The following is a 55,628-nucleotide window of genomic DNA, read 5'->3' on the forward strand; positions in this document are numbered from 1 at the left end:
ATGGTAGTGTGGGGTTTCCCCATGTGAGAGTAGGTCATCGTCAAGATTAAATTCCGAAACCCCAATTGCGAAAGCAGTTGGGGTTTTGTTTTGGGCGCTCGAAAAGTGTCCACCTTGTCCCCGTACACTTGTTCCCCGCAGCTCCGACCTGACTGCCCCGACAAATTTGCACAGTTATTTCTGAGCGACACCACTAGAATAGCCACCTCACCATTTTTAGAGTCAGAGCCCTATCTATGCCCGATCCGGTTGATGCCCGCGAGGTGTCGGATTTACCGCTGGACGATCTGGTGGCATGCCATGAGTGCGACTTGCTGATGCGCAAACCAACGCTCGCCCTCGGCGAAAAAGCCCAATGCCCACGCTGCGGCTACGAGCTATACGCTCACCGGCACAATGTGGTCGAGCGCAGCCTAGCCTTGGTACTGGCAGCTCTGCTGCTGTACATCCCCGCGAACTTTTTGCCCATCATGCAGCTCAATCTACTCGGGCAGTCCTCGGAGGACACCGTGTGGAGCGGCGTGGTTGGCCTGTTCGATACCGGTATGCAAGGCGTTGCCGCCGTAGTGTTCCTGTGCAGCATGGGCATCCCCTTGCTCAAGCTCCTGTGCCAATTGGCAGTGCTGCTCAGCATTCGCTGGAACATCGGTCGCAACTACGGGCTGCTGCTATACCGCATCTACCACCACATGAAGGATTGGGGGATGTTGGAGGTCTACTTGATGGGTGTGCTGGTGGCGATCGTAAAGCTCGCCGACATGGCCTCCATCACCATTGGCCTGGGTCTGGTCTGCTTCGTCAGTTTATTAATGGTCCAAGTTCTGCTTGAGGTGGTGATGTCGCCCCATCAGATCTGGCAAGCGCTGTCAGGAGAGGATGACCATGCGGGCGATTGATGCAGGCATTCTGATTTGTACTGAATGCCATGAGTTGAACAAGCAGGAAGCGGATATCGAGGAGCAACTCTGCACCCGTTGCGGCGCGTTGATCCATGCCCGTCGCCCCAATAGCCTCACACGCACCTGGGCGCTGTTGATCACCGCGGCGATCCTGTATATCCCCGCTAACCTGTTACCCATCATGACGGTCAACTCCCTCGGCCAAGGCGACCCCAGCACCATCATGTCGGGAGTCATCCAGCTCGTGCAGCACGGGATGTTTCCTATCGCTGCCGTGGTGTTCATCGCCAGTATCCTGGTACCGACCTTCAAGTTGGTCGGCATTGGCCTACTGCTGTTCTCGGTGCAGCGTCACCAACCGCTGTCCGCGCAACAACGCATTGTGATGTATCGCTTTATCGAGTTCATTGGGCGTTGGTCCATGCTGGATATCTTCGTGATCGCCATCCTGGTGGCGGTCGTTAACTTTGGGCGACTCGCCAGTGTCGAGGCCAACCTCGGCGCTGCGGCGTTCGCCAGTGTGGTGATCTTGACGATGCTTGCCGCAGTAACTTTCGATCCCCGACTGATTTGGGATAACACGGAGTCGGACGACGACCATGAGTGATTTGCCTAAAGCTAAAACCCGCCCAGCGTCTAACTGGTCGGCCATTTGGGTGTTGCCCCTGATTGCCCTGATCATCGGTGGCTGGCTGGGGTGGCGCGCCTATTCCCAGCAAGGTATCGAGATTCAAGTTCGCTTTGAGAGCGGCGAAGGTATTCAGGTCAACAAGACTGAAGTGGTCTACAAAGGCATGACCGTGGGTAAGGTCAAAACCCTGGCCCTGGATGATGAGGGCAGCAATCGCGGGGTGATCGCCACCATCGAGATGAACAAGGACGTTGAGCAGTACCTCAAGACCAACACCCGCTTCTGGTTGGTCAAGCCCAGCGTCAGCCTTGCCGGCATCACCGGCCTGGAAACCCTGGTCTCGGGTAACTACATCGCCGCCAGCCCCGGTGATGGCGAGCCCACGCGCAAGTTCAAGGCGCTCTCGGAAGAGCCGCCGTTATCCGACGCCAAGCCCGGCTTGCACCTGACCCTAAAGGCCGACCGCCTGGGCTCGCTGAACCGTGGCAGTCCGGTGTTCTACAAGCAGATTCAGGTCGGCCAGGTCAAAAGCTATCTGCTGTCCGAGGACCAGAGCACGGTAGAGATCAAGGTCTATATCGAACCGACCTACGCCAACCTGGTGCGCAAACACACGCGTTTCTGGAACGCCAGCGGCATCAGTATCGATGCCAACCTTTCCGGCTTGAAAGTGCGCAGCGAATCCCTCTCCAGCATTGTCGCCGGTGGTATTGCCTTCGCCACGCCAGAGAATCGCAAAGACAGCCCGCCCACCGACCCGAGCCTGCCTTTCCGACTATACGAAGATTTCGATGCCGCCGCAGCGGGCATCAAGGTCAAGGTCAAGCTCACCGACTTTGAAGGCCTGCAGGCCGGGCGTACGCCGGTCATGTACAAAGGCATCCAGGTTGGCAGCCTGAAAACCCTGAAGATCGACCCGGACCTGTCCAGCGCCAGCGCCGAGCTGACCCTCGACCCATTGGCCGAGGACTACCTGGTCGAGGACACGCAATTCTGGGTGGTCAAACCGTCCATCTCCCTGGCAGGCATCACCGGCCTGGAGGCCTTGGTCAAGGGCAACTACATTGCGATTCGCCCAGGCGACAAAGGCACCCCGCCACAACGCGAATACGTAGCCCGCGCCAAGGCGCCGCCGTTGGACCTGCGTTCCCCGGGCCTGCACATGGTGTTGCTCACCGACAGCCTGGGTTCGCTGGATGTCGGCAGCCCGATTCTGTACAAGCAGGTCAAAGTCGGTTCGGTGCAGAGCTACCAGTTTTCGCGCAAGAAAAAACAACTGGTGATCGGCGTTCATATCGAGAAGGAATATGAAAGCCTGGTCAACGGCTCGACGCGCTTCTGGAATGCCAGCGGCGTCACCCTCACGGGCGGCCTCACCGGCGGTATCCAGGTCAAAAGCGAATCCCTGGCTAGCCTGATGGCGGGCGGTATCGCCTTCGAAACGCCGGAACCGAATGTGCCGTTGAAACATCGTATCCCGCGCTTCCGCCTGTACGCCGACCGTGATGCCGCCAACCAGCACGGCACCCTGGTGACCATCAAAGTCGACCGCGCCGACGGCCTGAGCGCCGGCACGCCGGTGCGCTTCAAGGGGTTGGATGTGGGCAAGATCGAGAGTGTCGACCTCAGTGCCGACATGCAGTCGGTGCTGCTCAAGGCGCGTATCACTCAGGTTGCGGACCGTATCGCGCGTTCGGGCAGTCAGTTCTGGGTGGTCAAGCCGGAACTGGGGCTGATGAAGACGGCTAACCTGGAGACCCTGGTCACCGGCCAATACATTGAAGTGCAACCGGCCGCAAAAAACGCCGGCCCGCAGAAGAGTTTTGTCGCCCTGGCCCAGCCGCCTGAAGCCGTGCATCAGGAAGCTGGCCTGAGCCTCACACTCAGCGCCGCCCGCCGTGGTTCGTTGAAGGAAGGGGTACCGGTCACTTACCGTGAAGTGACGGTCGGCAAAGTCACCGGCTATGAGTTGGGCCAGACCGCCGATCGTGTGTTGGTGCACATCCTGATCGAGCCCAAGTACGCACCTCTGGTACGCAGTGGCAGCCGCTTCTGGAACACCAGCGGCTTTGGCCTCGACTTCGGCTTGTTCAAGGGCGCGACCGTGCGTACCGAGTCCCTTGAAACGCTGGTGGCCGGCGGCATCGCCTTTGCCACCCCGGATGGCGAGCGCATGGGCAACCCGGCACGGCCGCAGCAGACGTTCCCGTTGTTCGACAAGTTTGAGGATGAGTGGCTGACCTGGGCGCCCAAGATTCCACTCGGTAAATAAACCGAGGCGCGGCCTTCGCGAGCAAGCCCGCTCCCACATTCGATCGCATCCCTACAGGGAAACTCGATCAACTGTGGGAGCGGGCTTGCCCGCGAAGAGGCCCGCCAAAACACCACAAATCCCAAGCCGAAAAAAAGGCCGCGATCCATCAGATCGCGGCCTTTTTGCCTTTCAGTACAACCCGTCAGGCTTCATCCAGCTCCGGCTCGTCCGCCTGCACATTCATCGTCGCCTTCACCACATCATGGCGACGGATGTACTTCCAGTCCGCCTCATCAATGTAGATCCCGTTCGGCCCGCTGCCGCCTTCCAGGTCGATCGCCACCTGGGCAGACACCTGCGGCTTCACACTCGCCAGGATCGGCACAAAGCCCAGTTGCAGGCTGGTTTCCAACAGCGCTGCCTGGTTCTTCTCATCGATGTCTGCCGCTTCATCGAGGTAGTACGGCAACCGCACGCGACCGGCCTGGTCGCGGTCCATCAGGTGCAGCAACAAGTACATGTTGGTCAGCGCCTTGATGGTCATGGTGGTGCCGTTGGACGCAGCGCCGTCGATGTCGGTATGGATCACTGGCTGGCCGTTGACCTTGGTGATTTCGAACGCCAACTCGAACAAGTCCTTGAGGCCCAACTGGTTATGGTTGGCGGCGACCAGGCGAGCCAGGTATTCCTTGGCTTCTTCGTTCTTGTTGTCCTGTTCGGCGCTCTGGCTGAGGTCGAACACCGAGAGGGTCTCGCCTTCTTCATACTGACCGGCACTGTGGATGATCTGGTCGATATGCTTGAGCGCTTCCTTGTTCGGCGCCAGTACGATGCGGAAGCTTTGCAGGTTGGAGACCTGGCGCTTGTTGATCTCGCGGTTGAACAACGCCAGCTGGTGTTCCAGGCTGTCGTAGTCGCTGCGGATATTGCGCAGGGTACGGGCGATATCGGTGACCGCCGCACGACGTGCCTTGCCGAGGGTCAGCGCCTCGTCGGTACGGTGCGCATAGGCGTTGATCAGCAGTTGCAGGCGACGCTCGACATCATCCTCACTGTCGAACTTGGCCACGCCCTTGAGACGCACCTGGGCGTACAGCGCTTCGATCTGGCCATCGGCCCGCAGCAGGCCCTGCCAGCTGTCCTGATAGTCATTGAGCAGCGGCAGCAGGTTGTCCATGGAATCGTCGACCGGGTCCATGAACGGCGTGCCGAACGGCAGGTCCGCCGGCAACAGCTGACGACGGCGCAACGCGTCATCCAGGGTACGTTGCTTGGCTTCCATATCTCCGATCTGGCGGCCGACCAATTGCAGCTTGGCCGACAGTTGCTGGACACGCTCGGTAAAGGCATCGCTGGAGCGTTTCAACTCGTCCTGGGCGGCTTCCATCTGCGCCAGGTTTTCCAGTTTCTCGCCTTCTTCGGCGCTCAGGGTCTGGGTGCGGCGGAAGTCTTCCAAGGCCTTCTGGGCGTCCAGCACCTGCTGGTACAGCGCTTCGGTCTGGGTCTTGCTCGCAGCGCGGTCGGATGCCACGGCCTGCTGGGTTTTCAGTTGCTTGAGCTCTTTTTCCAGGCGCTCTTTCTGGTCACGCAACGCGGCGCGGTCGGCCAGGGCTTGTAGTGCCGGCGGCTCGATGTGCGAGATGTCGATGGACAGCCCCGGCACTTCAAAGCGCTCGCCCTTGAAGCCATCGAGGATCTGCTCCAGGGATTTGACCCACTGGCCGTCCTCGTCCAGCGTGATGCCATGTTCGCCCAGCGGCAGGCTGAACAACGAACTGTTGAACAGGCGCATCAGGCGCTCGACATCCTGCTGCGAGAACTCTTCGCGCAGCTTGGCGTAGCTGTTGTTGTCCGCGTGATCGAGTTGCTGCTTGACCGACTTCAAGCGCTTTTCCAGGTCGCGCAGACGCTCTTCAAGGTCCTCGGCGCTGAACTGCCGCGACTGCGCCAAGGCGCCCGCCAGTTCATCGTGGGCATCCTTGGCGGCGAGCAATTGCTGCTCCAGCATCTTCACGTCATCCACCAGGGCAAAGCGGTGCTTGAGCACCGACAACTCGCCCAACCAACGCTGGATGCCACTGATTTCCCGCTCCAGGCGCATCAGCTCCTGGGTGCCGCCGCGCTGGTCGTTTTGCAGCGCGTCCTGCTCGTTGCGGTAGTGTTCGGCCTGGATGGTCAGCTCTTCCTTGCGCGCACTGGCGTAGTCCGACCAGGTGCCCAGCAACGAATCCAGCAGCGGCGACAGGCGATGCAGTTTGCCGCGCAGGGCGTCGCGCTGTTTCACGCCATTGGCCAGGGCTTCAACCAAGGGGCCGGCAGCCACCAGCGAGTTGTAGTCCTGCTCCATGCGTCGCACATCGCGGAAGGCTTCTTCACAGGCGGCGATGTAGTCGACACTGCCCGAACGCAGGCTGTGTTCGAAGGCATCAAGGAACAGTTGCTTGAGCTTGGCCGCGGTGATTTCACGCATATGCAGCAGGTTGATAAACAGCGCGCGGAATGTTTTCAGGCTCTGCTCGCTGGTGGAGCGCAGCGGAATCAGGGTCAGGTCCAGCGGGATCGACGTATGCCCGCCCACCAGCAAACGCCGCAGTTCATCGGGCTTGAGTTCGTAGGCTTTCAGGCCCTCGCGCTCAAGGTTGGTGAACAGCTCTTTCTGGCGCAGGCAGGTGTCGTTTTTCTGGTAGTGGGTCAGGTCCAGCTTGCCGGCGTAGGCAAAGAACTGGTGACCAAAGCCACCGCCCGGGCCGCGGCCGACCACGCCGATGACGTGGGGGCCGTGGGGCAGGGAGACTTCTACCAGGATGTAGCTGGTGTCGGTGGCAAAGTAAAAACGCCGCGATTGTTCCAGGGTGTACTTGCCGAAGCTCATGTCCGACATGCGTGCCAGGATCGGGAACTGCAAGGCGTTGATCGAGGCGGATTTACCCAGGTTGTTGGCGCCGTACACCGACAGCGGTTCTTCCAGCGGGAACAAGCCCAGGCTGTAACCGGCGGTGTTCAATAGGGCGAAGCGGCGGATGCCGTAGCGTTCCTTACTCATGCGTCGGTCTCCTGTTCTTCGGCAATGGCGCGTGCCAGGGCATCTTCTTCGCTTTCTTCGGTGAAGGCGCTCAGATCCAGCGGGTCATCGGTCTTCAGCAGTTTTTCATCGCTGTCTTCGTCGATGATCACCGGCGCCGGCAGCGGCAATACGCTGTGTACGCTGGCGGCAAGGTCGCGGTCTTGCTGCACCGACAGGCACACATCCAGGAAGCGGTGCATCGGCGGCAGGAAACGGTAGATACCGTTGTCTTCGCTGGCAAAACCCAGTTGGGTCATGCGGCGCATGATTTTTTCTTCGAGCTCTTCCTGGGTTTGCACCTCGGCCTGGATAAACAGGTCGCGGTATTTCTCCAGCAACGAAGGCAACTCATCGCGGCCCAGGCTGCCACCGTCGAGCACGGCAATCGGGTCACGGCCCTGGTCGGCCAGGTGTTCGACGATGATGAAGGTGAACAAGGCCAGGCGCTGGGCGGTCTTGTTCACCTGCGCGGCAGCCACGGCAGTGTCCGGCACGAAGTAATAGAAGCCGCGGGTATCGCAGACCAACTCAAAGCCCAGGGCCTTGAACAGCGTGCGGTACTGGTCCTGGAAGTTCGACAGTTGCGCGTACAGCTCCGGGTCGCGGCGGCTGACGTGGTAACCCTTGAACAGCTCGCGAAAGATCGGCGCCAGCTGGGACAGTTCGGATAGATCAAGATGCATAAGGCGTGCTCGCAGAATTCTCGGTGGCATCAACGCCGGCCGGGAGCAGGGCGAAGGAGCGCAGGCTGACCTGGTGCTCGTGGGTGTGGTAATCGCGACGTTCCAGGCGCTCGCGCTTGAAGCGTTTTTCCCGGGACAGGCGCGAGAACCAGTACAGCAATTCATCGGTGGCGCCGTCCGGTTCCTGCTCCAGCAGCCAGGTCATCAGGTCGGGCATCGGCAGCGCGTCTTCGCAGCGCTCGAGCATTTCCTTGACCGTGCGCGGTGCGCGCGGGGCTTCGCCTTTGTGCGACTTGTGCGCCTTGGGGAAACGCGCCGGTTTGGGCTCGAAATTCGCCAAGGCATACACATAGGCTTCGACCTGGCTGGCACTGCCCAGAAAGGTGCTTTGCGGCCGCGTGAACATCGGCATCGCCGCTTGCGGCACCGCGTCCAGGCCTTTGCGGCGAATCGCTGACAGGGCCAGCGCCGCACCGCGAGTCACGGCGTTATGCCGGCGTGCTTCTTCACGCAGCGGCAGCAGCAACTCCCGTGCATGGCGCAAGGTCAGCTGGGCGCTGGTTTGCATTTCGAGAATGCGCGCGTGGGTGCGCAGCAGCATGTCGTCATCCACCAGGTGGCCAAGACGCTGTTGCTCGGTGAGCATGCGCAGCAGCACGTTTTCCACCTTGCGCACGCCTTGCTCGAAGGCGCCGTCGGCATTCACCAACTGGATCATCGGCTCGACGTATTCGTCCCAGGTCGCCAATACTTCGGCGTAACGCTGGCGCAGCGGGATCTGCCGGTCGCTGGTCTTGGCGCGGTCGGCCACGGCGGCGAGGGCTTGTTCGTCGTTGGCGAGCTTTTTGAGCACATCGCGCACGCGCATATCCAACAGGCGCAGTTGCCGGGCCAGGTCGTGGCCGTCGCGGATGTCGAAGGCGTCCTGGATATAACCGGCCAGGCGCTCCAGGTGGCGCAGGTAGGCTTCGATTTCCAGGCACAGGCCAAGCCGGTGCTCCTTGCGAAGATAGGCGAGGAAGTCGTGGATCTGCGCGTTAAGCTCGAAACGGTTCGGGCTCTTGGCGACAGGCACCAGAATATCCAGGCGAATCCACACGTCCAGCAGGCTGGTGATGTCCTGGGGCGTGCTGTCCAGTTGTTGGGCGGCCAACTGCGCGCGCAACTCGGCCAGGCTCAGGGTGCCTTGGTCGAAGTGTTCGCACAGAGGCTCAAGTAAGGCCCAGTGTTCGGCGAGGGCGCGCAGGACGCGCTTGGGTTCGATCATGGGAATGGCCGGCTGGTTGGCGATTAAAAGTCGCGATTGTACTGCATCACGCGCGGGAATTATCCACAGCCGGTCAGTGCGCAGTGGGCGATTGTTACCGAACAGCGGTAGAATCCCCGCTCTTTACTTATCCACAAGTGGCCGAGCTGTGCTTATCGAGTCCCGACGTCGCGCTTACTTGACCGCCATGCAGGTGGTCAACTGGCTGCCCCGCACCGAACTGCCGTTTGCCGCGCCGTCGCGGCCCGAGCTGTTGCAGGCGCTTGAGCCCTATGAGGCGTTCGAGTCGTCGGGAGAAGAGGCGGCCGCGCCTGTGGCGGTGGTCAAACCCACCCCTGAGGCGCGTCCGGCGGTCGAGCGTGCCAAGATCGAAGTGCCGCGCCCAGCGCCGGTGACCAAGGCTGTCAAGGTGGCGGACGAGGCTGCGCCGGTGACCAAGGCGCCGGTGGTGCCGCCGCCACGCTTCGCCCTGCAATTGCTGCGGGCCGGGCGCTGCCTGTTGTTGGTGGAACTGCCGACTGGCGAGCGTTTCCAGTCCCGTGACCCGGCCTACCTGTTGCTCAAGGACATGCTGCGCGCCGCCGGCCTGCCCGACAGCCCGCAAATCGTCGGTGAGCCGGTGCGCTGGCCGCTGCTGGTGCGCGGCACCATGGACCAGGGCCCCGAGGCTGCACGAGATTTTGTCCAGGGGTTTGTCTCGGCGCGCCTGGAAGACGAGCCCTGCGTGTGCCTGTGGCTGATCGGCCTGCCCGCCGTACGGTTTGCCGGTGAAGCCAATGCCGAGGCCTGGTACCGCGAGCTGCAGGTTGAAGGCCTGGGGTCAGTGTGGGCCCTGCCGGGCCTGGAATTATTAATGGAAGAGCCACAGCGTAAGGCTGATGTCTGGCAAGCCATGCGCCGGCTGATGGCGCGCTGGAAAACAACTGATGAGTGAGGCTTTATCCTTTCGCCCGATGACCGAGGCCGACCTCGACGCGGTGCTGAAAATCGAATACGCAGCGTTCAGCCACCCCTGGACCCGCGGGATTTTTCTCGACGGGCTGGGCAAGTACCAGATCTGGCTGATGTTCGAAGGCGAGCAGCAAGTGGGCCATGGGGTGGTGCAGATCATCCTCGATGAAGCGCACTTGCTGAACATTACCGTGAAGCCGGAAAACCAGGGCCGTGGTTTGGGCCTGGCGCTGCTGGAGCATTTAATGTCCCGTGCCTACGCGGCCAATGCGCGGGAATGCTTTTTGGAAGTGCGTGACAGCAATACCGGCGCGTTTCGGTTGTATGAGCGCTATGGCTTCAACGAAATTGGCCGTCGCCGGGATTACTACCCCGCTGTGGGTGGTCGCGAAGATGCAGTCGTGATGGCGTGCACCCTGGTTGACTAAATGCAAAGGCCCTATGTGCAAAGCCTCTGTGGGAGCCGGGCTTGCCCGCGATGCAGGCACCTCGGTCTTCAAGTAACACCGCGGTGATACCATCGCAGGCAAGCCAGCTCCCACAGGGTCAGCGCTTGCGGTTCAGTGGGTCCAGATCAGCCAGTTCAGCCTCATCCAACCCACTCCCTCCGCCAATGTCATTTTCTCCCACGACGCTCAAGTCATAGTCGGCGGCATTGTCTTCGCCTTCCTCTCTCGCATCCCGGGCGCCATCCTCACGGATCAGCGTCTCCGGGCTCATATCGTCATCGGTCGATTCATGATCATCGGTAGAAGCCCCGGTCATCCCGGCTTCGCGCACCCGTTCGTCGGGCATCAGGTGCTCGCGCTCGCCACGCGGGATTTCATCGCCGATTTCCGCTGTCTGGTCCTCTTCGTCAAAATCCAGCTCGCGCATCTCACCCATGCGGTCTTCGTTGTCATCGATCGGTTCCGGCTGTGTTGCGCCGTAGGGACGTCGTGATTCAGTCATGGCCAATCCTCATACTGTGGGGCTTATAGTGTGTGGACAGGCATGGCAGCCAAAAAATTCAAGCTAATTAGCGCCTGGAGTGACCCGAACGAGGGCTTGTCAGTCACAAAACTGCGCATCATTCCTGAGGCTTCCCTGATGAACGAACTACAAGACCTGCTTGATAACAACGAACGCTGGGCGGATGCGATCAAACAGGAAGATCCCGAATTCTTCGCCAAGCTCGCCCGCCAGCAAACCCCGGAATACCTGTGGATCGGCTGTTCCGACGCCCGTGTACCGGCCAACGAGATCGTCGGCATGTTGCCTGGTGATCTGTTCGTGCACCGCAACGTCGCCAACGTGGTGCTGCACACCGACCTCAATTGCCTGTCGGTAATCCAGTACGCGGTGGATGTGCTCAAGGTCAAACACATCCTCGTCACCGGCCACTACGGTTGTGGTGGCGTGCGTGCGTCGATGCAGGACCGCCAGTTCGGCCTGATCGACGGCTGGTTGCGCACCATTCGCGACCTGTACTACGAAAACCGCGATGTGCTGGCCCAGTTGCCGACCGAAGAAGAGCGCGTAGACCGCATGTGCGAGCTCAATGTGATCCAGCAGGTGGCCAACGTCGGCCATACCAGCATTGTGCAAAATGCCTGGCACCGTGGGCAGAGCCTGTCGATCCATGGCTGCATCTATGGCATCAAGGACGGTCGCTGGAAGAGTTTGAACACCACCATCAGTGGCTTCGAGCAACTGCCGCCGCAATACCGCCTGCGCCCGTTGGGCGAAGCCTAAGGTCGTTTGTGCTCACGCCACCAGGCCATGAAGGCCTGGCCTTCGGCGTTCAGCGGCTCCTTGCTGCCGGTGATCCAGCCCCGGCAGTTCAGCTCGCCGCAATGGCAAGCGAACTGCCGGGCCAGTGTGTCTTCGGTAGTGGCGTAATCCAGGGTCAGCAGGCTACCGGCGTGGATGGGTTGCACCGTCCATAGTTCCAGGTACGTGGTGTCTAGAAACACGTTCGGGTTGCAGGAGTGCTGTAACAGGCCGCAGAACCAACAATCGTACAAGTGGATGCGGGGTGACAGCTGCAGCGTGTGCGGGCGACGTTCGCTCACGGCATAACCGGAAACCTGGGCAATGCGCGTGCGACTCTCAAAGGCCACGCGGGCCGTGACCCTGGCCGCAATCCCTTCAGCCTCTTGCTTGACCTCAAAGTGCTCGGTCGAGGGGTAACCCTGTTCCACGAGCAGCGTCTTGAAGGGATAGAGGCCGTCATTCACAGCCGTTTTAGCCTTATCCATGGCTCGAGTTTTCATCACTCTCCTGAGCGGGGCTGCATGGACCTGCGGGTGTGACGGCCAGTCTTGCAGCAAATGGGCGCGGCCCTAGATTCGCCGAAGTGGGATCCGGTTTCTACTGTCAAAGTTGACAGTAGAAACGGTTTTTCCCCTTAAAGCGCGGGGGCTGTGACCGTGGGGGCGGGGGCGGCATTTCTCAGCTGTTTCAACTGTGCCTTGATAGGCGCTGTGGCGCACTTGGCGTTGGCCTGCTCGGGCGTCAGGTGGCGCACGGAGGTGTAGAACAGCTCACACGTCTGCTCCTTGCGCGTGACCTGCCACGTATTCAGGCAGGCCTTGAGCAATACATTGGCATCGCTGGCGGGCTTCTGGCCCATGCCGGCTTGCCAGCAGGCAGCGCTCAAGTCCTGGCCCATCACTTTCAAGCCCGCGTCGTCGGCTTTTTGTTCGTCACCGTCATAGCTGTCGGGGCTGGCCGCATACCAAATGTAGCTTGGGTGGTTGGCGCCCAATACCGCGACGGTTTTGCCTGGCTCCGGGCTGATCTGCGCCAGGCTCAGCACGCCCACGGTTTGCCCGTATTGTTGCTTGATCCAGCTACGCACCGGCGCGCCGAAGGCCACCATCGGCAATGCGCCGCCAGGGCGCAGGCTCAGTTCCTTGACCATGCGGGTCTGGTAGTCGGTGAAATACCCGTAGACGGTTTCCAGGTCTTTGCCGGCATTGGACGGCGCAGCGATGGGCGCGATATCAATGATGGTCTGGTACGCCGGCGTTTCCGTGGCCGGTACGCCGTTTTCGCTTAACAAGGTGGCCCAGCGGTCGGTGGTGGCCGATTCCAGGTAATCCTGGGCCTGGGTCAGCGAGTAATCCGGAGGGAAGTGCAACAGCTCGATGCTTTTGCGGTTTTCCAGGGCCATGCCCAACGGCAGGAACAGGTACCAGTTGTAGGCCCATTTGCCATCGCTGTTGAGCTGGCGCGCACCTTGATAAGCCAGGTCGGCGGTATTGAGCAGCGTGGTCAGCGGCTGGCCGTAACCGTCTGGCACGCCGCTGAAGGTCGCCGTGACCTGACCGTCGTGGGTCTTCACACTGACCTTGGCCCGGCTGTAACCGTCACGTTGCAGGCTCTGGTTCAAATAGTGTTCGGCGGTCTGCTCCAGTGACCATGGCCGAAAGCAGATCACATTGCAGTTGTTGGGGTACGCGAACAACTGGGTGACGCGCTGCGTGCTGCCCAGTGGCACCTCGATGTCGGCCTGTACGACCGTACTCGCCAGCAGTGCGACAAGGGTGAAGGACAGCCTGGTCAGTTTAAACATAGTCGATTCCTTGTCAGCGAAGCCCGTCTGCGCGGGATGGAAGCCCACCTGCACACAGTAGCGGCTGACCAGGAAAATCGCGTGTTAAATCGCCCGGCATGTCGTTATTGGATAAGCCCCTACAGGCTGAACTGCAAGGCATTGCTCAGATCGCCCATGGGCTTCTGGCCGCGCGCGATCATCGCGTCATCACGCTGCTTGAGGCCGTCCAGGGTCTCCAACTGGAACACCCGGGTGATCAAACGCAGGATCGATGCCGTGTCATACACCGTATGGTCCACCGTGCCTTTGCGCGCAAACGGCGACACCACCAGCGCCGGAACCCGCGAGCCCGGGCCCCAGCGGTCACCCTGGGGCGGCGCCACGTGGTCCCACCAGCCGCCGTTTTCATCCACGGTCACCACCACCACCATGTTTTTCCATTGCGGGCTTTCTTGCAGCACCTTCAAGGCGCGGGCGATATGGCGGTCGCCCGAGGCCACATCGGCATAGCCGGCGTGCATGTTCAGGTTGCCTTGGGGTTTGTAGAAACTCACGGCGGGCAGCTTGCCGGCCTGGGCGTCGGCGAAGAACCGGTTGGTGCTCGACTCATCGCCCAAACCGCCGTCACGCAAGCGCTTGGCACGTTCTGCCGGGTTTTGCGGCCCTTGCTGCTTGAAGTAATTGAACGGCTGGTGGTGGTATTGGAAATTCGGAATCTTGGGGATGCCGCCGGAGTCCTTAAACTGCTCCAGCGTGGCTTGCCACGCACCGGCGTACCAGGCCCAGTCGATGTTCTTTTTCGACAGCTTGTCGCCAATATGCTCGTGGGTTTGCGGCACCAGCACATTGGGCAGGTCGGGCTTGGAATAATCCGGGTTCTGCGGGTCGCGGATCCAGGTGGGCCAGTAGGGCGGGGCCAGGGTGTTTACGCCGTAACCATCGGGTGTCAGCGCGCTGGGGCCGAATTGCGGCGGACCGGTCATGGCGCTGGCCGGGGATGTGTCCAAGGGCTTTAGGCGCGTGCCGCTTGGGTCATCGCTTTGCAGCGTGGCGATCTGCGCTTTGGCCACCGACTGCGCGGCATTGGGATAAAATGGCGCGGTGGCGCTGATCAGGTACTGGTGGTTAAGGAACGAGCCACCAAACGCGCCCTGGAAGAAGTTATCGCACAGCACAAACTCCTTGGCCACGTCCCACAGGCGCAGGGCATAACGGCTTTGAGCGTAATGGCCCATCACCAGCCCACCGGAATCGCCCCAGGCGACAAAACCATCATTCTTGCCGCCGTTGATCTGCATCTGGTTCTGGTAGAACACGTGCCACAGGTCGCGGGTCACCAGGCTCAATGGCAGGTCTTCGCCCTGCGGGCCTTGGAGGGCGAACGGCGCGTTGGGCAGGCTTTCCTGGAATTGCACTTCGCTGGGGTAAGTCACCCCGTCCACTGTTTGTGGGCCGACCTGCAACACACCGCCCCAGCTCGGTGGCAGGGCAGGCAATACGCTGCCATCGCGGTCGCGCTGCTGGAAGTCCATGGCGGTTAACGCCGACAGCGGTTTCTCTACGCCGGGGAAATCTGCGAACAGGTTGTTGAAGCTGCGGTTCTCGGCGTAAATCACCACCACGGTTTTCACCTGCTCGCGCAGCGCCTTGTCCAGTTCCTGGGGCGTGAGCGGCCGTGGTACTGGTGGGGTTGGTGCTTCGCTGGTATTGCCGCAGGCACTCAAGGTTGCACCCACGCCCAACACCGCCGCACCGCCGAGGAATCGCCGGCGGCTGGTGTCTACCGGCGTCTTGGGGGCGCTGCCGGGGGCAGGGCGGTCGTTGTGCTCATCACTCATTGCGGGGGGAGTCCTTGGCGAGATGTTGCAAGATATTTCGCAGGACGGTAGCAATGGAATGTGACGGAACAAAGACAGGCGTGTGATGGGCGGGGCGTGTCTACACGGCTCAAGCGCTGCTAGACTGCCCTTCTAATGCACATCACTGAGGTGAGTCGTGAGACCTTCAACTGCACTTGATCTGCAACGAACGGCTGTACGAGAAGTGGTCGGACGTTTCCGTATTTCCAATCCCAGAGTATTTGGGTCGGTACTGATGGGGACTGACCAAGAAGGCAGTGATCTTGATTTGCTGGTAGACGCGCCGCCGGGCACAACGCTCTTTGATCTCGGTGGGTTGCAGGTCGAGCTTGAGGACTTGCTCGGCGTTAATGTCGACCTGCTTACGCCTGGTGACTTGCCTTTGAAATTTCGCGATAAAGTGCTAGCGGAGGCCCGGCCAGTATGACGGAAAGTCGGCTAGGGGATTATCTGGAGCACATAAGGCAAGCTGCCACTGACGCGATCACTTTTGTAGAGGGCTTGAGCAAAGAAGAGTTTTTGGAGGACCGGCGAACACAACAAGCTGTGGTCATGAGCCTGATCATCATTGGTGAAGCGTCGACGAAAATCATGGATCAGCATCCTGACTTCGCGGCACGCCATTCACATATTCCTTGGCGCAATATGCGAGCGATGCGCAACCGAATCGCTCATGGTTACTTCGATATCAACTTGGATGTTGTTTGGGACACGATACAGAGTGCATTACCTGATCTATTGGCACGCCTTCCTGTAAATCCTTGACCGCAACTGTTCTACCAACAGTTACGGTCACTCGTTATTCAGGGCATCACAGGCGGCAAATACTTCAACGTCGTCCCCAACGCCCACAGCAAAAACAACACCAGCGGCGTGTGCACCAGCAACTGCACAAACGAAAACCCGATCAGATCCCGCGCCTTCAGCCCCAGCACACCCAGCAACGGCAACATATAAAACGGGTTGATCAAGTTCGGCAGCGCCTCGGCGGCGTTGTAGATCTGCACCGCCCAGCCCAAATGGTACTGCAGGTCATTGGCCACTTGCATCACATACGGGGCTTCGATGATCCACTTGCCGCCACCGGAGGGGATGAAGAATCCCAGCACTGCCGAGTACACACCCATCAGCAGGGCGTAGGTGTCGTGGGAGGCGATGGAGGTGAAGAACGTCGAGATATGGTGCGCCAGAGTCTGGCCGTCGCCACCCTTGACCACGGTCATCAGTGCGGCAATCGAGCCGTACAGCGGAAACTGGATCAGCACGCCGGTGGTGGTCGGCACCGCACGGGCCACGGCATCGAGGAAGCTGCGCGGGCGCCAGTGCAGCAGCGCGCCCACCATGATGAACAGGAAGTTATAAGTGTTGAGCCCTGAGATAGCGCTGATCGCCGGCTTGGTCGAGAACTCATGGAACAGCCAGCCGGCCGCCAGCAACGCCAGCAGAATCGTCAGCAACGGGCTGTGTTCCAGCCATTCGCCTGGGCGGGTCGGCGCCTGCGGCTTGGGCAGGTTGAAGGCCGGGTCAATGCCGCAGGCCTTGGCATCCCGGGCGCTGTTGGGGCCAGGCGCGGTGGCGTAGGCGATGATCAGCGACACCACGATCAGCGCCAGCAACAGCACGCCGGACTGCCACAAAAAAATGGTCTCGGTGAACGGGATCATCCCAGTGATCGACAGGATCGACGGCGGCAAGCTGGCCGGGTTGGCCTGCAACTGCGCGGCCGACGACGACAGCCCCAGCGCCCATACGGCCCCCAGGCCCAGGTACGCTGCAGCGCCAGCGGCGCGGTAGTCCATGCGCAAATCCGTGCGCCGGGCCAATGCCCGCACCAGCAAACCGCCGAACACCAGGGACAGGCCCCAGTTAAGCAATGAAGCCACCATGGAAATCAACGCCACCCAGGCCACGGCCGAACGGCCATTCTTGGGAATGCGCGCCAGGCGGTCGATCAACTTCACTGCGGGCGGTGAGCTGGCGACCACGTAACCGCCGATCACCACAAAGGCCATCTGCATGGTGAACGGGATCAGGCTCCAGAACCCATCGCCAAATGCCTTGGCCGCTTCGGCCGGTGCGGCGCCCATGCCCAGGGTCGCCACGGCGACGATGATCACGGCGAGTGCGGCAAACACCCAGGAGTCAGGAAACCAGCGTTCGGCGAAGTTGGAGCAACGCAGGGCAAATCGGGCATAGCGGCTGTCTTCGATAGCATCGGCCACGAGTCTTTCCTCTTGTAGTTATTATGGGGTTTGGCAGTTTTACGGCATGTTCCTCTACGTCTATTGATTTGGGAATGTAGTTATCTTCAACGATCAATGAGGAAAACAAATATATCCGTCGCGATTGCCATCGATGGGCTCAGCTCATAACCTGCACGCCATTTTGTTTGCCTGCCGAGCCTGCACATGACTGCCACCTTTTCCCCACGGGCGCAGCGTTTTTCCCGCTCCGACTACAAAACCCTGGGCCTGGCCGCCCTCGGCGGCGCCCTGGAAATCTACGACTTCATTATCTTCGTGTTCTTTGCGCTGACCCTCAGTCAACTGTTCTTCCCCCCAGAAATGCCCGAGTGGCTGCGCCTGCTGCAAAGCTTTGGCATCTTCGTCACCGGTTACCTCGCCCGTCCACTGGGCGGCATCCTGATGGCGCACTTTGCCGACCACCTGGGGCGCAAGCGCGTCTTCAGCCTGAGCATCCTCATGATGGCCTTGCCCTGCCTGCTGATCGGTATCATGCCGACCTACGCGCAAATCGGCTATTTCGCCCCGTTGATCCTGCTGGCGCTGCGCGTGCTGCAAGGCGCAGCGGTGGGCGGCGAAGTGCCCAGCGCCTGGACTTTCGTCGCCGAGCACGCACCGCGTCACCATCGTGGCTATGCCCTGGGTTTTTTGCAGGCCGGCCTGACTTTCGGTTACCTGCTGGGGGCGCTGACCGCCACCTTGCTCGCGCAGGTCTTCACCCCCGCCGAAATCCTCGACTATGCCTGGCGCTTTCCCTTCCTGCTCGGCGGCGTATTCGGAGTGATCGGCGTATGGCTGCGCCGCTGGCTCAGCGAGACTCCGGTGTTTCTGGAAATGCAGGCGCGTCGCCAAGCCGCCGCCGAAATGCCCTTGCGCACCGTGCTGCGCGACCATCGCGCCGTGCTGCTGCCGGCGATGATCCTCACCTGCGTGCTGACGTCTGCCGTGGTGGTGCTGGTGGTCATCACCCCGACCATGATGCAGAAAACCTTCGGCATGAGCCCCAGCCACACCTTCGCCCTGAGCGCCCTGGGCATCGTCTTCCTGAATATCGGCTGCGTCCTCGCCGGCCTGCTGGTGGACCGCATCGGCGCGTGGCGCGCGGTATTGGTCTACAGCCTGTTGCTGCCGGTGGGCATTGCGCTGCTGTACGCCAGCCTGATCGCTGGCGGCGTGTGGCTCGGCGCAGCGTACGCCGTGGCGGGCCTGAGCTGCGGCGTGGTGGGCGCGGTGCCGTCGGTGATGGTCGGGCTGTTTCCGGCGCAGGTACGGGTGTCGGGGATTTCCTTCACCTACAACATCGCCTATGCGCTGTGGGCAAGTACTACGCCGTTGTTGTTGATCGCGCTGATGCCGACCAGCCCGTGGATCTGCGTGGGGTATTGCGTAGTGATGGGGGCGGTGGGGGGGGCGAGTGTGGCGCTATTTGGCAAGCGCCACACCTTGGCCGCCTGAGGGTCAGGTCAGGAAGTGCCAGAGCAACAAGGTACCCACCAACCCAACCACCGAAACAATCGTCTGCAGCACCGACCACACCCAGATCGTCTGCTTCAACTGCAAGCCAAAGTACTCACGCACCATCCAGAACCCGGCGTCGTTGACGTGGCAGAAGAACACCGAGCCGGCGCCGATGGCCAGGGCGACCAATGAGCTTTGCGTCGCCGCCAACCCGGCCATCATCGGCGCGAGGATGCCGGCGGTTGTGGTGGTGGCGACCGTGGCCGAGCCGGTGGCTTGGCGCAGGGCCACGGCGATCAGCCAGGCCAGCAGCAGGTAGGGCATGTGCGCGCCTTCGGCGACTTTGCTAATGGTCTGGCTGACGCCGGCGTCCAGCAGGGTTTGCTTGAGGCCGCCGCCGGCGCCGATGGTCAGCAGCAGTACGGCGATGGGCGCCAGGGCTTTGCGCAGGGTGTTGCCGACGTCGGCGCGTGGCATGCCCGCCGCCCAACCCAGGCAAACGACCGCGGCGATCACCGCCAGGCCGAGGGCAACCAGTGGTTCACCGAGGAATTTCAAGCTCAGGGCGAGGGGGCTTTCCGGCGCCAGCGCGACTTTGGCCAAGGTGCTGCCGAGCATCAGGATCACCGGCAACAGAATGATCAGCAGCGACACGCCAAAGCTCGGCTGGCGCGGGGCCTTGGGCGGTGCGCTGAACAAGGCGCCGATATCGGCCGGTTCGTCCACGTGCAGGCGCTTGGACAGCCAGTTGCCATACAGCGGCCCGGCCAGGATCACGGCCGGCACCGCCAGGCAAAAGCCCAGCAACATGGTCAGGCCCAGGTCGGCGTGCAATGCGCCCACGGCGATCAGCGGCCCCGGATGCGGCGGCATCAGGGCGTGCAAGGTGGTCATGCCCGCCAGTGCCGGGATGGCGATTTTCAGCAACGGTTGGTTCGAACGCTTGGCCATCACAAAGATGATCGGCACCATCATCACCAGGCCCACTTCGAAGAACAGCGGCAGGCCGATCACCATGGCGACCAACGCCATCACCCAAGGCAATGACTTGCCTTTGCCCAGCCCGAGCAACGTGGTGGCAATACGGTCGGCCGCGCCGGATTCGGCCATCAGCGCGCCGAGCATCGCACCCAGGGCAATGATGATCCCGGCCTCGCCGAGAATCGCCCCGGCGCCTTTGCTGAACGCCTTGGCCACTTCTTCCGGCGGCAGGCCGGCGCCGACCCCGGCGATAAAGGTGCCGATCAGAATCGACAGGAAGGGCGGCAGTTTGGTCGCGCTGATCAGCACAATGATGCTGGCGATCGCCAACAGCACGCACAGCATGAGGCGGGTGTCGTGAACCATCCACGCGGCAGTCGATAACTCCAAAACGGGACTCCTTATCGAGCAGGTTGGCTAATATGTTTCTTTTTGTTTCAGCCTGAAAAGCATGCCTGATAGTGCTCCCCCAACGCGTGCATGAACGATTTTGGTGCGCCCGAAGCTAACGACGCTCTGGCGCTCAGATGACAATTTTGCAAACCATGCCCGTGGATCTGGCCTATAGCTCTATGATCCGCCCCATCCCAACCCACGAGGACATTTCATGAGCGCAGGACACAGCCACGCCCAAGTACGCGCCGGCCACGAACGCAAGTTATGGATCGCCCTGGGGCTCACCGGCAGCTTCATGCTCGCCGAAGTCATCGGCGCCTTCGTCACCGGCAGCCTGGCGCTGCTGTCCGATGCAGCGCACATGATGACCGACGCCCTGGCCCTGGCGATTTCTCTGGTGGCCATCCAAGTCGCCAAGCGCCCGGCGGATCGCAAGCGCACCTTCGGTTATGCGCGGTTCGAGATCCTGGCAGCCGCCTTCAATGCATTGCTGCTGTTCGCCGTGGCGTTCTACATCTTGTACGAGGCTTACCAGCGGCTGCAGGCACCTGCAGAAATCCAGTCCACCGGCATGCTGGTGATTGCGCTGCTGGGGCTGGTTGTCAACCTGATCTCCATGCGTTTGCTCAGTGCCGCCAGCGGCGAGAGCCTCAACGTCAAGGGCGCCTACCTGGAAGTCTGGAGTGACATGCTGGGCTCCGTCGGCGTGATCATTGCCGCGCTGGTGATCATGTTCACCGGCTGGGGTTGGGTCGACTCCGTGGTCGCGGCTGCCATCGGTTTTTGGGTCTTGCCGCGCACCTGGACGTTGCTCAAGGCGAGCATGAATATCCTGTTGCAAGGAGTGCCGGAGGGCGTGGATATCGAGCAGGTGGAGCAGGGCATTCGCAGTGTGCCTGGGGTCAAGGACGTGCACGACCTGCACGTCTGGGCCCTCACCAGTGGCAAGAACGTGCTGAGTACGCATCTGGTCGCGGATGCGTCCCAGGGCACTGAGCAACAGATCCTCAGCCGAGTGACGGAGTTACTGCACGAACAATTCGATATTTCCCACGCCACGATCCAGGTCGAGGGCGAGGGTTTTCAACATGACGATCACGACGAAGTGCATGCCTGAACCTGGCTAACGGATTTGTAATCTTTCGCCCACGGCCCTGATAAGTACCGAAAGCTACATTGCCCCCGCTGGGAAATCTCAGCGACTTCATGGGCGTGGAACTCTCGTTATGGCAATTTCCGTTAGAACACTGTTGGGGGCGGCGGCATTGGCATTGTGGATATCCGCAAACGCCGCCCAGGCACAACCTCTCACCCTCGATGCAGCCTTGCAAACCGCCTTCGCCAACAACCCGGACCTGGCGGCCGCTCAATGGGAAATTGACATCGCCCAGGGCGGTCGCCAGCAGGCCGGCTTGATCCCCAATCCGGTGGCCTCCTGGGACGCCGAAGACACCCGCCGCCGCAGCCGCACCACCAGCATCAAGCTCAGCCAGACCCTGGAACTGGGCGGCAAGCGCGGTGCACGTATCGAAGTGGCCAGCCGTGCCCAGGATGCCGCCGCGCTGACCCTGGAGCAGCGTCGCAACCAGCTGCGCGCCGAGGTCATCGACAGCTACTACGGCGCCTTGCGCGCCCAGGAACGCCTTGACCTGGCGCAACGCTCCATGACGCTTGCCGAACGCGGCCTGGTGGTCGCCAACGGGCGCGTCACCGCTGGCAAGTCGTCACCCGTGGAAGCCACTCGCGCCCAGGTGCAAGTGTCCGAAATTCGCCTGGAGTTGAACCGCGCCCAGATCGGCCTCACTGACGCCTACCGTCGCCTCGCCAGCAGCACCGGCAGCGCCGCCACCGACTTCCAGGCCGTCGCTACGCCAAGCACTTCCGTGCCGGCGTTACCCGCCGCCGCGCCATTGCTGGCTCGTCTTGAACAGACTGCGGAACTGCGCCTGGCCGAACTCAACATTGTGCAGAACGAAGCCAGCGTGGGCCTGGAAAAAGCCCAGCGCATTCCGGACCTGGATGTGTCCATCGGCAGCCAATACGACGCCAGTGTGCGCGAACGGGTGAACCTGGTGGGCGTGTCGATGCCCATTCCGCTGTTCAACCGCAACCAGGGCAACATCCTGGCGGCCACTCGACGCGCCGACCAGGCCCGCGACCTGCGCAACGCCGCCGAGTTGCGCCTGCGTACCGAAACCCGCCAGGCCCTGGACCTGTGGCAAACCGCGAACACCGAAGTGCGCGCGTTCAACCAGCAGATCCTGCCCGCCGCACAAAGTGCGGTAGACAGCGCCACCCGTGGCTTCGAGATGGGCAAGTTCAACTTCCTCGACGTGCTCGACGCCCAGCGCACCTTGATCGCAGCCCGCACCCAATACCTTGCGGCCACCGCCCAGGCTACCGAGGCCTGGGTACGCATCGAGCGCATTTACGGCGACCTCGCCCGCTTTTGATTTTTCTTGGAGTCTCCTGATGAACAAAAAACATGGCATGGCGCTCGCCGTCGCCCTGGGCCTGATGCTATCGGGCCTCGCCCTCGCCGAGGAAGAAGAAGGCAAGCTCGAACTCACCGAGCAGCAGATTCAAGCCGCCGGCATCCAGTTGGCCCAGGCGCAACCGCGCGCTATCAGCACCGTGCTGACGCTGCCGGGCGAGGTGCGTTTTGACGAAGACCGCACCTCCCATATTGTGCCCCGCGCAGCGGGCGTGGTAGAGGCGGTGAAGGTCAACCTGGGCCAGTCGGTGAAGAAGGGCGAACTGTTGGCGGTGATCGCCAGCCAGCAGATTTCCGACCAGCGCAGCGAACTGGCCGCCAGCGAACGCCGGGTCGAACTGGCGCGCACCACCTTCCAGCGCGAGCGTCAGTTGTGGCAGGACAAAATCTCTGCCGAGCAGGATTACCTTCTGGCGCGGCAGACCCTGCAAGAAGCCGAAATCGCCCTGAACAATGCGCGACAAAAGATGACTGCGCTCAGCGGCAGCGCGGTATTGGCCGGCGGCAATCGTTATGAATTGCGTGCGCCCTTCGCCGGTGTGGTGGTGGAAAAACACCTGGGGGTGGGCGAGGTGGTCAGTGAAACCAGCAATGCCTTCACCCTCTCGGACCTGTCCCAGGTGTGGGTCACCTTCGGCGTATTTCCCAAAGACTTGAACAAGGTTCGCGTGGGCAAACCGGTGAAAGTCAGCTCGACGGAAATGGGCACCGAAGTGCTGGGCACGGTGGCATATGTCGGCAACTTGCTCGGCGAACAGACGCGCACCGCTACCGTGCGGGTGACGGTCCCCAACCCTGACGACGCCTGGCGCCCGGGCTTGTTCGTGGCCGTGCAAGTGGCCACCGATACCTACCAGGCCAAGGTGACCGTGCCGCAAACCGCTATCCAGACCGTCGAGGACAAACCCTCGGTGTTTGTGCGCACGGCGGACGGCTTTATCACCCGCCATCTTGAACTGGGCGTCAGTGAAAACGGTTACGTCGAAGTGCGTAAAGGCCTGGAGGCCGGCGCGCAGGTGGCGACGGCTGGCAGCTTCATCCTCAAGTCCGAACTGGGCAAAGGCTCGGCCGAACACGCCCATTGATCCTGCGAGTGATTCCCCATGTTTGAGCGCCTTATCCAATTCGCTATCGAGCAGCGCATTATCGTGTTGCTGGCGGTGCTGTTGATGGCCGGTGTCGGCATCGCCAGCTATCAGAAACTGCCCATCGACGCGGTACCTGACATCACCAACGTACAGGTGCAGATCAACTCGGCGGCGGCCGGTTTTTCGCCGCTGGAAACCGAGCAGCGCATTACCTTTCCCATCGAGACGGCCATGGCCGGCCTGCCGGGCCTGCAGCAGACGCGTTCGCTGTCGCGTTCCGGTTTGTCCCAGGTCACGGTGATTTTCAAGGACGGCACCGACCTGTTCTTTGCCCGCCAATTGGTCAACGAGCGTCTGCAAGTGGCGCGCGAGCAATTGCCCGACGGCATCGAAACCGCGATGGGGCCGATTTCCACTGGCCTTGGGGAAATTTTCCTGTGGACCGTCGAAGCCGAGGACGGTGTGCGCAAAGAGGACGGTACGCCTTACACCCCCACCGACCTGCGGGTGATCCAGGACTGGATCATCAAGCCACAACTGCGCAATGTGCCAGGCGTGGCCGAGATCAATACCATCGGCGGCTTCGCCAAGGAATACCAGATTGCGCCAGACCCCAAGCGCCTGGCCGCTTACAACCTGACCCTCAACGATCTGGTCACCGCGCTGGAGCGCAACAACGCCAACGTCGGCGCCGGCTACATCGAGCGCAGCGGCGAACAGTTGTTGATCCGCGCGCCGGGCCAGGTGGCGTCTATCGACGACATCGCCAACATTGTCATCACCACCTCGGACGGCACGCCGATCCGCGTGCGCAATGTGGCCCAGGTCGACATTGGCCGCGAGCTGCGCACCGGCGCCGCCACCGAAAATGGCCGTGAAGTGGTGCTGGGCACGGTGTTCATGTTGATCGGTGAGAACAGCCGCAGTGTGTCCCAGGCGGTGGCGAAAAAGCTTGAGGAGATCAACCGCTCGCTGCCCGAAGGTGTGGTGGCCGTCACCGTCTACGACCGCACCAACCTGGTGGAAAAAGCCATCGCCACGGTGAAGAAAAACCTCTTCGAAGGTGCGTTGCTGGTGGTGGCGGTGTTGTTCCTGTTTTTGGGCAACATCCGTGCGGCGCTGATCACGGCGATGGTGATTCCGCTGGCGATGCTGTTCACCTTCACCGGCATGTTCACCAACAAAGTCAGCGCCAACCTGATGAGCCTGGGCGCGCTGGACTTCGGCATCATCGTTGATGGCGCGGTGGTGATCGTCGAGAACGCCATCCGCCGTCTGGCCCACGCGCAACACCGTCATGGCCGGTTGCTGACCCGCAGTGAACGCCTGCACGAAGTGTTCGCCGCGGCCAAGGAGGCGCGACGCGCGCTGATCTTCGGGCAGTTGATCATCATGGTGGTGTACCTGCCGATCTTCGCCCTCACGGGCGTGGCCGGGAAGATGTTCCACCCCATGGCTTTCACGGTGGTGATTGCCTTGCTCGGCGCGATGATTTTGTCGGTGACCTTCGTACCGGCGGCGATTGCGTTGTTCGTCACCGGCAAGGTCAAGGAAGAAGAAAACATTGTGATGCGCAGTGCGCGCCGGGTGTATGACCCGGTGCTCAACTGGGTGATGGTGCGTCGGCCCCTGGTGTTCGGCTTGGCCGCTTTGACCATCGTCGTCTCGGGCCTGGTTGCCAGCCGCATGGGCAGTGAGTTTATCCCCAGCCTTAGCGAAGGCGACTTTGCCCAACAGGCGCTGCGTGTGCCCGGCACCAGCCTGACGCAATCGGTACAGATGCAGCAGCAACTGGAAAAAACCTTGCTGGCCCAAGTGCCGGAAATCGAGCGGGTGTTTGCGCGCACCGGTACGGCGGAAATTGCCTCCGACCCGATGCCGCCGAATATCTCCGACAGCTACGTGATGCTCAAACCCAAGGACCAATGGCCGAACCCGAAGAAGTCCCGCGAGGCAATCATCGCCGATATCCAACGGGCCAGCGCGATTGTGCCGGGCAGCGTGTATGAGCTGTCGCAGCCGATCCAGTTGCGCTTCAACGAGCTGATTTCCGGGGTGCGCAGCGACGTGGCGGTGAAGGTGTTTGGCGACGATATGGCGGTGCTCAACCAGACTGCCGGGGAAATCGCCGAGACCTTGCAAAAGCTCAACGGCGCCTCGGAAGTGAAGGTGGAACAGACCTCCGGCCTGCCGGTGCTGACCATCAATATCGACCGCGACAAGGCCGCTCGCTTTGGCCTGAATGTGGGTGATGTGCAGGACACCATCGCCGTCGCGGTCGGTGGGCGCCAGGCCGGTACGTTGTACGAGGGCGATCGGCGTTTTGACATGGTGGTGCGCTTGTCCGACACGTTGCGCACCGATATCGACGGCTTGTCACGGCTGTTGATCCCGGTGCCGGCGCTGGCGAGTAGTACCTCGGGGCAGTTGGGCTTTATCGCCTTGTCCCAGGTTGCCAGCCTCGACCTGGTGCTGGGCCCCAACCAGATCAGCCGCGAGAACGGCAAGCGCCTGGTGATCGTCAGCGCCAACGTGCGTGGGCGCGATATTGGCTCGTTTGTCGAGGAGGCCGAAGCCGCCATCACCACCCAGGTGAAGGTCCCTGCCGGTTACTGGACCACCTGGGGCGGCCAGTTCGAACAGTTGAAGGAGGCTTCTGAACGCTTGCGCATCGTGGTGCCGGTGGCCTTGCTGTTGGTGTTCGGGTTGCTGTTCATGATGTTCAACAACCTCAAGGACGGCCTGCTGGTGTTTACCGGCATCCCCTTCGCGCTCACCGGCGGGATCATGGCCCTGTGGCTGCGCGATATTCCGTTGTCGATTTCAGCGGGGGTGGGCTTTATCGCCTTGTCGGGCGTGGCGGTGCTTAATGGCCTGGTGATGATTGCCTTCATCCGAAACCTGCGCGAGGAAGGCCGCTCATTATCGGTGGCGATCCACGAAGGCGCGTTGACCCGCCTGCGCCCGGTGCTGATGACGGCGCTGGTGGCGTCCCTGGGCTTTATCCCCATGGCACTCGCCACCGGCACCGGCGCCGAAGTGCAGCGCCCGTTGGCGACGGTGGTGATTGGCGGGATTATTTCTTCGACCTTGCTGACCTTGCTGGTGCTGCCGGCGTTGTACCAGTGGGCTCATCGCCGCGATGAAGAGACCGCCTGACAACCGTGAAAACGCCGCAATGTGCGGGCTTACCCTCTGTAGGAGCGAGCTTGCTCGCGAAAAACCCTAGGCGCCGCGTTTATTCAGGAAACACGCGTTATCGTTGACGTTTTTCGCGAGCAAGCTCGCTCCTACATTGGGCCTAGGCTGGCTTCGAAGGAAACACAAGGCTGAACCGCGTAAAACGTCCAGCCTGGCTGGTGACATGAGCATGCCCCTGATGCAAATGCATGATCGATTTCACAATGGCCAGTCCCAGCCCGGTGCCGCCCTCTGCACGGGTACGGCTGCTGTCGGCGCGGTAGAAGCGTTCGAACAGGTGCGGCAGGTGGTGCGCTTCAATGCCACGCCCTGGGTTGCCCACCGACAGCGATACGCTCTGCTCGTAGGTCTCCACCAACAGCAACACGGTAGAGGCCTCGGGTGTGTGGCGAATGGCATTGGAGAGCAAGTTGGAAATCGCCCGCTGGATCATCAGGCGATCGCCGGTCACCCAGGCATCGCCGCGCAGGCTCAGGGTGATGTGTTTGTCTTCGGCACTCAGGGCAAACAACTCCATCACGCGCTGGGCTTCCTGCGCCAGGGACACCTCGGTGAAGGAGGCCCGCGCCGCCGGATGGCTGACCTGCGCCAGAAACAGCATGTCGCTGACAATCCGCGCCAGGCGTTCGAGCTCTTCGGTGCTGGACTCCAGCACCGCCTTGTATTCCTGCGGTGGGCGTTGGCGCGACAGGGTCAACTGGGCCTTACCCATCAGGTTGGTCAGCGGCGCGCGCAGTTCGTGGGCCAAGTCGTCGGAGAACTGCGAGAGTTGCTGCACCCCGGCATCCAGGCGGTCGAGCATCACGTTGATGCCGTGGGCCAGTTCACCCAGTTCGTGGGGCAGGTTGTCTACGGACAAGCGATGGGTGAGGTCTTGGGTGGTGACTTTCGCCGCCACCTGGCTGAACTGCTTCAACGGCGCCAGGCCGCGTTGCACCAGCCACCAGGCACCCATGCCAATCAGTATCAACAGCAGCGGCAGCGCAATCAGCGTGGCGCGCAGGTAGGCACTGAGCAACGCCTGGTCGTCCATGCGGTCCAGGGACAGCAACACCCGCACACGTTCACCGTTGGCCAGGCGCATCAAGCTGGAGGCACTGAGTATCTGGTTGCCGTAGCTGTCGACCCAATTGAGGTAACCAAGGGTTTCCCGTGGTTTGAAGTCAGTGAGCAGCGGTTCCTGGGGCTTGCTGCCGACGTTCAGCAGCACGCTGTTATCGGGCGCGGTGCCGACAATGGTCAGGTGGAAGTTGTCGTGGCCCATCACCAGGTCTATCAGTGAGTGTGGGCGAGCGCGAATACCGTGGGCATCCAGGCCCAGGGCCAGGCTGTGCTGGATCTGTTCCATCTTGCTTTCCAGGTTCTTGCGCGCGAGTTTTTCCAGCTCATGGGTGAGGGCCAGGTAGGCCAGGGTTGCCAGCAGCAGCACCAGGCCCGCGCCCATCAGGCTGACCGTCAGGCCCAAGCGCATCGACAGGCTGCCGGTCTTCATGGGCGCGCTTCCAGCACGTAGCCCACGCCACGAATGGTGTGGATCAGCTTGACCTCGCTCTGGTCATCCACCTTGGCGCGCAGGCGGCTGATGGAGACTTCCACCACATTGGTGTCGCAGTCGAAATTCATGTCCCACACCAGGGAAATAATCTGCGTGCGGGTCAGCACTTCGCCGGCCTGGCGCATCAGTACTTGCAGCAGGGCGAACTCCTTGGTGGTCAGGTCGATGCGCCGGGCGCCGCGATAAGCGCGGTGGCGACGCGGGTCCAGTTCCAGGTCCGAGACGCGGAACACTTCCGGCTGTGGAATGTGCTCGCTGCGGCGCATCAGGGTGCGCACCCGTGCCAGCAGTTCGGGAAACTCGAACGGCTTGACCAGGTAGTCGTCGGCGCCCATGTCCAGGCCCTTGATCTTGTCAGCCAGTCGGCCACGGGCGGTGAGCATCATCACGCGCTGGGTACCATTGCGGCGCAATTCTTCCAGTACTTGCCAGCCATCCTTGCCCGGCAGATTGACGTCCAGAATCACCAGTTCATAGGCGTGTTGCCCGGCCAGGTGCAGGCCGTCGATGCCATTGGCGGCGCAGTCGACCACGTAGCCACTTTCGTTCAGGCCCTGTTGCAGGTAGTCGGCGGTTTTCTGCTCGTCTTCAACCACAAGAATACGCATGGGGGGGTTACCTCTTGAATTAGGGGAGAGAAGGCGCCCATGTCCCTATGGCGGCGGTTATCGGAGTAGGAAAAGTCTGAAGGCTAAAGTAACTTCAGGGTCAACTGCGACCATCGGCCGCATGGAGCCGCAGGCAAAAAAAACGCCCCAAGCGGGGCGTTAAAAATTCATCTCTTTCCAAAGGAGCTACACAAAAGCTTCAGAGATGAATGTGCTCGGTGAATAAGTTGAAGCGAGTATAGAAAGTTCCACTTAACGAGAAGCTGAGGCCAATATTACAATTTTGATAACCGGCTATTTGTGAACAGATGTTAGTTAATCGCGAGCGAATGTAAGGGCTACAACACGACCAAGGGGTATTCGGCAATCAGACGAACTTCTTCCAGGTCTGACTCGAACGCACTGGAGCGCACGGTGGCCTGGCGCACGCGTAGGGACAAATCCTTCAAACGCCCACTTTGCACCACGTACTTGGCCTCGATATCCCGTTCCCAACGGCGTTGATCGGTCAAGGGGTTGCCCGCTGCATCGCGGCGCATATACACGGCATTGGCGTTGCTGTAGTCGGCGCCGGTGCCTTTGCCGTAGCGGGTCATGAACGACAGGCCGGGAATGCCGAACGCCTGCATGTCCAGGTCGTAGCGCACCATCCATGAGCGCTCCTTGGGCGCGTTGAAGTCGCTGTACTGGATCGAGTTATTGAGGAAGATCGAGTCTGACTGGCGCAGGTAGTCGAAATCATCGTCGCCGTTGTTACGTTGGTGGGACACGGCCAGGCTGTGGGCACCGACCTTGACCCCGAGCCTGGCGCTCCAGATGTTGTTGTCGAACTCGCCGAGCCGTTTCTGGCCTTCGTCCACGGCCTTGTAGTAGTTGAAGTCGCCGAACAATGACATGTCGTCGGTCAATGCGTAATTGGCATTGCTGCCGAAGTAGTACTGGTCCCAGGCGTCCTTCAAGCGGCTGCTGTACAGGCTAAAGCCCAGGTGGCTGTTGAGCTGATAGTCACCGCCGAAGTAGGCGATCCAGGGCGAGTCGACCTTGCCTGCATAGAAGGTGGCAAAGCCTTTGTTCATGCCGCTTTCACTGGGCTGGCTCATGCCGCTCAGGCGCCCGCCTTGCAGGCTCAAGCCTTCCAGGCTGGTGTTTTGCAGGGTGACGCCGCGAAAGCTCTCGGGCAACAGGCGAGAGTCGCCGTAGGCCACCACCGGGGTGAGTGGGAACACGTCGCCGGCCTTGATCACCGTGTCCAGCACGCGCAGTTTTGCCGCGCCGCCGATTTTGCTGTAGCTGTTTTCCGGCTGGTTGTCGCTGTTCACCGGCAGCACGCCGAACGAGCCTTTGCCGCCGCTGCGGCCGCTGCCCGAGTCAAGCGTAAGGCCGTACATGGCGAACGCGTCCAGACCAAAACCCACGGTGCCCTGGGTAAAACCGGATTCGAATTTGCCAATAAAGCCCTGGGCCCAGGCTTCTGAGTAACCATTGCCGGTGGGGCTGGACTGGCCTTTGCGGTCATCGCGGTTGAAGTAGAAATTGCGTGCCAGCACGTTGATGCGACTGCCCTCGATAAAACCCTCGGGCTTGTCCTCCACCGCCATGGCGGCCATGGGCAGTGCAGCCATCAGTGAAAAGGGAAGGGTGTAATGACGAATGCTCATGATGCGCTCCTCGGTGATGGCAGTTATCAGCTTCTTATAGAGGCGGGCGTTCTTATTGATCTGGCCCTGGCTGATAGTTGCAAACGACGGATAACAGCTGCATGGCGCGAAGATTACAATTCTGGAAACTAACGGCCATCTAACAAATAAGTAATGTTCTGGTGAACCTGGCGTCAGGGTGGGTTGGTTAATCTCGACACTGAACTTTTCAGTCGAGGAAACCGCAATGAACTTTTATAAAGTAGGTGTGGCTGTATTAACGGCTGTGTTGTCATTTGGCGCGCTGGCCGAAGGGGGCGGGGATCGCACCTTTGCCCTGATGATGGAGCGCAATGAGAAAGCCATGGCCGCCTACGCGATCAAAAAAGGCAAGCCGGTGCCCGAGGTCCAGGCTTACCGCTATGGCATGGACCTGGACATTGCCAAGGTCGTCAACGTGACGCCGCCGATCCGCTCGTGCAACGTCGTGCCCTCGCGCATGACCTATGAAGACTCCAGCGGCAAGCTCAATACGCTGGAATATCAGGTCATGGGCGTATGCCGTAACAATGGCGGTTGAAAATATAGTTCGGCCCAGGGCTCAAGCGCTCTTCAGAAAACCCCGGCAACGCCGATGCAAGTGAGTACACCCACCTCACTTGCCTAACGGTGCCCCATGTTCAATACCCGCCTGAAGCAGGAGCTGACCGCTCTGCGCGAAGAATTGTCGAGCTTGCTTCAGGTGAAAGAGAGCCTGGAAAGCGAAATGCTCTGCCTGACGCTGGACCCTGAAGGCCGTGTGGAGTGGGCCAATGCCAACTTCCTGCAGGAGCTGGCTTACTCGCTGGGCGAGATTGTCGGGCGCGCGATCGAAGACCTGGTGCCAGCCCATGTGCGCCAGGACCCGTTCCAGCTGCGCTTCAAGCACGCGCTGGCCCGCGGCGAACACTTTGCCGGCGCCGTGCGCCTGATGCGTGGCAATGGCAAAGAGGCCTGGTTGCGCTCAATCGTGCAGCCGGTGCGCAGCTCTGAAGGGCGCATCAAGCAGTTTTCGATGTTCTCCAGCGACCTTACCCGCACCATCGAGAGTTCGCGTGAACATGAAAACCTCATCACTGCGTTGATGCGTTCCACCGCGTTGATCGAGTTCGACCTGGAAGGGCATGTGCTCACCGCCAATGACCGCTTCCTCGGCGCCATGGGATACAGCCTGGCGCAGATCGAAGGCAAGCATCACCGTATGTTCTGTGAACCGCAGGAATATAACAGTGCCGAATACCAGCAGTTCTGGAAGCGCCTGAACGCCGGTGAGTTCGTCGCCGCGCGCTTCAAACGAGTGGACAGCCACGGCCGCCTGGTGTGGCTGGAGGCCACCTACAACCCGGTGGTGGATGCCAATGAGCGACTGTACAAAGTGGTCAAGTTCGCCACGGTCATTACCGAGCAGGTCAACCGCGAGCAGGCGGTGGCCGAGGCCGCCAATATTGCCTACAGCACCTCTTTGCAAACCGACGACAGCGCCCAGCGCGGCACCACCGTGGTCACCCAGGCCGTGGACGTGATGCGCGACCTGGCCCAGCACATGCAACAGGCCGGTGAAGGCATCGAGGCGTTGAATGCCCAGTCCCAAGTGATTGGCAGCATCGTCAAGACCATCAGCGGCATTGCCGAGCAAACCAACCTGCTGGCGCTCAACGCCGCCATCGAAGCGGCGCGTGCCGGGGAGCAGGGGCGTGGCTTTGCGGTGGTGGCCGACGAAGTGCGGCAACTGGCGTCACGCACCAGCAAAGCCACCGAGGAAATTGTCGGTGTGGTGCGCCAGAACCAGGACATGGCCCGCGACGCGGTGGCCTTGATGGCCGACGGGCGGGCGCAAGCCGAGCAGGGCCTGGCCCTGGCGGCCGAGGCGGGTACTGTGATCGTCGAGATTCAAGACGGTGCGCAAAAAGTGGTGAGTGCGGTCGGGCAGTTTGCCAATCAGCTGTCGAGCTGACCTGTGGGGCTTGTGCTTGAGGTATCTTAGGTCTTTTCTCGCTTGCAGAGCTGATCGACCATGAGCCCTACGTTCCGTCGCCCCGTCCCACTGTCCAAAGCTTACCGTTTGCTCAACCACGGGCCGACCGTGTTGGTGAGCGCAGCCCACAATGGTCAGCGCAATATCATGGCCGCTGCCTGGGCCATGCCGCTGGATTTCGAACCACCGAAAGTCGCGGTGGTGCTCGACAAGGCCACCTGGACTCGCGATCTACTGGAAGGCGCTGGTACCTTTGTGTTGCAGGTGCCTTGTGTTGCCCAGGCTGATCTGGTGCAGACGGTGGGCAATACCCGCGGTGTTGAAGCCGATAAATTCGCAGCCTACGGCTTGCACAGCTTCAGCGGTGAGCACACCGAGGCGCCGATGCTGGAAGGCTGTGTGGCCTGGTTGGAGTGCCGCCTGCTGCCCGAGCCGCATAATCAGCAGGCCTATGACCTGTTCCTGGGCGAAGTGGTCGCGGCTTATGCTGATGAGCGGGTATTCAGTGATGGCCACTGGCATTTTGAAGGGCATGATGAACTGCGCACGTTGCACCATGTGGCGGGTGGGAATTTCCTGGCCATTGGCCAACCGATTGTCGGGCGCCAGCTCTGACAGAGGCGCAAAGCCACGAAGATCAACTGTGGGAGCTGGCTTGCCTGCGATGGCATCACCTCGGTGTACCTGATGTACCGAGGTGTCTGCATCGCAGGCAAGCCAGCTCCCACATGGGGTTTATGGTGTCTTCAGGTTCGTGGCATGCACTCGAGGGTGCGGTTTACTACGGTCTTGGCCATCTCCAGCAAGTGCCATACGGCATGGATTCGGGCGCGGTCGTGGGGTTGCAGGTGATCGCAACAGTCCCACACCGTGGCCGATGCGCTGTTGATCAGATGGGAAATATAGAGTTGAGCGTCTTCGAAGCTGAGCTCTTCATTGACGACGAGGCAATCCATGGGTGGATCGGGAAGTGCTTTGGTCATGGTGTAACTCCTGATTAAGGCAGAAGCCGGCCCAGTCGCGACTAAACGAAGGGTGGCGGCTGTACGCAGGTTAGTCGACCGGCTAATCAGGAAAATCCGGCGCACCCGAGGGTGCCCTGCGCACAGCCACCATAAAACCTCATGGAGGACCATGCGCCTGATTAGAGTCCGGGCGACTAAACCCGATCACTGAAAAGGCAGTGACGGACCGAAGACTAGCCATCGATTCCAACAGGCACAAGGCGGCGGGGATTGTCTCGGAAACGTCCTGCAATTTAAAGGGACACGGCTTGCTGGCCTTTTACAAACCATGACCAAATGCCAGTAACGCCTGACTCCAAACCGGGGATGGGCTTGTCCCCATGACCACCTGCCAACCGACACCTATCTACCTGACACCCAGCGATTCAAGTGTGTGCGGGCTTGCTCGCGAAGGCGGCCTGACAGCCGACCGGGATGTTGGATCAGATCGAGTACATATCCGTTATTTAGGTAACGGCCACTTAGGGTTCCGCCCCTCGGCGGCTCACTTTTGAACAGCGCAAAAGTAAGCAAAACGCTCTTGCCCCACCACTCGGCACCTCGCTTAGGCTCGGTGTGCCCGTAATCCGCCAGTGATTTGGGGGGCCGCCGCCACGCGCCATCCATGGCGCGGGGCGGCTAAACCGGCATCCCTGCCGGTTTACCCCCCAAATCACTGTCGAATTCCGGCCAGCGTGGTTTGACGGGGCGCCTAAGATCAAGATCAAGAGCGGCTCGCTTCGCATCGTGGTTACCGTTGACGGCTACAGTGCGATGGCATCAACGGGGTGCGCCTGATACACCGCGGTGCCTGCATCGCAGGCAAGCCAGCTCCCACTTGGGGTTTATGGGGTTTTTCAGGTTCGTGGCATGCACTCAATGGTGCGGTTTACCACGGTCTTGGCCATCTCCAGCAAGTGCCATGCGGCATGGATTCGGGCGCGGTCGTGGGGTTGCAGGTGATCGCAACAGTCCCACACCGTGGCCGATGCGCTGTTGATCAGATGGGAAATATAGAGTTGAGCGTCTTCGAAGCTGAGCTCTTCATTGACGACGAGGCAATCCATGGGTGGATCGGGAAGTGCTTTGGTCATGGTGTAACTCCTATTGAGCAAGGGAGCGACCACTTACGCTGCTAAACGTAAGGTGGCAGCTGTACGCGGGTTAGCAGACCGGTCAATAGGAAAACCGGCGCACCCGAAAGTGCCCCGCGCACAGCCACCATAAACGTATGGGTGAACCTGTGCCTATTGAGTTCGGGCTGCTAAACCCGATCACTGAAAAAGCAGTGACGGACCGAAGACTAGCCATCGATTCCAACAGGCACAAGGCGGCGGGGATTGTCTCGGAAACGTCCTGCAATTTAAAGGGACGCGGCTTGCTGGCCCTTTACAAACCATGACCAAATGCCAGCAGCTGGGCAGCTTTTGTAGGAGCGAGCTTGCTCGCGAAAAACTCACCGGCGCCGCGTTCATTCAGGAAACCCGCGTTATCGTTGACGCTTTTCGCGAGCAAGCTCGCTCCTACAGTCCCCACGCATTTCAGCGTCCGAGCATTTTCACCCAACGCGATGGCGGCATGCCGTAGGTGCTGCGAAATTGGCGGGTCATGTGGCTTTGGTCGGTGAAGCCTGCGGTCATCGCGGCATCCACCAACGATTGGCCTTGGGCCAATAAGTGGCGCACCAGGTCCAGCCGGCGCATGGTCAGGTAGCGGTAGGGGCTGGTGCCGAACAACACGCGAAAATCCCGCGATAACGCCCAGCGGTCACGGCCGGCGTGGTCGGCTATTTCATCCAGGGTGATGCTGCGGCCCAGGGCGCTGTGGATGAATTCACGAGCGCGTTCGGCCGCGATGTAGTCGAAGGATTTACGGCGGATGATGGCCCCGGACGCATCGCTCAGCGCGTGGGCCAGGTCGAACAGGGCGTCTTGCTCTTGCATCGGGTCTATCGGGCAATCGAGGCTTTGTAGCAACACTTCGCTGGCGCGGTGCAGCCTTGGGTCGGTGGACAAACCGCCGGGGATAAACGGCAACGGCTGCCCACCGAGGATCTGCTGGATCAGCGCCGGCTCCACATAAATCATCCGGTACTTGAAACCTTCGTCGCTGCCGGCGCGGCCGTCATGGGTTTCATCCGGGTGGATCACCATGGTGGTGCCGGGCAGGCTGTGGGTCGTACCGCCGCGGTAATGAAAACTCTGCACGCCGAACAACGTGCGCCCAATGGCGTAGGTGTCATGGCGGTGGGGGTCGAAGGCGAAGCCGGCAAAGTACGCCTCGATACGGTCCAGGCCGCTGGCGTGGGGCGCGCGGTGCAGCCAGTCGAGGGAGTGGGTGGGGTTGCCCATGGTGACTTGTCACAAAAGGAGGTGGAAACACGTTAACTGAGTCTGCACCGGTTGTCTGCCGGGGTCTTGTACGATTGTGCAGGTGTGGGGCGAGGCCTATGATCCATGCTCGTATACTGCGCTGGTGGTGCTCCTCATGGATTTTTTCAACCCCGCCTATGTGGCACCGCTGGTCTCGCTCGCGTTGCTGTGGACAGTCGCCGTGGTGACGCCTGGCCCCAACTTTTTCAATACGGCGCAGTTGGCCGCCAGCTGTTCCCGGCGTCACGGTGTAATGGCCTCGGCAGGCGTGGCCACCGGCACGATTATCTGGGGGCTGGCGGGAGGCCTGGGGATCAAATCGCTGTTTACCGCCGCGCCCATGTTGTACCTGGCGTTCAAGATCATTGGCGGCGGCTACCTGATCTATCTTGGCTTGAAGCTGTTCAAACGTTCGGCGCCAACGGCGGGGCAGGCGATGCTGCCCGATGAGCCACGCCGTTCATTGTTTTCTGCGTGGCGCTTCGGTTTGCTCGGCAACTTGTCCAATCCCAAGGCCGCGCTGTTCGTTGCTACGGCCTTTGCCTCGACCATGCCACCGTCACCATCGCCGGTGTTACTGACCTTGGCGGTCATCACCATGGCCACCTTATCGTTCAGTTGGTATACCAGCGTAGCCCTGGTGTTCTCCAGCGAGCGCATGGCCAACCTCTACAGCCGTTCGCGCAAGTGGCTCGACCGTTTTGCCGGGAGTTGTTACCTGTTGTTCGGTGCACATCTGGTAGCGAATCGCTGACTGCCCGTGGTAAGAAGCCTTACTTTCAACAGCGAGGCCGAGTCATGAGCAAGGTGCGGGTAGGTATTATTTTTGGTGGGCGTTCGGCTGAGCATGAGGTCTCGCTGCAATCGGCGCGCAACATTGTCGATGCCCTTGATCGCTCACGCTTCGAGCCGGTTTTGATCGGTATCGACAAGGCCGGCCACTGGCACCTCAACGACACCTCGAACTTCCTGCTCAACCAGGAAAACCCGGCGCTCATCGCCCTCAACCAGTCCAACCGTGAATTGGCCGTGGTGCCCGGCAAGGCCAGCCAGCAAGTGGTGGAAACCTGCGGCCAGGGCGTGCTGGAACACATCGACGTGATCTTCCCGATTGTCCACGGCACCCTCGGTGAAGACGGCTGCCTGCAAGGCTTGCTGCGCATGGCGGACTTGCCCTTCGTCGGCTCCGACGTGCTCGGCTCGGCGGTGTGCATGGACAAAGACATCAGCAAGCGCCTGCTGCGTGACGCGGGTATTGCGGTCACGCCGTTCATCACCCTCACGCGCGGTAACGCGGCGCGCACCTCGTTCGAAACGGCCGCTGGCAAGCTCGGTGTGCCGATGTTCGTCAAGCCCGCCAACCAGGGTTCGTCGGTGGGGGTGAGCAAAGTCAGTGACGAAACCGAATACCGCGCTGCCGTTGAACTGGCGTTGGGGTTTGATGAGAAAGTGCTGGTGGAGTCCGCCGTCCAAGGCCGTGAAATCGAATGCGCCGTGCTGGGTAATGACGAGCCCATCGCCAGCGGTTGTGGCGAGATCGTGGTGAGCAGTGGTTTTTATTCCTACGACAGCAAATACATCGACGGCCAGGCCGCCCAGGTGGTGGTGCCGGCGGATATCAGCCATGAAGCCAGCGAGCGCATTCGCCGCCTGGCCATCGAAGCGTTTGAGGTGTTGGGCTGCGTCGGGTTGGCGCGGGTGGATGTGTTCCTGACGCCGGACGGCGAAGTGCTGATCAACGAGATCAACTCCCTGCCCGGTTTTACTCGCATCAGCATGTACCCTAAGCTGTGGCAGGCGGCGGGCATGAGCTACAGCGAGCTTGTCAGCCGGTTGATCGAGCTGGCGCTGGAGCGGCATGCGGGGCGCAAGGGCTTGAAGATCAACCGCCAGTGATTGGCCCGAAGCAGTAACGCGATCAGGCGTTACTGAGTACTTCGCGAAAAACGTCCGGCCTTATGGCCGCAATATGCAGTAGCGAACGTGCTGCTCCGGAAGGTGCGCGACGCCCTTGCTCCCATTCTTGAAGGGTTCTTACTGACACGCCCAGAAGCTCGGCAAATTTGGGTTGTGAGAGCCCTGTCTTGCTTCTTGCTTCGGCAGCCTGAGTGACCTCAACGTGCTGCACGGCCCCGTAACGTCCCGCTTTGACATCCTGAATGGCTGTGAGTAGTTCTTCGCCTATATTGCGTTTGGCGTCACGTTCCTTCAGTTCTTTATCAGTGAGTGGCATGGTTCATTTCCTTTGCGATTTTGTACAGGATATGTGCCGGAATATTCTCCGTGGCGCTCTTGCCATAAATCAGTAGCGCGACGACTGCTCCGCACTCCAGTTGTGTGGTGTAGATGACCCGCACTGATCCACTTTTACCCCGGCCCTCCATGCTCCAGGGTATCTTTCGGCAACCTCCCGAGCGCGGAATGACATTTCCAGCATCAGGATGGCTGGCGAGAAACGCCATGAAGATACCTTTTTCATCTTCAGTCCAATAGTCAGGCCATTGCCTGCTGAAGAGAGGGGATTCTATGAGAGTGAACACGCGAAATTCTACGTCTTTGACGTAGCCTCTGGCAAGAAAGGGCGGGCCAGAAAATCGCAGGTGAGATGGGGCTGCTCAAGAAGGTTTTTATCGCAAAAGATGACATGGCACTTTGAGTTCTGGCGCTCCGCGTAGGATTTAAGGCGTAAGGGTGCAGGTCTTTTTTTATAAGCCTGTACGGATAGATCAACACCTTAATCACCCAACGCCTCACCTTCACGCCGAGGGTCCGCGCCACCACTGAGCGTCACCTTGCCCTGGGCATCCCGTGTGCGCACGATGGCCTGCACGCCGCTGGTCATCTCGATCTCGCTCAGGGCGTGGCCCTTGTCCTTGAGCGCCTGTTTAAGCGCCGGGCTGAACAGCCCAGCTTCCAACTCGGTAGCACCATTGCGACTGCCGAAGTTGGGCAGGCTGATGGCCGCCTGCGGGTCGAGCTTCCAGTCGAGCATGGCCACCAGGGATTTACTCACGTACTCGATGATCTGCGAGCCGCCGGGGGAGCCGACGGTAGCCAGCAGTTCGCCCGAGTTGCGGTCGAACACCAAGGTCGGCGCCATGGCCGAGCGTGGGCGTTTGCCCGGTTGCACGCGGTTGGCCACAGGCTGGCCGTTTTCTTCGGGGATGAAGGAGAAGTCGGTCATCTGGTTGTTGAGCAAAAAGCCCTGGACCATCACATGAGAGCCGAATGCCGCTTCAACCGTGGTGGTCATCGACACGGCGCCGCCCTGGTCGTCCACCGCCACCACCTGTGAGGTGGAGATGCGCAGCGGCGAGCGGTCTGGCGCATACGCTACCTGAATACCGGCGGGTTGGCCGGGCTTGGCGATGCCCATGCTGCGTTCGCCGATCAGCGTGGCGCGCTGCGCCAGGTAACTCGGTGCGACGAGGCCGGCGACGGGTACGGGGGTGAAGTCTGCATCGGCCACGTACAGCGCGCGGTCGGCAAAGGCCAGGCGCCCGGCTTCAGCGAGCAGGTGCACGGCCTCGGGTGTCGGTTCAAGCCCGGCCGGCGAAGCACTCTTGATCGGAGTCATCGGGGCGATGGCCAGGCGCGGGTCGCGGGTTTCCAGGGCCAGCAGTGTCCCGAGGATCTGCGCCACGGCTATCCCGCCCGAGGACGGCGGTGGCATGCCGCAGACCTTCCATTGTTTGTAGTCGGTGCACAGCGGTGCGCGTTGCTTGGCGGCGTAGCCCTTGAGGTCGGCCTGGGACAAGCTGCCGGCATTGCGATGGCCCTGCACCTTGCGTGCGATCTCCTCGGCAATCGGGCCTTGGTACAGCGCGTCCGGCCCTTCCTTGGCGATGCGCTTGAACACGACGGCCAGTGCCGGGTTTTTCAGCAGCGTGCCGGTGGCTTTTGGCGAGCCATCGGCATTCAGGAAGTACGCCGCCATGTCGGGCGATTGCGCGATAAAGCGGTCTGCGGCGATCAAGCTGTGCAAACGCGGGGAAATGGCGAAGCCTTGCTCCGACAAGCGAATCGCCGGCTCGAACAGCTTGGCCCATGGCAAGTGGCCGCTCTTTTTGTGCGCCATCTCCAGGGCGCGCAATACCCCTGGCGTGCCCACCGAGCGCCCGCCAATCTGCGCATCCGTGAACGCCATCGGCGTACCGTCGCCCTTCAGGAACAAGCGCTCCGTCGCCCCGGCCGGCGCAGTTTCGCGGCCGTCGTAAGCCTGCACGTTGTGCCCATCCCACAGCATGATGAACGCACCGCCGCCGATGCCGGACGACTGCGGCTCCACCAGGGTCAATACCGCTTGCATGGCAATCGCCGCATCAATAGCCGAACCGCCTTGGCGCAACATCTCACGCCCGGCCTCAGCGGCCAGTGGGTTGGCGGCGGCGGCCATATGGCGCTCGGCGTGGCGTGTGCTCAGGTCGGTGCGATAGCCCGAGCCCAGCTCTGGCGCCGGTGGCTGTTCGTTGACCGGCGTGTGGCAGGCGGCGAGGGCCAGGGCTGCGGCGATGACTGTCAGGCTGCGGCGGGAAATCAAAAACACGCGCTGAACTCCGTTCATGGTGAGAAGGGGCTGTTGTCCTTGGGCTACTGCGTTTTACAGGTAAATCGTGCCTTGCATGTACAGCACGGCCTTGCCGGAAATAATCACCCGGTCACCCTGCAGCTCACAGCGCAACTGGCCTTTACGCTGGCCGCCTTGCTCGGCGCTCAATTGCGATTTGCCCAGGCGCTCGGCCCAGAACGGTGCCAGCGAGGTGTGCGCCGAGCCGGTAACCGGGTCTTCGTTGACGCCGACATTCGGGCCGAACCAGCGCGAGACAAAATCAAACCGCGTGCTTTTGGCGGTTACCGCAATCCCGCGTTTAGGCAGGCCCTTGAGCCGTGCGAAATCCGGTGTGAGGGCCGCTACCTGGGCTTCATCCTCCACCAGCACAATGTAGTCGTCGGTGCCAAACACCTCGGCGGTTTCAAGCCCCAGGGCGCTCAACATGCCGTGGGGCGGCTCGCAGCGTTCGGGTTTTTTGGCTGGAAAATCCATCGCTAGCTCATCGCCGTTGCGCGTTACCCGCAACTCGCCGCTACGGGTGGCAAAGCGCAACACCTGCGGGGCGTCCGCCAGCTGATGGATCAACACCCACGCGGCCGCCAACGTGGCATGGCCGCACAGGTCCACCTCCACTTGCGGGGTGAGCCAGCGCAACTCATAGAAGTCGCCACGGGGTACGAAGAACGCGGTTTCCGAAAGATTGTTCTCGGCCGCAATCTGCTGCAGTTGCTCATCAGGCAGCCACTCAGTCAGTGGGCACACTGCTGCCGGGTTGCCGCCGAAGGGATGGTAGCTGAAAGCGTCGACTTGGTAGATGTCCAGTTGCATCGGGGGCACTCCTTGTTTAGGGGAGGCTGGACACTAACAGTGGGGTAGGGGGGCGTCAAAATACAGTTGGGGAGTTTTTTTGCGCGCATAAAAAAACGGCCTACCTTTCGGTAAGCCGTTTTTAGTACTTGGTGGCTACACAGGGACTTGAACCCCGGACCCCAGCATTATGAATGCTATGCTCTAACCAACTGAGCTATGTAGCCAAGTGGCGCGCATTATTCGCTTGGAACGACAATGCGTCAAGCGTTTTTGTTGAAAATTTTTCTACGCTTTCAACTGTTTAAGCCAAAACGCTGATTTTTGGCGACGGGCGGTGGCGAATGCACCGTGGATGAGGGGGAGTAGAAGACGCTCGGTGTCTTTGAAGGTTTACTCGCGGGCCAAGTCCGACAGTGTTGGGCAGATATCCCTGTCGCCCAACGCTTGACCGGCTACTTCAACTTACGGGTGCAGTGGGGGGTGGGTGACGCGCTTGAGCTGTTCGCGTGCCCGTGACAGGCGCGAGCGCACGGTGCCGATAGGAATGTCCAGTACGTCGGCGGTGTCCTGGTAGCTGCCGTCGGTTTCCAGCGAGGCATACAACGTCCTACGCATTTCTGTGGGCAAGTGATCGATCGCGCTCAGGGTATTTTCCAGTCGCCGGTTGACCTCGAATTCCCAGTCCAGGCTGTGGCTTTCTTCCTGTCCGTGCCACAGCGACTCATCGAATTCGCAATGTGCAGGCTTGGCATATAGGCGTCGAAAGTGGTTGCGGATCAGGTTTTGCGCGATACCGCACATCCAGGTACTCAGCGTCGCGGTACCACTGAAACGCTCGCGATTGCGCCAGGCCTCCAAGTATGTCAGTTGCAAAAGATCATCCGCGTCTTCCGGGTTGAGTACCCGTTTGTGAATGAAACGTCGGAGTTTTTTCTGTTGGTCGTCTGTCAGATGGAGCATGAATTGAGGCGAACTGCCACCAAGGTGAGCTAAGGCTTCAATAGGGATATTCATGATTTTTCCTTAAGGTAGACGCAGTCGAAATAGTTTCGGCGTTTACCTCTTTTGCACTGCCTGTGCCAAAGGAGAATCTGCACATAACCCAATGATTTATATATATAAATACTTTAATTTCGTGGCGCTTTTGTGCAGTAATTTGCAAAAGGCACCAGGGGCTTGTGCGGGTTTTTTCACCTTGTTGGAAGAGCGAGTTTCAATGGAACCATCTGGACGGTCCTAACCACACATTGGCACTCTCTTCCTGTACTGGCCTGCCCATGAAAGTCGAATCTACCCCCGATGTGCCAATGACCCCCCGTGTGGAACTCCCCACCGTTAGCCCGGCCGCCAAGCCTGAGCCAGGCCAAGGTATCGATGATCTTTTCCTGCACTTCAGTCAGGAGGTTGAATCCAGCAGCCGTACGTTGGACAAACGCAAAATTGGCGTACGTGTGCCTCCTGTCCAGGCGCTCGCGCAGCTCTATGAGCAGTTGGGGCATCCGGCCCAGGAAAGCTTTGCCGCGGTAGCGCGTCGAATCAGGCTGCAATTGCTGATGCAACCCAGCATCGATAAGTTGCTGGAGGCCACTGGCGGTGATCCGGCGCGCACCTTCGTGGTACTCAAGGCGGTGTGGGAGCAGGCCGAGGCCGACGTGCGCAGCGCCGAAGCCGACCTGGCGCGGGATGCTATTGCCAAGCTGGAGGTCCGTTTCAAAGGGCAGATCCAGGCGGGCATGAATATCGCCATGGCCTTGCAGACGGCGGGTGGCGATCCACAAGAGTGCCAGGCACTGCGCGCGCTCTACTACGCCAGTGTGGTGACACGGCAATCCCTGGCCACCATGATGCAGGCGCTGCTGGGCGTCTACGGTGACGACCGTTTTGCACATGGCTTGAATGTGATGTCCAGCGCCCTGACGGCCGACATCGCCGCCCATGTGTCCTCCGTGCCTACGGCAATGTTGCGCACCCTGCTGGTAGGGCTGCGCAGCTGCAGTGCATTGAGCGGGGTGTTGTGCAGCTGTCGTGAGCTGGTCCAGAACCTTGCAACCGAACTGCATGCGGTAAGCCTGCTGCAACGCCTGCTGGGTTATACAAGTACCGGCATCGTGACAAATGAAGTCATGCGCCTGGCCGAAGATATAGGGGCCGGCACGTCAACACTCGTGGCGCTTAACGCGCTTTATCCGCTGTTTCTAAAGTTGCCCCTGGCTTTGTGGCCGGATAGCCAGTCACGCCAAGAGGCGCTGCACAACTTTCTACTGGTGATGGACGAGCTTGCCCGCCTCGAAGGCATAAGCTCGGGCTTTCCTAATTCGAGTCTCCTGGCGTGAACGTGCTGTCCACCGTCAACGGCATACTGCTCAAGGTAGCGCAGCGCGCCGAGGTCTTGGGCGCCGTGGTGATCATGGCCATTGTGTTCATCTTCATCGTGCCGCTGCCTACCTGGCTGGTGGACATTCTGATTGCGCTGAATATCTGTATTTCCTGCCTGCTGATCATGCTGGCGCTGTACTTGCCCGGGCCTTTGGCGTTCTCTTCCTTCCCGTCGATTTTGTTGCTGACCACCATGTTTCGGCTGGCATTGTCGATCGCTACGACGCGCTTGATTCTGCTCGAACAGGACGCCGGCGATATCGTTGAGGCCTTCGGCAACTTCGTAGTGGGCGGCAACCTGGCTGTTGGGATGGTGATCTTCCTGATCCTGACCCTGGTCAACTTTCTGGTGATCACCAAGGGCTCTGAGCGGGTTGCCGAAGTGGCGGCGCGCTTCAGCCTGGACGCAATGCCGGGCAAGCAGATGTCCATCGACAGTGACTTGCGTGCCGGCTTGATCGACGGTGGGCAAGCGCGCGACAAGCGTGAACAGTTGTCTCGCGAGAGCCAGCTGTTTGGCGCCATGGATGGCGCGATGAAGTTCGTCAAAGGCGATGCCATCGCTGGCTTGATCATTGTGGTGGTCAACCTGCTGGGTGGATTTTCCACGGGGATGTTCCAGCACGGCTTGAGCGCCGGCGATTCGATGGCGCTGTATTCTGTGCTGACCATCGGTGATGGCCTGATTGCGCAGATTCCCGCGCTGCTGATCTCCCTGACCGCCGGTATGATCATTACCCGCGTGGCACCGGAAGGGCGCAAGGGCGTCACGAACATGGGCGCCGAGATCGCACGCCAGATGACCAGTGAGCCCAAGAGCTGGATGATCGCCTCGGTGGCCATGCTGGTGTTTGCGATCGTGCCTGGCATGCCGACCCTGGTGTTTATACTGCTAGCGATGATGACCGGCGCCTTGGGTTATTACCTCGACCGTCGGCGCCGACGTGAAGCGCAGCCAGAAGCCGAAGCCGTCGAAGCCATACGGCCTGAAGAAAATGGCAAAGAGGACCTGCGCGGGTTTGATCCGTCCCGGCCTTATCTGTTGCAGTTTCCCTCGGCCTTGCGCGGCACGCCTGAGGTGACCGATCTTATTCACGGCATCCGTCAGGTTCGAAATTCCCTGGTTGCCAATATCGGCCTGACATTGCCGCCGTTTGAGGTCGAGATCGATGACTCGCTGGCCGATGATGAAATGCGCTTCTGCGTCCATGAAGTGCCAATGGTCAAGGCGTCTGTGGTCCAGCGCGTTGCCGTAGAGCGCAGCGCCCTGACGGTTGAGCCTGAGCATGGCATACCGGGATTGGCCGAGCGTAACGAACAGGATTGGCTCTGGCTGCCACCTGACGACCCACTGCTCAATGACACGCAGTTGGAGCGTTTCAATGCGACGAGCCTGATCGTCGAGCGCATGAAGAAGGCGATGATGCTCAGCGGGCCGCAGTTCCTGGGGATTCAGGAGAGCAAGGCGATCCTCAGTTGGCTGGAGAGCAATCAACCCGAACTGGTGCAGGAGCTGCAGCGCATCATGCCGATCTCGCGCTTTTCGGCGGTGCTGCAACGCCTGGCCAGCGAAGGGGTTCCGCTGCGCGCCGTGAGGTTGATTGTCGAATCGCTGATCGAATACGGCCAGCACGAACGTGAGCCCGAAGCACTGGCGGACTATGCGCGCATTGCCCTCAAGTCGCAGATCTACCACCAGTACAGCGAGGCCGATGGGCTGCATGCCTGGCTGTTGTCACCGCAGACCGAAAACGTTTTGCGCGAGGCACTGCGTCAGACCCAGACCGGGGTGTTCTTTGCACTCGACGGCGACAATAGCGCTGCGCTGATCAACCTGCTCAACCAGGCCTTCAGTGCACGCGCAAAAATAAAAAGCGTGTTGTTGGTGGCGCAGGATTTGCGCAGCCCCTTGCGAACCTTGTTGCTTGAGGAATTCAACCATGTACCGGTGTTGTCTTTCGCCGAGCTGGGGAGCAATTCCAAGGTCAAGGTGCTGGGGCGTTTTGACCTTGGCCAGGATGAGTTGATGTACGGGACATTGGCATGAACACATCGCTACTTGCAGAGTACGGGGGGGCGTACTGATGTTCGAACTCCGAGTATTGGATGGTTCGCATCAAGGGGCCGCGCTGCCTCTGTTTGGTGAGCAATGGAGCCTTGGCGCCAACGCGGGCGCCGACCTCTTGCTGGATGACCCTGGTGTCGCCGAGCACCACGCACGCCTGTTATTGCTCGAAGGGCGATGGTCGGTGCAGGCTGAAGCGGGGCTGCTGAAAAACAGCGATGGGCAAATGTTGGCGCAGATCGGTGATCTGGCACTCAACACGCCGTTTGTGATTGGCTCCGTCAGCTTGTGTGTCAGCCCTGCCGATCATCCTTGGCGCCAGGCATCAGTGCTCAAGCCGCCTCAGCCGGCAACGGAGCCCTTGCCCCAGGCGCCATTGCCGCTGACGCTGTCTTCCATTTCCGCGTTGCAGCAAAAACGCTTGGTCAGCCTGGTGCTGCTATGCGCCGTGATCATCGCTGCGGTCGGCATTATCTTCAGCGGTGAGCGCGAGGCCCAGGCATCGCTGATGCCGGCGGCCATTCAGAAACCTGGGTTGGACTCACCCGCTGAGGTGCGTCAGCAACTCGTGAGGATGCTCAACGAGCGCGAATTGCTCCAACGTGTCAGCTTGCAGATCGTCAATGGTCAGATTGCCCTCAATGGTGTTGTTTCCCAAGATGAAGTGGAACTGATTGCGCGCATGCTCGACCGTTTTGCCGAGCAATTCGACACTGTGGTGCCGGTGATCAGTCGCGTACGGGTACGCGATGCCAGGTTACCGTTCAAGATCTTGCAGATAGTGGGCGGTCCGAATGGCCACGTGGTGCTTGAAGAAGGAACCCGCTTATTCGTGGGTGATGAAGTAGATGGTCTGCGCCTGGTTTTGATCGATAACAGCAAAGTGGTTTTCGACGGCGAGCAACGTTATGAGGTGGGCTGGTGAAGGGTTCGCTGCAGGAGCGTCTGGAGGCCTGGCAACTGAACCAGTCACAGGCGTTGAGCAGTTTCGCACCGGTGACAATGCGCGGTCGTATTCAGCGCGTGAACGGCATGCTGCTGCAATGCCGATTGCCGCAGGCCCGTATCGGCGACCTATGCCAAGTGGAAAAAACACCAGGCGACTACATGCTCGCCGAGATCATCGGGTTCGATCAGCGCGATGCGGTGCTCAGTGCCCTGGGCAATCTGGAAGGCGTGCGTGTAGGGGCCAGCGTTGCGCGTTTGGGGGTTCCGCATCAGGTTCGGGTCGGTGATGAGCTGTTGGGACAGGTGCTGGATGGTTTTGGTCGCCCGATTGCGGGCGATGGTGTGGGCGCGTTCGTGGAAGCGGACACACCTGGGGCGAGCACCGTGTTATGTGAGGCGCCTCTTCCTACCGAACGGCCGCGGATCAACCGTGCACTCGCTACGGGTGTGCGCTCGATTGATGGCCTGATGACCCTAGGGGAAGGCCAACGCGTGGGGCTGTTTGCCGGTGCCGGTTGTGGCAAGACCACCTTGTTGGCCGAGATCGCCCGTAACGTGGAGTGCGATGTGATCGTATTCGGTCTCATCGGGGAGCGGGGCCGGGAGTTGCGCGAGTTTCTTGATCACGAACTGGATGAGCAGTTGCGTGCCAAGGCCGTGTTGGTGTGCGCAACCTCCGACCGCTCAAGCATGGAGCGCGCGCGTGCCGCGTTCACGGCAACCGCGCTGGCCGAAGGTTTCCGGCGTAAGGGCCAGCGGGTGCTGTTGCTGATCGACTCTCTGACGCGTTTTGCCAGGGCCCAGCGTGAAATCGGCCTGGCTGCCGGTGAACCCTTGGGGCGCGGTGGTCTGCCGCCGTCGGTCTACAGTTTGCTGCCACGCTTGGTGGAGCGTGCCGGCTTGACCCGTGAAGGCGTGATCACGGCCATCTATACAGTGCTGATCGAACAGGACTCCATGAACGATCCGGTGGCGGATGAGGTGCGCTCTCTGCTCGACGGGCATATCGTCCTGTCGCGCAAGCTGGCCGAGCGCGGCCACTACCCGGCGGTCGATGTACTGGCCAGCCTTTCGCGGATTCTGAGCAATGTCGCCGAGCCCGTGCATATCCGCGCCGGTACGGCGTTACGACGCTTGCTGTCGGCCTACCAGCAGATCGAGCTGATGCTCAAGCTAGGGGAATATCAGCCCGGCAACGATGCGCTCACCGACCTGGCAGTTGACAGTCGGCAGGCGGTGGATGGCTTTCTGCGCCAGGACTTGCGCGAACCTTCGCCGCTTGCCGCCACCATGGATCAATTGGCTGAGTTGACCGCCCATGTCCCATTCTGAAGTGTTACCGGGTGAAATCGACACCCTGCGACGTTTGCGCCGACACCGTGCTGACCGCGCCGAGCGTGCGCTGCGTGAGGCAAAACGGGCGCAGCAAGCGCTGGTCGAGCACATCCGGGAGGCGCAAGAAGTCCTCGAGCAAACCCGCCTGGAAGAGGCCCGGCAATGCGCCGAGCTGTTGAGTTTGCACCAGGGGCAGGTAGTGACGTTCAAGGCGCTGAAAAACTGGAATGCCAAGGAGCGGCAATTATCGGCGGGTACCCGGCGTGAAGAAGGCCAGTTGTTGCAACTCAAAGAGCAGCAGCACGAGCAGGCTGCACAGGTCGGCCACGCGCAGAAACACGTCACCTTGTGCTTGCGCCAGGTGGAAAAAATCCAAGAGCTATCTAAGTTACTGACGCAGGAGCCGATATGAAACAGGTTTCAGTTAGTCCGCCTGAACGTCCGCGTCCGCGTGAGTCTCGCGATGACCGTGCGCCTGAATTCGGCGCCCTCGTGCCTTGGGAGCAAGGACGATTGTTCGCCCGGTTGTTTAACGATGGGGGCCAGGACGGCGGGGGATATGGAACGTCTCTGAACGCAATCAAAGCCTCGGGCGATGTCGCCATGATCGAGGCGTTGACCGAGCAGTTGGCGCCGCGAATGCTCGTCGGTTCGCAATGGCCGATGATGGCGGTTTTTCACCTGGGCCGCCTGGGACGGATCAACGCCAGTGTCCGCCGGGAGCAGGGGAGCTGGAATGTCGAGCTGGACGCGGAGCAAGACAACACGGCGCGCTGGCTCAGTGGCGTACGCCAACAATGTGAGCAACGGCTGGCGGCGAGCCTGCGCCAGCCCGTCAATGTGTATCTGGCAAAATCGGCGCAGGCATGATGCTGCCACCTCTGATATTTCCCACATTCAAAGCCGATATTGCGGTTGCCCGGCAGCGGTTGGGGCAAGGGTTGTGTATGCCGTTCGAGGTCGCCGGGTCGAGAGGCGAGTTGAGAATGGAGCCTGGTACTGCTCCAGTGGGTATACAGCCGCTCTGCTTCGAAACCGCCTGTGGAGTACTGGCCTTCAGTGAGCCAGGACCGCAGTTCAGCTTGATGGGCGAATGCCCGGTGACGTTCGCACAGGCCGGCAACGATCCCGACGCCTGGTTCTGGGAGTTGTTTCAGCATCATCTGAGCCCTCAGGTGCAAGCGCTGTTTGGTTACCTGCGTTTGCTGCCCGGCACCCGTCCCTTGAACTTTGGTTGTCGACTCTGCGTGACGCTCGGCGCCTCTCGCGTCACGGGCTATCTGTGGCTGTCTGTCGAGAGCTTTCTGGCGCTATGCAAGGCGGGGCCGTGGCGGCTCAAGGCTGAGCCAATGCCGGCGCAGTTTCAGCTGGCGGTGGACGTAACGCTCGGGCGCCTGCGGTTGTCCATGCACCAGTTGCGCAGCTTGCGTGCCGGTGACGTGCTGGTGCTTGAACGCGCCTTTTTCAGTGCGTCGGGAACCGGCCACGTGCAGGTTGGCAAACAGCGTCTGGTGGGCTGGATCGACGCTGGATCCGGGCCGACGCGTCTTACCCTTACTTCTATCGAGGATATGTTTGTGGACGAGGATTTTGCAACACAGCCTTTCTCAGGGCATGAGGATGAAACAGCGGTGATGGATGTGTTCGGGCATGAACCCTTCGACGAACTGAGCATGGCGCTCAATGTGCGGTGCGGTACGCTGAACCTGACCCTCGGCGAATTGCGCAACCTTGCGCCCGGCGCGGTACTGGGGGTCGCAGGCTACGCCCCTGGCACTGCGGGGCTCTACTACGGCGACCGCCCCCTCGGCCAGGGCCAGTTGGTTGAAGTGGACGGGCGGCTGGGGCTGCAGATGACTCGCGTGATCTTTTCTCGATGAGTAGTTTCCAGGGAATAGATCCGGTCGTCCTGGCAATATTTCTGGGGGCATTGTCGTTGATGCCCATGCTGTTGGTCGTCTGCACGGCGTTCCTGAAGATCGTGATTGTGCTGATGATCACCCGAAATGCCATCGGTGTGCAGCAGGTGCCTCCGGGCATGGCCATCAATGGTATTGCCCTGGCGGCCACCCTGTTCATCATGGCGCCTGTAGGCTATGAGATGGCCGAGATCGTCAAGGTGTCGCCCCTGGACCTGACCAGCGTGGGCGCACTTCAGCAGACGGGAATGGAGGCGATCAAACCATTGCGCACCTTCATGCTGCGCAACAGTGACCCGGATATCCTTACCCACCTGTTGGAAAATGCCATGCGCATGTGGCCGGCACAGATGGCGCAGGAGGTCCAACGTGAGGACCTGATCCTGCTGGCGCCGGCCTTTGTGCTGTCACAGTTGCAGGCGGGGTTCGAAATCGGCTTCCTGATCTATATCCCTTTCATCGTGATTGACCTGATTGTCTCCAATCTCTTGTTGGCGCTGGGGATGCAAATGGTCTCGCCCATGACCATTTCCCTGCCGCTCAAATTGCTCTTGTTCGTGATGGTCTCCGGGTGGTCGCGGTTGCTCGACAGCCTGTTCCTTTCCTATCTCTGAGTGGCCTATGGAACCCATCGTATTATTCAAGCAGGGCATGTTGCTGGTAGTGATGCTGACGGCGCCGCCGCTGATTGTGGCGGTGGTGGTGGGGGTCATGACCTCCCTGGTGCAGGCGCTGATGCAGGTGCAGGACCAGACGTTACCCTTTGGTATCAAGCTGGTGGCAGTGGGGATCACCCTGATCATGACCGGCCGCTGGATCGGTGTGGAGTTGATCCAATTGATGAACGTGACCTTTGACATGATCGGTCGCTCGGCCCTGCACTGAGGTCTTGCCTGTGCTGCTATATCTTGAGTATTTGCCCAGCCTGCTGGTCGCCATGGCGCGTATCTACCCCTGTGCCTTCCTCGTGGCGGCATTCTGTTTTCAACATATACGCGGCATGCTGCGGCACAGCATTGTGATGGTCATGGCACTGCTGCCTGCACCTGCCATTCACGTCATGCTGGCGGGCCAGGAATACTCGGCGCTGATGCTCGGTGGGCTGGTCTTCAAAGAGTTGGCCCTGGGATTATTGCTGGGCGTGTTGTTGTCCATGCCGTTCTGGCTGTTCGAGTCGGTTGGGGCGTTGCTGGACAACCAGCGGGGCGCTTTGGCCGGTGGTCAGCTCAACCCCTCGCTTGGTCCAGACGCTACGCCAGCCGGGCACTTGCTCAAGCAATTGGCGATTTTTTTGCTGATGGCCAGCATGGGCCTTGGGGCGTTGACGCAGGTGATCTGGGACAGCTATCTGCTCTGGCCACCGACGGTGTGGTTCCCCCTGCCCGCTGCCGATGGCTTCGATGTATTTGTCGGCCTGCTGGGCGATACCTTCATGCACATGATGCTCTACGCCGCCCCCTTTATTGCAGTGCTGCTGTTGCTGGAGTTCGGCATTGCCCTGCTGGGAGTCTACAGTCAGCAATTGCAAGTGAGTACGCTGGCGCCGCCCCTCAAGAGCCTGGCGGGTATCGGAGTGCTGTTGTTGTATTTTGCGTTGCTGCAGGACCTGATCGTCGGACGCATGGGCTTGCTTAAAGACCTCAAGCACTCCCTGGGCGTGTTTTTCGAGGTCTCGCTGTCATGAGTGATTCGGGGGAAAAGAAGCACCCCGCGTCAGCCAAGAAGCTGCGCGATCAGCGTAAGAAAGGCCAAGTCGCCCAAAGCCAGGATGTGGGTAAGCTGCTGGTGCTGACAGCCATCAGCGAAATCGCCTTGTTCACCGCCGAAAGCAGCTTGCAACGTTTCCAGCAGTTGATGCTGCTGCCGATCTCGCGCCTGTCCTTGCCTTTCCCGCAGGCGCTGGAAGAAGTGATGGTCGAAGGCTTGATGTTGTTTTTCTCCTTCGCCCTGCTGATGGCCGCGGTGGCGATTATCACGAAGCTGGTCAGCAGCTGGATGCAGTTCGGGATTCTGTTCGCACCGGACTCCTTGAAGCTCGACTTCAATCGTCTGAACCCGCTCAGCCAACTCAAGCAAATGTTCTCTGTCCAGTCGGTAATGAACCTGTTGATGAGCATCGTCAAGGCAACACTGCTGGGCCTGATCCTGTACGTGGTGATCTGGCCTTCCCTGGGGGTGTTGATCAATATGGCCAGCAGCGATCTGCAAAGCTACATCCTGGGATTGATCGCCCTGTTCCGCTATCTGCTGCATGCCTGTCTTGGGTTATTGCTGGTGCTGGCGCTTATCGACCTGGCGATGCAGAAGTACTTCTTTGCCAAGCGCATGCGCATGACCCAGGTCGAGGTCGTGAAAGAGTACAAGGACATGGAGGGCGATCCCCACGTGAAGGGGCAGCGCCGCGCCCTGGCGCAGCAATTGGCCCAGGAGGAGCCGAAGGTCAAGCTGCCCAAGCTGGAGGAGTCCGATATGCTGGTGGTCAACCCGACGCACTTTGCCGTGGCCTTGTATTACCGCCCCGGTGAAACGCCGCTGCCCCTGCTGGTGAGCAAAGGGACTGATGACGACGCCCGTGCGTTGATTGCTCGCGCCAAAGCGGCCGATGTACCGGTGATCCAGTGCGTGTGGTTGGCCCGTACGCTGTATACGAACAAGCTGGGGGCGACCATTCCTCGTGAAACTCTGCAGGCCGTGGCATTGATCTACCGCACCCTGCGCGAGCTTGATGATGAGGCCAAGCGTGAAACCCTGGAATTGCCGGAGCTTGATCTGCGTTGATCAGCCCCGGGTACGCGCATCCAGGGTTTCAAGGTTGGCCAACGACAACATTCGGCTGAGGAGGCTGTTGAGCAGGTTGCGCTGTGGAGGCAGTGCATGCCAGATCACCAGGGCGTCCTGTGCGTCAATGTAGATAAAGCAGCCATCGAATGCCACGGCTTGCTCGAAACGCCGCTCCAGCACGTTCTGCAATTGTGAAGCTTGCAGTGCCTCGCGAGCCACGTGCAGGGCCAGACCCTGACGGGTTCCGGCTTGCAGGCTGCTGGCCGTTACCCCCGGGCCAAGTTTCAGGTGAGCGGCAGAGCCGCCCACCAGGCTGTCGAGGAAGACCTGGCGTTCATCGGCCGGGGTTCCGTGGGCGCTCATCGTTCCAGCGACACTGTCTGATAGTCCGGACGTTCTCCGGCTGGGCCGGGTTCGACGCGCATTTGTGGCGGCCACCAGATCACCAGCTTGTCCTTGGTCGATTGCGGACGTGAGCAGGAGTCGCCCTTGCAGGTGGGCGTGCAGCCGGCGACAAGCAGCGCCGCGCCGATCAGGGTGACGTACAGCAAGCGATGTTTCATGGCTTGGCCTTTTGGGTTGGAGTGATCAGGGAGGGACGAGGCACGCTGATGTGTTCATCCTTGACCACCGGTCGCATGGCGATAAACACTTCTGCTTCCTCGCCCGGCTTGAGCCAGGCGCGCGGCCAGACACTCACGGCCAGGGTTTGCGACGTACTGCATTCCTTTTCGTCGATACGCACATTGCGGTTGAACTGATTGCGCAGCACCACCACGGCTACGTTGTACTGCGGGCCGGCGTACCATTGGCTGCGCTCGGTGTTCAGCGCCAGCAGGCTGCGGGTGCTGCACAAGGTGTTCAACCCCAGGGGCATCGGCGCTACCTTGAAGGCTTTGGGCACTTGCCCGGTGACCAGGTGCGCCAGGGTACTGATAATGTCGCTGCGCTTGATCTCCGGCTGGTGAGGGTTATAGCGCCTGGCCAGGGGGGTAAGAGCGGCCTGCAATTCGACCTGGTCTGCCTGGGGCAGGTAACGTGACGGGTCGGCCTGGTCGCCGATGACGCGTGGTGTGAGGATAAATAGACGTTCGCGCCGATTGTTCTGTCGTTCAGTCGAGGAAAACAACGCCTTGCCCAATAGAGGAATATCACCCAGCAGGGGGACCTTGCTGTGCTTGTCGGTGCTTTCGGTGACGTGGAAACCACCGACCACGAGCGAGCGTTTTTCGGCCATGATGGCTTGAGTGCTGACTTTGCCTCGGCGTACATCGAAGCTGCCGGGAGTAGGGTTGGCCTCTTCGAAGTTACCGTCCTCGATATCTACCAACAGCTGAATCTGATGGCCACCACGGCTCGTGATGACGCGGGGCACGACCTGGAAGCTGGTACCCACGGTGATCGGTAAAATCGTAGCGTTCTGCCGACCGCGAGTCAGGTATTGGGTCCGGTTGAAATCAATTACCGCAGGCTGGTTTTCCAGGGTCAGGACTGATGGATTGGACACCATGGTTGCCAGGCCCTTGGCTTCCAGCGCGCGTATCTCCGCGTCGAAACGACCGCGGTTTTCAATGGTCAGTTGAGCGTTGCCGGAAATCATGTTGGCTGCGCCACTGAAGCGACTGTTCTGAAAGCCCCATCTCACCCCGAACTCACGCAGTTGCGTGCGCTCGATGTCGAGGATGATGGCATCGATTTCCACCAGTTTGCGTGCCACGTCGAGTTGAGTGATCAGTTCGCGATACATGGCCTGCCGTTCCGGCACGTCATAAATCAGGATGGCGTTATTGCGCAAGTCGGCTTCGACGCGGATACGGGCTGGGCTGACCGGGGCCCGCGGTGTGATTGACATGCCCGTATCGGTCGAGCCGTTCAGCCCGGTTGTCGCGGTGGAGCCGAGCATTTGCCCCAGCAACGGGTTGCTCAAGCGTGGAACCACGGGCGTAATGAACGCGGGTTGGGTGATGGAGCGTTGAGCCTGTGCCGAAAACGTCGAGGTTGAGCGCGGTTCCAGAAGCCCTCGTAGCATGGTGGCTACACCGGGGATGGTGATTTTTTCGTTGCGGTATTCCATTTGGCGGTCCGCCGCGCTGGCGAACTTCAGTGGGTAGCTCAACACGCTCTGTTTTTCATCCGCGGAACGGCGCTGGCTGCTGAAACGCTTGATCTGTTCGATGTAAACTTTCGGGCCGGAGACCAGCACAACACCGTCTTCCGGCAACTCGCCCCAGCCGAAACGACTGTCGAGCAAGCCTATATCGGTCAGCGCTTGCTTGAGGTCCGCGATGGTCTCGGAAGAGACTTCCAGGCGTGCGGATTCTTGCTGGTCCAGGGTGCTGATATAAAGGGTGTTGTTGTACATGTACCATTGGAAGCGGTGCTCAACCCCCAGCCGGTCGAGCAATGACTGTGGCGTATTAGCGCGTATCTTGCCGTTGACGTTACCTTCGAGCAGCCCCTCGACCTGGAGCTGAGTACCAAATGTCTGGGCAAAATCTTCCAGCACTTCGCGCACTGGTTTGTGCTGGGCTTCATAAGCGTAGGCCGTGTTTTTCCATTCGGCAGGGATTGCTGCCAGCGCGCTATCCAGTGGCAGCAGCCACCCAGGCAGCATGATGAGCCAACACCAGGCGGCGCGGTGG

General features: G+C 60.6%; 53 protein-coding genes and 1 tRNA gene (1 of these 54 running past the window's edge). 29 read left to right on the forward strand and 25 right to left on the reverse strand.

Annotation, left to right across the window (positions count from 1 at the left end; all coding sequences use genetic code 11):
* Positions 1 to 236: 236 nt before the first annotated feature.
* From QK296_RS06200 to QK296_RS06210, 3 genes are read left to right on the forward strand one after another with little or no spacing between them, the layout of a single operon-like run.
* Positions 237 to 896, forward strand: a complete 660-nt coding sequence (locus QK296_RS06200) for a paraquat-inducible protein A (protein WP_003188275.1) — start codon at positions 237 to 239, stop codon at positions 894 to 896.
* The gene (locus QK296_RS06205; RefSeq protein WP_032900385.1) at positions 883 to 1,506 is read left to right on the forward strand and encodes a paraquat-inducible protein A; all 624 of its coding nucleotides are present in this window, start codon (positions 883 to 885) and stop codon (positions 1,504 to 1,506) included. The genes QK296_RS06200 and QK296_RS06205 overlap by 14 nt, the downstream gene beginning before the upstream one ends.
* Complete coding sequence (locus tag QK296_RS06210; protein WP_034134445.1) at positions 1,499 to 3,802, forward strand: MlaD family protein; 2,304 nt, start codon at positions 1,499 to 1,501, stop codon at positions 3,800 to 3,802. The genes QK296_RS06205 and QK296_RS06210 overlap by 8 nt, the downstream gene beginning before the upstream one ends.
* Positions 3,803 to 3,986: 184 nt before the next feature.
* Here QK296_RS06210 and mksF read toward each other — a convergent pair whose 3' ends face one another.
* Genes mksF through mksB form a run of 3 tightly spaced genes read right to left on the reverse strand, consistent with a single transcriptional unit; the run spans position 3,987 to position 8,798 of the window.
* Complete coding sequence (gene mksF / locus QK296_RS06215; protein ID WP_120249122.1) at positions 3,987 to 6,827, reverse strand: Mks condensin complex protein MksF; 2,841 nt, start codon at positions 6,825 to 6,827, stop codon at positions 3,987 to 3,989.
* Positions 6,824 to 7,531 carry an Mks condensin complex protein MksE gene (gene mksE, locus QK296_RS06220; protein WP_003188281.1) on the reverse strand — a complete coding sequence of 236 codons (708 nt, stop codon included), beginning with the start codon at positions 7,529 to 7,531 and terminating at the stop codon, positions 6,824 to 6,826. Before mksE ends, mksF begins: the two co-directional genes overlap by 4 nt.
* Positions 7,521 to 8,798: an Mks condensin complex protein MksB gene (gene mksB / locus QK296_RS06225; RefSeq protein ID WP_003188283.1), complete on the reverse strand. Its 1,278-nt coding sequence runs from the start codon at positions 8,796 to 8,798 to the stop codon at positions 7,521 to 7,523. Before mksB ends, mksE begins: the two co-directional genes overlap by 11 nt.
* A 187-nt stretch (positions 8,799 to 8,985) precedes the next feature.
* Here mksB and QK296_RS06230 point away from each other — a divergent pair, with 187 nt between their 5' ends.
* On the forward strand, positions 8,986 to 9,732 hold the full coding sequence (locus QK296_RS06230) for a hypothetical protein (RefSeq protein ID WP_003188285.1): 747 nt from the start codon (positions 8,986 to 8,988) through the stop codon (positions 9,730 to 9,732).
* A complete protein-coding gene (gene rimI, locus QK296_RS06235; protein WP_003188286.1) occupies positions 9,725 to 10,177 on the forward strand; it encodes a ribosomal protein S18-alanine N-acetyltransferase in 453 nt (150 codons plus the stop codon). The genes QK296_RS06230 and rimI overlap by 8 nt, the downstream gene beginning before the upstream one ends.
* A 118-nt stretch (positions 10,178 to 10,295) precedes the next feature.
* Here rimI and QK296_RS06240 read toward each other — a convergent pair whose 3' ends face one another.
* Entirely contained in the window at positions 10,296 to 10,700 is a 405-nt protein-coding gene (locus QK296_RS06240) for a hypothetical protein (RefSeq protein ID WP_034134443.1), read from the reverse strand.
* A 138-nt stretch (positions 10,701 to 10,838) separates the two neighbouring features.
* On the opposite strand from QK296_RS06240, the gene can reads away from it, so the two are divergent.
* A complete protein-coding gene (can, locus tag QK296_RS06245; protein WP_003188288.1) occupies positions 10,839 to 11,483 on the forward strand; it encodes a carbonate dehydratase in 645 nt (214 codons plus the stop codon).
* Here can and QK296_RS06250 read toward each other — a convergent pair.
* From QK296_RS06250 to acpA, 3 genes are all read right to left on the reverse strand, one after another.
* Positions 11,480 to 12,004, reverse strand: a complete 525-nt coding sequence (locus QK296_RS06250; protein WP_003188291.1) for an SET domain-containing protein-lysine N-methyltransferase — start codon at positions 12,002 to 12,004, stop codon at positions 11,480 to 11,482. The two genes, can and QK296_RS06250, sit on opposite strands and share 4 nt — an antisense overlap.
* Before the next feature lie 134 nt (positions 12,005 to 12,138).
* The gene (locus tag QK296_RS06255) at positions 12,139 to 13,308 is read right to left on the reverse strand and encodes a hypothetical protein (protein ID WP_003188292.1); all 1,170 of its coding nucleotides are present in this window, start codon (positions 13,306 to 13,308) and stop codon (positions 12,139 to 12,141) included.
* A gap of 119 nt (positions 13,309 to 13,427) precedes the next feature.
* On the reverse strand, positions 13,428 to 15,128 hold the full coding sequence (gene acpA, locus QK296_RS06260; RefSeq protein WP_003188293.1) for an acid phosphatase: 1,701 nt from the start codon (positions 15,126 to 15,128) through the stop codon (positions 13,428 to 13,430).
* A 157-nt stretch (positions 15,129 to 15,285) separates the two neighbouring features.
* On the opposite strand from acpA, the gene QK296_RS06265 reads away from it, so the two are divergent.
* Positions 15,286 to 15,576 (forward strand): nucleotidyltransferase family protein, encoded by a 291-nt coding sequence (locus QK296_RS06265; RefSeq protein ID WP_032893707.1) that lies wholly within the window; start codon positions 15,286 to 15,288, stop codon positions 15,574 to 15,576.
* A complete protein-coding gene (locus QK296_RS06270; protein WP_057977427.1) occupies positions 15,573 to 15,914 on the forward strand; it encodes a DUF86 domain-containing protein in 342 nt (113 codons plus the stop codon). The genes QK296_RS06265 and QK296_RS06270 overlap by 4 nt, the downstream gene beginning before the upstream one ends.
* A gap of 38 nt (positions 15,915 to 15,952) precedes the next feature.
* On the opposite strand, the gene QK296_RS06275 is transcribed toward QK296_RS06270, so the two are convergent.
* Positions 15,953 to 17,371 (reverse strand): TIGR00366 family protein, encoded by a 1,419-nt coding sequence (locus tag QK296_RS06275; protein WP_003188294.1) that lies wholly within the window; start codon positions 17,369 to 17,371, stop codon positions 15,953 to 15,955.
* A gap of 186 nt (positions 17,372 to 17,557) precedes the next feature.
* Between QK296_RS06275 and QK296_RS06280 the strand changes: the two genes are divergently transcribed.
* On the forward strand, positions 17,558 to 18,847 hold the full coding sequence (locus QK296_RS06280; protein WP_169855850.1) for an MFS transporter: 1,290 nt from the start codon (positions 17,558 to 17,560) through the stop codon (positions 18,845 to 18,847).
* Positions 18,848 to 18,850: 3 nt separating this feature from the next.
* On the opposite strand, the gene QK296_RS06285 is transcribed toward QK296_RS06280, so the two are convergent.
* A complete protein-coding gene (locus tag QK296_RS06285; protein WP_003188296.1) occupies positions 18,851 to 20,221 on the reverse strand; it encodes a gluconate:H+ symporter in 1,371 nt (456 codons plus the stop codon).
* Positions 20,222 to 20,438: 217 nt separating this feature from the next.
* Here QK296_RS06285 and QK296_RS06290 point away from each other — a divergent pair, with 217 nt between their 5' ends.
* From QK296_RS06290 to QK296_RS06305, 4 genes are all read left to right on the forward strand, one after another.
* On the forward strand, positions 20,439 to 21,344 hold the full coding sequence (locus QK296_RS06290; protein ID WP_003188297.1) for a cation diffusion facilitator family transporter: 906 nt from the start codon (positions 20,439 to 20,441) through the stop codon (positions 21,342 to 21,344).
* A 109-nt stretch (positions 21,345 to 21,453) separates the two neighbouring features.
* Positions 21,454 to 22,680 (forward strand): TolC family protein, encoded by a 1,227-nt coding sequence (locus QK296_RS06295; protein ID WP_034134438.1) that lies wholly within the window; start codon positions 21,454 to 21,456, stop codon positions 22,678 to 22,680.
* Between the two features lie 19 nt (positions 22,681 to 22,699).
* Complete coding sequence (locus QK296_RS06300; protein ID WP_057710673.1) at positions 22,700 to 23,806, forward strand: efflux RND transporter periplasmic adaptor subunit; 1,107 nt, start codon at positions 22,700 to 22,702, stop codon at positions 23,804 to 23,806.
* Positions 23,807 to 23,824: 18 nt separating this feature from the next.
* Positions 23,825 to 26,968: a CusA/CzcA family heavy metal efflux RND transporter gene (locus QK296_RS06305; RefSeq protein WP_020301441.1), complete on the forward strand. Its 3,144-nt coding sequence runs from the start codon at positions 23,825 to 23,827 to the stop codon at positions 26,966 to 26,968.
* 142 nt (positions 26,969 to 27,110) lie between these two features.
* Here the strand turns inward: QK296_RS06305 and QK296_RS06310 are convergent, their stop codons facing one another.
* From QK296_RS06310 to QK296_RS06320, 3 genes are all read right to left on the reverse strand, one after another.
* Positions 27,111 to 28,502: a heavy metal sensor histidine kinase gene (locus tag QK296_RS06310; RefSeq protein ID WP_169855848.1), complete on the reverse strand. Its 1,392-nt coding sequence runs from the start codon at positions 28,500 to 28,502 to the stop codon at positions 27,111 to 27,113.
* Complete coding sequence (locus QK296_RS06315; protein WP_003188303.1) at positions 28,499 to 29,173, reverse strand: heavy metal response regulator transcription factor; 675 nt, start codon at positions 29,171 to 29,173, stop codon at positions 28,499 to 28,501. The genes QK296_RS06310 and QK296_RS06315 overlap by 4 nt, the downstream gene beginning before the upstream one ends.
* Before the next feature lie 338 nt (positions 29,174 to 29,511).
* Positions 29,512 to 30,831: an OprD family porin gene (locus QK296_RS06320; protein ID WP_057710677.1), complete on the reverse strand. Its 1,320-nt coding sequence runs from the start codon at positions 30,829 to 30,831 to the stop codon at positions 29,512 to 29,514.
* Between the two features lie 226 nt (positions 30,832 to 31,057).
* On the opposite strand from QK296_RS06320, the gene QK296_RS06325 reads away from it, so the two are divergent.
* From QK296_RS06325 to QK296_RS06335, 3 genes are all read left to right on the forward strand, one after another.
* The gene (locus QK296_RS06325; protein ID WP_003188305.1) at positions 31,058 to 31,390 is read left to right on the forward strand and encodes a DUF2790 domain-containing protein; all 333 of its coding nucleotides are present in this window, start codon (positions 31,058 to 31,060) and stop codon (positions 31,388 to 31,390) included.
* A 96-nt stretch (positions 31,391 to 31,486) separates the two neighbouring features.
* Complete coding sequence (locus tag QK296_RS06330) at positions 31,487 to 32,803, forward strand: PAS domain-containing methyl-accepting chemotaxis protein (RefSeq protein WP_056787003.1); 1,317 nt, start codon at positions 31,487 to 31,489, stop codon at positions 32,801 to 32,803.
* Between the two features lie 60 nt (positions 32,804 to 32,863).
* On the forward strand, positions 32,864 to 33,439 hold the full coding sequence (locus QK296_RS06335; protein WP_169855847.1) for a flavin reductase family protein: 576 nt from the start codon (positions 32,864 to 32,866) through the stop codon (positions 33,437 to 33,439).
* Positions 33,440 to 33,570: 131 nt separating this feature from the next.
* Here QK296_RS06335 and QK296_RS06340 read toward each other — a convergent pair whose 3' ends face one another.
* From QK296_RS06340 to QK296_RS06355, 4 genes are all read right to left on the reverse strand, one after another.
* A complete protein-coding gene (locus QK296_RS06340; RefSeq protein ID WP_014716802.1) occupies positions 33,571 to 33,807 on the reverse strand; it encodes a hypothetical protein in 237 nt (78 codons plus the stop codon).
* An 878-nt stretch (positions 33,808 to 34,685) separates the two neighbouring features.
* Positions 34,686 to 34,922, reverse strand: coding sequence for a hypothetical protein (locus QK296_RS06345; protein ID WP_003188310.1), 237 nt, complete (start codon positions 34,920 to 34,922; stop codon positions 34,686 to 34,688).
* A gap of 295 nt (positions 34,923 to 35,217) precedes the next feature.
* Positions 35,218 to 35,343, reverse strand: a complete 126-nt coding sequence (locus QK296_RS06350) for a hypothetical protein (protein ID WP_274605456.1) — start codon at positions 35,341 to 35,343, stop codon at positions 35,218 to 35,220.
* Positions 35,344 to 35,369: 26 nt separating this feature from the next.
* On the reverse strand, positions 35,370 to 36,179 hold the full coding sequence (locus QK296_RS06355) for an AraC family transcriptional regulator (protein ID WP_034134431.1): 810 nt from the start codon (positions 36,177 to 36,179) through the stop codon (positions 35,370 to 35,372).
* Between the two features lie 136 nt (positions 36,180 to 36,315).
* On the opposite strand from QK296_RS06355, the gene QK296_RS06360 reads away from it, so the two are divergent.
* Both QK296_RS06360 and ddlA read left to right on the forward strand, forming a co-directional pair.
* On the forward strand, positions 36,316 to 36,954 hold the full coding sequence (locus QK296_RS06360; protein ID WP_034134430.1) for a LysE family transporter: 639 nt from the start codon (positions 36,316 to 36,318) through the stop codon (positions 36,952 to 36,954).
* A 44-nt stretch (positions 36,955 to 36,998) separates the two neighbouring features.
* Complete coding sequence (gene ddlA, locus QK296_RS06365) at positions 36,999 to 38,096, forward strand: D-alanine--D-alanine ligase (protein ID WP_169855846.1); 1,098 nt, start codon at positions 36,999 to 37,001, stop codon at positions 38,094 to 38,096.
* A 22-nt stretch (positions 38,097 to 38,118) separates the two neighbouring features.
* Here ddlA and QK296_RS06370 read toward each other — a convergent pair whose 3' ends face one another.
* The 6 genes from QK296_RS06370 to QK296_RS06395 form a co-directional block, all read right to left on the reverse strand.
* Positions 38,119 to 38,433: a helix-turn-helix domain-containing protein gene (locus QK296_RS06370; protein ID WP_019817027.1), complete on the reverse strand. Its 315-nt coding sequence runs from the start codon at positions 38,431 to 38,433 to the stop codon at positions 38,119 to 38,121.
* Complete coding sequence (locus QK296_RS06375; protein WP_282390710.1) at positions 38,420 to 38,662, reverse strand: hypothetical protein; 243 nt, start codon at positions 38,660 to 38,662, stop codon at positions 38,420 to 38,422. The genes QK296_RS06370 and QK296_RS06375 overlap by 14 nt, the downstream gene beginning before the upstream one ends.
* Positions 38,663 to 38,934: 272 nt before the next feature.
* A complete protein-coding gene (gene ggt / locus QK296_RS06380; RefSeq protein WP_169855845.1) occupies positions 38,935 to 40,764 on the reverse strand; it encodes a gamma-glutamyltransferase in 1,830 nt (609 codons plus the stop codon).
* 36 nt (positions 40,765 to 40,800) lie between these two features.
* Positions 40,801 to 41,580, reverse strand: a complete 780-nt coding sequence (locus QK296_RS06385; RefSeq protein ID WP_034134427.1) for a PhzF family phenazine biosynthesis protein — start codon at positions 41,578 to 41,580, stop codon at positions 40,801 to 40,803.
* A gap of 129 nt (positions 41,581 to 41,709) precedes the next feature.
* A tRNA-Met gene (locus QK296_RS06390) sits at positions 41,710 to 41,786 on the reverse strand.
* 238 nt (positions 41,787 to 42,024) lie between these two features.
* Positions 42,025 to 42,576 (reverse strand): RNA polymerase sigma factor, encoded by a 552-nt coding sequence (locus QK296_RS06395; RefSeq protein WP_034134426.1) that lies wholly within the window; start codon positions 42,574 to 42,576, stop codon positions 42,025 to 42,027.
* 263 nt (positions 42,577 to 42,839) lie between these two features.
* On the opposite strand from QK296_RS06395, the gene QK296_RS06400 reads away from it, so the two are divergent.
* From QK296_RS06400 to sctU, 11 genes are read left to right on the forward strand one after another with little or no spacing between them, the layout of a single operon-like run.
* Positions 42,840 to 43,895, forward strand: coding sequence for a TyeA family type III secretion system gatekeeper subunit (locus QK296_RS06400; protein WP_094775113.1), 1,056 nt, complete (start codon positions 42,840 to 42,842; stop codon positions 43,893 to 43,895).
* Positions 43,892 to 45,985 (forward strand): type III secretion system export apparatus subunit SctV, encoded by a 2,094-nt coding sequence (sctV, locus tag QK296_RS06405; RefSeq protein WP_034134424.1) that lies wholly within the window; start codon positions 43,892 to 43,894, stop codon positions 45,983 to 45,985. Before QK296_RS06400 ends, sctV begins: the two co-directional genes overlap by 4 nt.
* A 37-nt stretch (positions 45,986 to 46,022) precedes the next feature.
* Positions 46,023 to 46,928, forward strand: coding sequence for an FHA domain-containing protein (locus QK296_RS06410; protein WP_282390711.1), 906 nt, complete (start codon positions 46,023 to 46,025; stop codon positions 46,926 to 46,928).
* Positions 46,925 to 48,283 (forward strand): FliI/YscN family ATPase, encoded by a 1,359-nt coding sequence (locus QK296_RS06415; protein WP_034134423.1) that lies wholly within the window; start codon positions 46,925 to 46,927, stop codon positions 48,281 to 48,283. Before QK296_RS06410 ends, QK296_RS06415 begins: the two co-directional genes overlap by 4 nt.
* Positions 48,270 to 48,698: a YscO family type III secretion system apparatus protein gene (locus QK296_RS06420; protein ID WP_003188325.1), complete on the forward strand. Its 429-nt coding sequence runs from the start codon at positions 48,270 to 48,272 to the stop codon at positions 48,696 to 48,698. Before QK296_RS06415 ends, QK296_RS06420 begins: the two co-directional genes overlap by 14 nt.
* Positions 48,695 to 49,156 (forward strand): type III secretion system HrpP C-terminal domain-containing protein, encoded by a 462-nt coding sequence (locus QK296_RS06425; protein WP_003188326.1) that lies wholly within the window; start codon positions 48,695 to 48,697, stop codon positions 49,154 to 49,156. The genes QK296_RS06420 and QK296_RS06425 overlap by 4 nt, the downstream gene beginning before the upstream one ends.
* The gene (locus tag QK296_RS06430) at positions 49,153 to 50,166 is read left to right on the forward strand and encodes a FliM/FliN family flagellar motor switch protein (protein ID WP_282390712.1); all 1,014 of its coding nucleotides are present in this window, start codon (positions 49,153 to 49,155) and stop codon (positions 50,164 to 50,166) included. Before QK296_RS06425 ends, QK296_RS06430 begins: the two co-directional genes overlap by 4 nt.
* A complete protein-coding gene (gene sctR, locus QK296_RS06435) occupies positions 50,163 to 50,819 on the forward strand; it encodes a type III secretion system export apparatus subunit SctR (RefSeq protein WP_003188328.1) in 657 nt (218 codons plus the stop codon). The genes QK296_RS06430 and sctR overlap by 4 nt, the downstream gene beginning before the upstream one ends.
* A gap of 7 nt (positions 50,820 to 50,826) precedes the next feature.
* Positions 50,827 to 51,090 carry a type III secretion system export apparatus subunit SctS gene (gene sctS / locus QK296_RS06440; RefSeq protein WP_003188329.1) on the forward strand — a complete coding sequence of 88 codons (264 nt, stop codon included), beginning with the start codon at positions 50,827 to 50,829 and terminating at the stop codon, positions 51,088 to 51,090.
* A 10-nt stretch (positions 51,091 to 51,100) separates the two neighbouring features.
* On the forward strand, positions 51,101 to 51,889 hold the full coding sequence (gene sctT, locus QK296_RS06445) for a type III secretion system export apparatus subunit SctT (RefSeq protein WP_034134420.1): 789 nt from the start codon (positions 51,101 to 51,103) through the stop codon (positions 51,887 to 51,889).
* Positions 51,886 to 52,983, forward strand: coding sequence for a type III secretion system export apparatus subunit SctU (gene sctU, locus QK296_RS06450; RefSeq protein ID WP_003188332.1), 1,098 nt, complete (start codon positions 51,886 to 51,888; stop codon positions 52,981 to 52,983). Before sctT ends, sctU begins: the two co-directional genes overlap by 4 nt.
* On the opposite strand, the gene QK296_RS06455 is transcribed toward sctU, so the two are convergent.
* The 3 genes in view from QK296_RS06455 to sctC are tightly spaced (each overlapping or abutting the next) and all read right to left on the reverse strand, a layout consistent with a single transcriptional unit that may run on beyond the window.
* Entirely contained in the window at positions 52,984 to 53,349 is a 366-nt protein-coding gene (locus QK296_RS06455; RefSeq protein ID WP_003188334.1) for a hypothetical protein, read from the reverse strand.
* Complete coding sequence (hrpT, locus tag QK296_RS06460) at positions 53,346 to 53,549, reverse strand: HrpT family type III secretion system protein (RefSeq protein WP_003188336.1); 204 nt, start codon at positions 53,547 to 53,549, stop codon at positions 53,346 to 53,348. Before hrpT ends, QK296_RS06455 begins: the two co-directional genes overlap by 4 nt.
* Positions 53,546 to 55,628: the 3' portion of a type III secretion system outer membrane ring subunit SctC gene (gene sctC, locus QK296_RS06465; RefSeq protein WP_282390714.1), read on the reverse strand. Its footprint extends 56 nt past the window's final position; only the last 2,083 of its 2,139 coding nucleotides appear in the window; its start codon lies beyond the right edge, outside the window; its stop codon occupies positions 53,546 to 53,548. The genes hrpT and sctC overlap by 4 nt, the downstream gene beginning before the upstream one ends.

It is taken from the genome of Pseudomonas sp. AL10 (assembly GCF_029960685.1).
Lineage (GTDB): Bacteria > Pseudomonadota > Gammaproteobacteria > Pseudomonadales > Pseudomonadaceae > Aquipseudomonas > Aquipseudomonas lactis.

Excerpts from the sequence above, each read along its gene's own strand:
- acpA (WP_003188293.1), bottom strand. The coding sequence starts at position 15,128 with ATGAGTGATGAGCACAACGACCGCCCTGCCCCCGGCAGCGCCCCCAAG.
- can (WP_003188288.1), top strand. The coding sequence starts at position 10,839 with ATGAACGAACTACAAGACCTGCTTGATAACAACGAACGCTGGGCGGAT.
- QK296_RS06325 (WP_003188305.1), top strand. The coding sequence starts at position 31,058 with ATGAACTTTTATAAAGTAGGTGTGGCTGTATTAACGGCTGTGTTGTCA.
- QK296_RS06230 (WP_003188285.1), top strand. The coding sequence starts at position 8,986 with ATGCAGGTGGTCAACTGGCTGCCCCGCACCGAACTGCCGTTTGCCGCG.
- ggt (WP_169855845.1), bottom strand. The coding sequence starts at position 40,764 with ATGAACGGAGTTCAGCGCGTGTTTTTGATTTCCCGCCGCAGCCTGACA.
- QK296_RS06310 (WP_169855848.1), bottom strand. The coding sequence starts at position 28,502 with ATGAAGACCGGCAGCCTGTCGATGCGCTTGGGCCTGACGGTCAGCCTG.
- QK296_RS06420 (WP_003188325.1), top strand. The coding sequence starts at position 48,270 with ATGTCCCATTCTGAAGTGTTACCGGGTGAAATCGACACCCTGCGACGT.
- QK296_RS06305 (WP_020301441.1), top strand. The coding sequence starts at position 23,825 with ATGTTTGAGCGCCTTATCCAATTCGCTATCGAGCAGCGCATTATCGTG.
- mksE (WP_003188281.1), bottom strand. The coding sequence starts at position 7,531 with ATGCATCTTGATCTATCCGAACTGTCCCAGCTGGCGCCGATCTTTCGC.
- QK296_RS06375 (WP_282390710.1), bottom strand. The coding sequence starts at position 38,662 with ATGGCGTTTCTCGCCAGCCATCCTGATGCTGGAAATGTCATTCCGCGC.
- QK296_RS06295 (WP_034134438.1), top strand. The coding sequence starts at position 21,454 with ATGGCAATTTCCGTTAGAACACTGTTGGGGGCGGCGGCATTGGCATTG.
- QK296_RS06425 (WP_003188326.1), top strand. The coding sequence starts at position 48,695 with ATGAAACAGGTTTCAGTTAGTCCGCCTGAACGTCCGCGTCCGCGTGAG.
- sctU (WP_003188332.1), top strand. The coding sequence starts at position 51,886 with ATGAGTGATTCGGGGGAAAAGAAGCACCCCGCGTCAGCCAAGAAGCTG.
- mksF (WP_120249122.1), bottom strand. The coding sequence starts at position 6,827 with ATGAGTAAGGAACGCTACGGCATCCGCCGCTTCGCCCTATTGAACACC.
- QK296_RS06320 (WP_057710677.1), bottom strand. The coding sequence starts at position 30,831 with ATGAGCATTCGTCATTACACCCTTCCCTTTTCACTGATGGCTGCACTG.
- sctS (WP_003188329.1), top strand. The coding sequence starts at position 50,827 with ATGGAACCCATCGTATTATTCAAGCAGGGCATGTTGCTGGTAGTGATG.
- QK296_RS06385 (WP_034134427.1), bottom strand. The coding sequence starts at position 41,580 with ATGCAACTGGACATCTACCAAGTCGACGCTTTCAGCTACCATCCCTTC.
- QK296_RS06240 (WP_034134443.1), bottom strand. The coding sequence starts at position 10,700 with ATGACTGAATCACGACGTCCCTACGGCGCAACACAGCCGGAACCGATC.
- QK296_RS06315 (WP_003188303.1), bottom strand. The coding sequence starts at position 29,173 with ATGCGTATTCTTGTGGTTGAAGACGAGCAGAAAACCGCCGACTACCTG.
- QK296_RS06410 (WP_282390711.1), top strand. The coding sequence starts at position 46,023 with ATGTTCGAACTCCGAGTATTGGATGGTTCGCATCAAGGGGCCGCGCTG.
- QK296_RS06400 (WP_094775113.1), top strand. The coding sequence starts at position 42,840 with ATGAAAGTCGAATCTACCCCCGATGTGCCAATGACCCCCCGTGTGGAA.
- QK296_RS06200 (WP_003188275.1), top strand. The coding sequence starts at position 237 with ATGCCCGATCCGGTTGATGCCCGCGAGGTGTCGGATTTACCGCTGGAC.
- mksB (WP_003188283.1), bottom strand. The coding sequence starts at position 8,798 with ATGATCGAACCCAAGCGCGTCCTGCGCGCCCTCGCCGAACACTGGGCC.
- ddlA (WP_169855846.1), top strand. The coding sequence starts at position 36,999 with ATGAGCAAGGTGCGGGTAGGTATTATTTTTGGTGGGCGTTCGGCTGAG.
- hrpT (WP_003188336.1), bottom strand. The coding sequence starts at position 53,549 with ATGAAACATCGCTTGCTGTACGTCACCCTGATCGGCGCGGCGCTGCTT.
- QK296_RS06300 (WP_057710673.1), top strand. The coding sequence starts at position 22,700 with ATGAACAAAAAACATGGCATGGCGCTCGCCGTCGCCCTGGGCCTGATG.
- QK296_RS06270 (WP_057977427.1), top strand. The coding sequence starts at position 15,573 with ATGACGGAAAGTCGGCTAGGGGATTATCTGGAGCACATAAGGCAAGCT.
- QK296_RS06340 (WP_014716802.1), bottom strand. The coding sequence starts at position 33,807 with ATGACCAAAGCACTTCCCGATCCACCCATGGATTGCCTCGTCGTCAAT.
- QK296_RS06255 (WP_003188292.1), bottom strand. The coding sequence starts at position 13,308 with ATGTTTAAACTGACCAGGCTGTCCTTCACCCTTGTCGCACTGCTGGCG.
- sctR (WP_003188328.1), top strand. The coding sequence starts at position 50,163 with ATGAGTAGTTTCCAGGGAATAGATCCGGTCGTCCTGGCAATATTTCTG.
- QK296_RS06335 (WP_169855847.1), top strand. The coding sequence starts at position 32,864 with ATGAGCCCTACGTTCCGTCGCCCCGTCCCACTGTCCAAAGCTTACCGT.
- QK296_RS06345 (WP_003188310.1), bottom strand. The coding sequence starts at position 34,922 with ATGACCAAAGCACTTCCCGATCCACCCATGGATTGCCTCGTCGTCAAT.
- QK296_RS06250 (WP_003188291.1), bottom strand. The coding sequence starts at position 12,004 with ATGAAAACTCGAGCCATGGATAAGGCTAAAACGGCTGTGAATGACGGC.
- QK296_RS06205 (WP_032900385.1), top strand. The coding sequence starts at position 883 with ATGCGGGCGATTGATGCAGGCATTCTGATTTGTACTGAATGCCATGAG.
- QK296_RS06430 (WP_282390712.1), top strand. The coding sequence starts at position 49,153 with ATGATGCTGCCACCTCTGATATTTCCCACATTCAAAGCCGATATTGCG.
- QK296_RS06330 (WP_056787003.1), top strand. The coding sequence starts at position 31,487 with ATGTTCAATACCCGCCTGAAGCAGGAGCTGACCGCTCTGCGCGAAGAA.
- QK296_RS06395 (WP_034134426.1), bottom strand. The coding sequence starts at position 42,576 with ATGAATATCCCTATTGAAGCCTTAGCTCACCTTGGTGGCAGTTCGCCT.
- QK296_RS06355 (WP_034134431.1), bottom strand. The coding sequence starts at position 36,179 with ATGGGCAACCCCACCCACTCCCTCGACTGGCTGCACCGCGCGCCCCAC.
- QK296_RS06370 (WP_019817027.1), bottom strand. The coding sequence starts at position 38,433 with ATGCCACTCACTGATAAAGAACTGAAGGAACGTGACGCCAAACGCAAT.
- QK296_RS06290 (WP_003188297.1), top strand. The coding sequence starts at position 20,439 with ATGAGCGCAGGACACAGCCACGCCCAAGTACGCGCCGGCCACGAACGC.
- rimI (WP_003188286.1), top strand. The coding sequence starts at position 9,725 with ATGAGTGAGGCTTTATCCTTTCGCCCGATGACCGAGGCCGACCTCGAC.
- QK296_RS06360 (WP_034134430.1), top strand. The coding sequence starts at position 36,316 with ATGGATTTTTTCAACCCCGCCTATGTGGCACCGCTGGTCTCGCTCGCG.
- QK296_RS06210 (WP_034134445.1), top strand. The coding sequence starts at position 1,499 with ATGAGTGATTTGCCTAAAGCTAAAACCCGCCCAGCGTCTAACTGGTCG.
- QK296_RS06455 (WP_003188334.1), bottom strand. The coding sequence starts at position 53,349 with ATGAGCGCCCACGGAACCCCGGCCGATGAACGCCAGGTCTTCCTCGAC.
- QK296_RS06280 (WP_169855850.1), top strand. The coding sequence starts at position 17,558 with ATGACTGCCACCTTTTCCCCACGGGCGCAGCGTTTTTCCCGCTCCGAC.